This is a genomic window from Rhizobium cauense (assembly GCF_019511525.1).
Classification (GTDB): Bacteria; Pseudomonadota; Alphaproteobacteria; order Rhizobiales; family Rhizobiaceae; genus Rhizobium; species Rhizobium cauense.
Window position 1 is genome coordinate 1 of the sequence record NZ_JAEUAT010000029.1, and the last position, 55,223, is coordinate 55,223.

54 protein-coding genes and 6 pseudogenes (1 of these 60 running past the window's edge) are annotated in these 55,223 nt (G+C 56.0%); 25 read left to right on the forward strand and 35 right to left on the reverse strand.

Features of this window, described 5'->3' with window-relative positions:
• Window positions 1-199 precede the first annotated feature (199 nt).
• Window positions 200-403: pseudogene (locus JNB88_RS33980) on the forward strand (aldehyde dehydrogenase (NADP(+))); the annotation flags it as partial.
• 415 nt (window positions 404-818) lie between these two features.
• On the opposite strand, the pseudogene JNB88_RS31165 reads toward JNB88_RS33980, so the two are convergent.
• The 3 genes and pseudogenes from JNB88_RS31165 to JNB88_RS31175 form a co-directional block, all read right to left on the reverse strand.
• Window positions 819-1,871 (reverse strand): annotated as a pseudogene (locus JNB88_RS31165) (trypsin-like peptidase domain-containing protein); the annotation flags it as partial.
• A 66-nt stretch (window positions 1,872-1,937) separates the two neighbouring features.
• The gene (locus JNB88_RS31170) at window positions 1,938-2,447 is read right to left on the reverse strand and encodes an Hsp20/alpha crystallin family protein (RefSeq protein ID WP_220358839.1); all 510 of its coding nucleotides are present in this window, start codon (window positions 2,445-2,447) and stop codon (window positions 1,938-1,940) included.
• A gap of 95 nt (window positions 2,448-2,542) precedes the next feature.
• The gene (locus tag JNB88_RS31175) at window positions 2,543-3,019 is read right to left on the reverse strand and encodes an Hsp20 family protein (RefSeq protein ID WP_220358840.1); all 477 of its coding nucleotides are present in this window, start codon (window positions 3,017-3,019) and stop codon (window positions 2,543-2,545) included.
• A gap of 212 nt (window positions 3,020-3,231) precedes the next feature.
• Here JNB88_RS31175 and JNB88_RS31180 point away from each other — a divergent pair, with 212 nt between their 5' ends.
• Window positions 3,232-3,453: a hypothetical protein gene (locus JNB88_RS31180; RefSeq protein WP_220358841.1), complete on the forward strand. Its 222-nt coding sequence runs from the start codon at window positions 3,232-3,234 to the stop codon at window positions 3,451-3,453.
• A 27-nt stretch (window positions 3,454-3,480) separates the two neighbouring features.
• Here JNB88_RS31180 and JNB88_RS31185 read toward each other — a convergent pair whose 3' ends face one another.
• The 3 genes and pseudogenes from JNB88_RS31185 to JNB88_RS31195 all read right to left on the reverse strand — a co-directional run bounded on the left by JNB88_RS31185 (window position 3,481) and on the right by JNB88_RS31195 (window position 7,300).
• The gene (locus JNB88_RS31185; RefSeq protein ID WP_220358842.1) at window positions 3,481-5,685 is read right to left on the reverse strand and encodes an amylo-alpha-1,6-glucosidase; all 2,205 of its coding nucleotides are present in this window, start codon (window positions 5,683-5,685) and stop codon (window positions 3,481-3,483) included.
• Between the two features lie 16 nt (window positions 5,686-5,701).
• Window positions 5,702-6,796, reverse strand: coding sequence for a glycosyltransferase family 4 protein (locus tag JNB88_RS31190; protein WP_220358843.1), 1,095 nt, complete (start codon window positions 6,794-6,796; stop codon window positions 5,702-5,704).
• Window positions 6,797-6,881: 85 nt separating this feature from the next.
• Window positions 6,882-7,300: pseudogene (locus JNB88_RS31195) on the reverse strand (hypothetical protein).
• A 30-nt stretch (window positions 7,301-7,330) separates the two neighbouring features.
• Between JNB88_RS31195 and JNB88_RS34730 the strand changes: the two are divergent.
• Window positions 7,331-7,552: a hypothetical protein gene (locus JNB88_RS34730; RefSeq protein WP_220358844.1), complete on the forward strand. Its 222-nt coding sequence runs from the start codon at window positions 7,331-7,333 to the stop codon at window positions 7,550-7,552.
• A 102-nt stretch (window positions 7,553-7,654) separates the two neighbouring features.
• On the opposite strand, the pseudogene groL reads toward JNB88_RS34730, so the two are convergent.
• Window positions 7,655-9,284, reverse strand: a pseudogene (groL, locus tag JNB88_RS31205) (chaperonin GroEL).
• Between the two features lie 50 nt (window positions 9,285-9,334).
• Window positions 9,335-9,649 carry a co-chaperone GroES gene (locus JNB88_RS31210; protein WP_220358845.1) on the reverse strand — a complete coding sequence of 105 codons (315 nt, stop codon included), beginning with the start codon at window positions 9,647-9,649 and terminating at the stop codon, window positions 9,335-9,337.
• A 274-nt stretch (window positions 9,650-9,923) separates the two neighbouring features.
• Here JNB88_RS31210 and JNB88_RS31215 point away from each other — a divergent pair, with 274 nt between their 5' ends.
• The 3 genes and pseudogenes from JNB88_RS31215 (at window position 9,924) to JNB88_RS31225 (ending at window position 11,699) form a co-directional block, all read left to right on the forward strand.
• A complete protein-coding gene (locus JNB88_RS31215; protein ID WP_220358846.1) occupies window positions 9,924-10,196 on the forward strand; it encodes an usg protein in 273 nt (90 codons plus the stop codon).
• A 94-nt stretch (window positions 10,197-10,290) separates the two neighbouring features.
• A complete protein-coding gene (locus JNB88_RS31220; RefSeq protein WP_220358847.1) occupies window positions 10,291-10,581 on the forward strand; it encodes a hypothetical protein in 291 nt (96 codons plus the stop codon).
• Between the two features lie 603 nt (window positions 10,582-11,184).
• A pseudogene (locus JNB88_RS31225) lies at window positions 11,185-11,699 on the forward strand (NUDIX hydrolase).
• Window positions 11,700-11,810: 111 nt separating this feature from the next.
• Here JNB88_RS31225 and JNB88_RS34735 read toward each other — a convergent pair.
• Window positions 11,811-12,149, reverse strand: coding sequence for a hypothetical protein (locus JNB88_RS34735; RefSeq protein WP_220358848.1), 339 nt, complete (start codon window positions 12,147-12,149; stop codon window positions 11,811-11,813).
• 2,772 nt (window positions 12,150-14,921) lie between these two features.
• Here JNB88_RS34735 and JNB88_RS34740 point away from each other — a divergent pair.
• A complete protein-coding gene (locus tag JNB88_RS34740) occupies window positions 14,922-15,197 on the forward strand; it encodes a PAS domain-containing protein (protein WP_220358889.1) in 276 nt (91 codons plus the stop codon).
• 583 nt (window positions 15,198-15,780) lie between these two features.
• Here the strand turns inward: JNB88_RS34740 and JNB88_RS31240 are convergent.
• From JNB88_RS31240 to JNB88_RS31265, 6 genes are all read right to left on the reverse strand, one after another.
• Window positions 15,781-16,071 (reverse strand): hypothetical protein, encoded by a 291-nt coding sequence (locus JNB88_RS31240; RefSeq protein WP_220358849.1) that lies wholly within the window; start codon window positions 16,069-16,071, stop codon window positions 15,781-15,783.
• A gap of 284 nt (window positions 16,072-16,355) precedes the next feature.
• Complete coding sequence (locus JNB88_RS31245; RefSeq protein WP_220358850.1) at window positions 16,356-17,228, reverse strand: alpha/beta fold hydrolase; 873 nt, start codon at window positions 17,226-17,228, stop codon at window positions 16,356-16,358.
• On the reverse strand, window positions 17,228-17,509 hold the full coding sequence (locus tag JNB88_RS31250) for a hypothetical protein (RefSeq protein WP_220358851.1): 282 nt from the start codon (window positions 17,507-17,509) through the stop codon (window positions 17,228-17,230). The genes JNB88_RS31245 and JNB88_RS31250 overlap by 1 nt, the downstream gene beginning before the upstream one ends.
• Window positions 17,510-17,705: 196 nt before the next feature.
• Entirely contained in the window at window positions 17,706-18,299 is a 594-nt protein-coding gene (locus JNB88_RS31255) for a cysteine hydrolase family protein (protein WP_220358852.1), read from the reverse strand.
• Between the two features lie 362 nt (window positions 18,300-18,661).
• Window positions 18,662-19,456: an SDR family NAD(P)-dependent oxidoreductase gene (locus tag JNB88_RS31260; RefSeq protein WP_220358853.1), complete on the reverse strand. Its 795-nt coding sequence runs from the start codon at window positions 19,454-19,456 to the stop codon at window positions 18,662-18,664.
• An 11-nt stretch (window positions 19,457-19,467) separates the two neighbouring features.
• Window positions 19,468-20,637, reverse strand: coding sequence for a zinc-dependent alcohol dehydrogenase (locus tag JNB88_RS31265; protein WP_220358854.1), 1,170 nt, complete (start codon window positions 20,635-20,637; stop codon window positions 19,468-19,470).
• 292 nt (window positions 20,638-20,929) lie between these two features.
• On the opposite strand from JNB88_RS31265, the gene JNB88_RS31270 reads away from it, so the two are divergent.
• Window positions 20,930-21,529, forward strand: coding sequence for an ATP-dependent Clp protease proteolytic subunit (locus tag JNB88_RS31270; protein ID WP_220358855.1), 600 nt, complete (start codon window positions 20,930-20,932; stop codon window positions 21,527-21,529).
• On the opposite strand, the gene JNB88_RS31275 is transcribed toward JNB88_RS31270, so the two are convergent.
• Window positions 21,526-21,876, reverse strand: coding sequence for a hypothetical protein (locus tag JNB88_RS31275; protein WP_220358856.1), 351 nt, complete (start codon window positions 21,874-21,876; stop codon window positions 21,526-21,528). The two genes, JNB88_RS31270 and JNB88_RS31275, sit on opposite strands and share 4 nt — an antisense overlap.
• Before the next feature lie 82 nt (window positions 21,877-21,958).
• On the opposite strand from JNB88_RS31275, the gene JNB88_RS31280 reads away from it, so the two are divergent.
• On the forward strand, window positions 21,959-22,279 hold the full coding sequence (locus JNB88_RS31280) for an ArsR/SmtB family transcription factor (protein ID WP_220358857.1): 321 nt from the start codon (window positions 21,959-21,961) through the stop codon (window positions 22,277-22,279).
• A 155-nt stretch (window positions 22,280-22,434) separates the two neighbouring features.
• Here JNB88_RS31280 and JNB88_RS31285 read toward each other — a convergent pair whose 3' ends face one another.
• Both JNB88_RS31285 and JNB88_RS31290 read right to left on the reverse strand, forming a co-directional pair.
• On the reverse strand, window positions 22,435-22,734 hold the full coding sequence (locus tag JNB88_RS31285; RefSeq protein WP_220358858.1) for a PRC-barrel domain-containing protein: 300 nt from the start codon (window positions 22,732-22,734) through the stop codon (window positions 22,435-22,437).
• A gap of 341 nt (window positions 22,735-23,075) precedes the next feature.
• Window positions 23,076-23,315, reverse strand: coding sequence for a DUF6894 family protein (locus tag JNB88_RS31290; protein WP_220358859.1), 240 nt, complete (start codon window positions 23,313-23,315; stop codon window positions 23,076-23,078).
• Between the two features lie 316 nt (window positions 23,316-23,631).
• On the opposite strand from JNB88_RS31290, the gene JNB88_RS34260 reads away from it, so the two are divergent.
• Complete coding sequence (locus JNB88_RS34260) at window positions 23,632-23,763, forward strand: hypothetical protein (RefSeq protein WP_262928104.1); 132 nt, start codon at window positions 23,632-23,634, stop codon at window positions 23,761-23,763.
• A 156-nt stretch (window positions 23,764-23,919) separates the two neighbouring features.
• Window positions 23,920-24,102, forward strand: a complete 183-nt coding sequence (locus JNB88_RS31295; RefSeq protein ID WP_220358860.1) for a hypothetical protein — start codon at window positions 23,920-23,922, stop codon at window positions 24,100-24,102.
• Between the two features lie 287 nt (window positions 24,103-24,389).
• Here the strand turns inward: JNB88_RS31295 and JNB88_RS31300 are convergent, their stop codons facing one another.
• Entirely contained in the window at window positions 24,390-24,587 is a 198-nt protein-coding gene (locus JNB88_RS31300; RefSeq protein ID WP_220358861.1) for a hypothetical protein, read from the reverse strand.
• Window positions 24,588-24,759: 172 nt separating this feature from the next.
• On the opposite strand from JNB88_RS31300, the gene JNB88_RS31305 reads away from it, so the two are divergent.
• Together JNB88_RS31305 and katE are read left to right on the forward strand one after the other, a co-directional pair.
• Entirely contained in the window at window positions 24,760-25,167 is a 408-nt protein-coding gene (locus JNB88_RS31305; RefSeq protein ID WP_262928103.1) for a GFA family protein, read from the forward strand.
• Window positions 25,168-25,334: 167 nt separating this feature from the next.
• The gene (gene katE, locus JNB88_RS31310; protein ID WP_220358862.1) at window positions 25,335-27,470 is read left to right on the forward strand and encodes a catalase; all 2,136 of its coding nucleotides are present in this window, start codon (window positions 25,335-25,337) and stop codon (window positions 27,468-27,470) included.
• A 37-nt stretch (window positions 27,471-27,507) separates the two neighbouring features.
• Here the strand turns inward: katE and JNB88_RS31315 are convergent, their stop codons facing one another.
• On the reverse strand, window positions 27,508-27,771 hold the full coding sequence (locus JNB88_RS31315; protein ID WP_220358863.1) for a DUF6894 family protein: 264 nt from the start codon (window positions 27,769-27,771) through the stop codon (window positions 27,508-27,510).
• 963 nt (window positions 27,772-28,734) lie between these two features.
• Here JNB88_RS31315 and JNB88_RS31320 point away from each other — a divergent pair.
• On the forward strand, window positions 28,735-29,097 hold the full coding sequence (locus JNB88_RS31320) for a YbaN family protein (protein WP_220358864.1): 363 nt from the start codon (window positions 28,735-28,737) through the stop codon (window positions 29,095-29,097).
• Window positions 29,098-30,179: 1,082 nt separating this feature from the next.
• On the opposite strand, the gene JNB88_RS31325 is transcribed toward JNB88_RS31320, so the two are convergent.
• Genes JNB88_RS31325 through JNB88_RS31335 form a run of 3 tightly spaced genes read right to left on the reverse strand, consistent with a single transcriptional unit; the run spans window position 30,180 to window position 32,120 of the window.
• Window positions 30,180-31,181 carry a DUF3618 domain-containing protein gene (locus JNB88_RS31325; protein WP_220358865.1) on the reverse strand — a complete coding sequence of 334 codons (1,002 nt, stop codon included), beginning with the start codon at window positions 31,179-31,181 and terminating at the stop codon, window positions 30,180-30,182.
• Window positions 31,181-31,597 carry a phage holin family protein gene (locus JNB88_RS31330; protein ID WP_220358866.1) on the reverse strand — a complete coding sequence of 139 codons (417 nt, stop codon included), beginning with the start codon at window positions 31,595-31,597 and terminating at the stop codon, window positions 31,181-31,183. Before JNB88_RS31330 ends, JNB88_RS31325 begins: the two co-directional genes overlap by 1 nt.
• Window positions 31,590-32,120 (reverse strand): nutrient deprivation-induced protein, encoded by a 531-nt coding sequence (locus JNB88_RS31335; RefSeq protein WP_220358891.1) that lies wholly within the window; start codon window positions 32,118-32,120, stop codon window positions 31,590-31,592. Before JNB88_RS31335 ends, JNB88_RS31330 begins: the two co-directional genes overlap by 8 nt.
• Before the next feature lie 228 nt (window positions 32,121-32,348).
• On the opposite strand from JNB88_RS31335, the gene JNB88_RS31340 reads away from it, so the two are divergent.
• Both JNB88_RS31340 and JNB88_RS31345 read left to right on the forward strand, forming a co-directional pair.
• Window positions 32,349-33,320 carry a DUF808 domain-containing protein gene (locus JNB88_RS31340; protein WP_220358892.1) on the forward strand — a complete coding sequence of 324 codons (972 nt, stop codon included), beginning with the start codon at window positions 32,349-32,351 and terminating at the stop codon, window positions 33,318-33,320.
• 283 nt (window positions 33,321-33,603) lie between these two features.
• A complete protein-coding gene (locus JNB88_RS31345) occupies window positions 33,604-34,944 on the forward strand; it encodes a hemolysin family protein (RefSeq protein ID WP_220358867.1) in 1,341 nt (446 codons plus the stop codon).
• 284 nt (window positions 34,945-35,228) lie between these two features.
• Here JNB88_RS31345 and JNB88_RS31350 read toward each other — a convergent pair whose 3' ends face one another.
• Window positions 35,229-35,510: a hypothetical protein gene (locus JNB88_RS31350; protein WP_220358868.1), complete on the reverse strand. Its 282-nt coding sequence runs from the start codon at window positions 35,508-35,510 to the stop codon at window positions 35,229-35,231.
• A 471-nt stretch (window positions 35,511-35,981) separates the two neighbouring features.
• Between JNB88_RS31350 and JNB88_RS31355 the strand changes: the two genes are divergently transcribed.
• Window positions 35,982-36,299, forward strand: a complete 318-nt coding sequence (locus tag JNB88_RS31355) for a hypothetical protein (RefSeq protein WP_220358869.1) — start codon at window positions 35,982-35,984, stop codon at window positions 36,297-36,299.
• 213 nt (window positions 36,300-36,512) lie between these two features.
• On the opposite strand, the gene JNB88_RS31360 is transcribed toward JNB88_RS31355, so the two are convergent.
• From JNB88_RS31360 to JNB88_RS31375, 4 genes are all read right to left on the reverse strand, one after another.
• Window positions 36,513-36,911 (reverse strand): response regulator, encoded by a 399-nt coding sequence (locus tag JNB88_RS31360; protein ID WP_220358870.1) that lies wholly within the window; start codon window positions 36,909-36,911, stop codon window positions 36,513-36,515.
• A 481-nt stretch (window positions 36,912-37,392) separates the two neighbouring features.
• Window positions 37,393-39,252, reverse strand: a complete 1,860-nt coding sequence (locus JNB88_RS31365) for a PAS domain-containing protein (protein ID WP_220358871.1) — start codon at window positions 39,250-39,252, stop codon at window positions 37,393-37,395.
• Between the two features lie 180 nt (window positions 39,253-39,432).
• Entirely contained in the window at window positions 39,433-40,704 is a 1,272-nt protein-coding gene (locus JNB88_RS31370; protein ID WP_220358872.1) for a DUF763 domain-containing protein, read from the reverse strand.
• A 101-nt stretch (window positions 40,705-40,805) separates the two neighbouring features.
• A complete protein-coding gene (locus JNB88_RS31375) occupies window positions 40,806-41,336 on the reverse strand; it encodes a DUF4142 domain-containing protein (RefSeq protein ID WP_220358873.1) in 531 nt (176 codons plus the stop codon).
• A 317-nt stretch (window positions 41,337-41,653) separates the two neighbouring features.
• Between JNB88_RS31375 and JNB88_RS34745 the strand changes: the two genes are divergently transcribed.
• A complete protein-coding gene (locus JNB88_RS34745; RefSeq protein ID WP_220358874.1) occupies window positions 41,654-41,896 on the forward strand; it encodes a DUF982 domain-containing protein in 243 nt (80 codons plus the stop codon).
• A 190-nt stretch (window positions 41,897-42,086) separates the two neighbouring features.
• Here JNB88_RS34745 and JNB88_RS31385 read toward each other — a convergent pair whose 3' ends face one another.
• From JNB88_RS31385 to JNB88_RS31405, 5 genes are all read right to left on the reverse strand, one after another.
• Entirely contained in the window at window positions 42,087-42,863 is a 777-nt protein-coding gene (locus JNB88_RS31385) for an SDR family oxidoreductase (protein WP_220358875.1), read from the reverse strand.
• Between the two features lie 1,075 nt (window positions 42,864-43,938).
• Window positions 43,939-44,340, reverse strand: coding sequence for a TIGR02588 family protein (locus JNB88_RS31390; RefSeq protein ID WP_220358876.1), 402 nt, complete (start codon window positions 44,338-44,340; stop codon window positions 43,939-43,941).
• A 7-nt stretch (window positions 44,341-44,347) separates the two neighbouring features.
• Complete coding sequence (locus JNB88_RS31395) at window positions 44,348-45,211, reverse strand: TIGR02587 family membrane protein (protein WP_220358893.1); 864 nt, start codon at window positions 45,209-45,211, stop codon at window positions 44,348-44,350.
• A 333-nt stretch (window positions 45,212-45,544) separates the two neighbouring features.
• Window positions 45,545-46,003: an MgtC/SapB family protein gene (locus JNB88_RS31400; protein WP_220358894.1), complete on the reverse strand. Its 459-nt coding sequence runs from the start codon at window positions 46,001-46,003 to the stop codon at window positions 45,545-45,547.
• 354 nt (window positions 46,004-46,357) lie between these two features.
• Entirely contained in the window at window positions 46,358-47,428 is a 1,071-nt protein-coding gene (locus JNB88_RS31405; protein ID WP_220358877.1) for a DNA topoisomerase IB, read from the reverse strand.
• Window positions 47,429-47,765: 337 nt separating this feature from the next.
• On the opposite strand from JNB88_RS31405, the pseudogene JNB88_RS34805 reads away from it, so the two are divergent.
• The 3 genes and pseudogenes from JNB88_RS34805 to JNB88_RS31415 form a co-directional block, all read left to right on the forward strand.
• Window positions 47,766-47,894: pseudogene (locus JNB88_RS34805) on the forward strand (DUF2934 domain-containing protein); the annotation flags it as partial.
• An 86-nt stretch (window positions 47,895-47,980) separates the two neighbouring features.
• Window positions 47,981-48,439 carry a hypothetical protein gene (locus JNB88_RS31410; RefSeq protein ID WP_220358878.1) on the forward strand — a complete coding sequence of 153 codons (459 nt, stop codon included), beginning with the start codon at window positions 47,981-47,983 and terminating at the stop codon, window positions 48,437-48,439.
• Between the two features lie 458 nt (window positions 48,440-48,897).
• Entirely contained in the window at window positions 48,898-49,812 is a 915-nt protein-coding gene (locus tag JNB88_RS31415) for a hypothetical protein (RefSeq protein ID WP_220358879.1), read from the forward strand.
• An 82-nt stretch (window positions 49,813-49,894) separates the two neighbouring features.
• On the opposite strand, the gene JNB88_RS34005 is transcribed toward JNB88_RS31415, so the two are convergent.
• On the reverse strand, window positions 49,895-50,077 hold the full coding sequence (locus JNB88_RS34005) for a hypothetical protein (RefSeq protein WP_223217411.1): 183 nt from the start codon (window positions 50,075-50,077) through the stop codon (window positions 49,895-49,897).
• Between the two features lie 451 nt (window positions 50,078-50,528).
• On the opposite strand from JNB88_RS34005, the gene JNB88_RS31420 reads away from it, so the two are divergent.
• On the forward strand, window positions 50,529-50,819 hold the full coding sequence (locus JNB88_RS31420; RefSeq protein ID WP_220358880.1) for a SemiSWEET family sugar transporter: 291 nt from the start codon (window positions 50,529-50,531) through the stop codon (window positions 50,817-50,819).
• Window positions 50,816-51,946: a sialidase family protein gene (locus JNB88_RS31425; RefSeq protein WP_220358881.1), complete on the forward strand. Its 1,131-nt coding sequence runs from the start codon at window positions 50,816-50,818 to the stop codon at window positions 51,944-51,946. The genes JNB88_RS31420 and JNB88_RS31425 overlap by 4 nt, the downstream gene beginning before the upstream one ends.
• Before the next feature lie 1,352 nt (window positions 51,947-53,298).
• Here JNB88_RS31425 and JNB88_RS31430 read toward each other — a convergent pair.
• Window positions 53,299-54,210, reverse strand: coding sequence for a DUF72 domain-containing protein (locus JNB88_RS31430; RefSeq protein WP_220358882.1), 912 nt, complete (start codon window positions 54,208-54,210; stop codon window positions 53,299-53,301).
• A 218-nt stretch (window positions 54,211-54,428) separates the two neighbouring features.
• Here JNB88_RS31430 and JNB88_RS31435 point away from each other — a divergent pair, with 218 nt between their 5' ends.
• The gene (locus tag JNB88_RS31435) at window positions 54,429-54,638 is read left to right on the forward strand and encodes a hypothetical protein (protein ID WP_220358883.1); all 210 of its coding nucleotides are present in this window, start codon (window positions 54,429-54,431) and stop codon (window positions 54,636-54,638) included.
• A 211-nt stretch (window positions 54,639-54,849) separates the two neighbouring features.
• On the forward strand, window positions 54,850-55,223 hold the 5' portion of the coding sequence (locus JNB88_RS31440; RefSeq protein ID WP_220358884.1) for a YciE/YciF ferroxidase family protein. Its footprint extends 118 nt past the window's final position; only the first 374 of its 492 coding nucleotides appear in the window; it begins with the start codon at window positions 54,850-54,852; its stop codon lies off the right edge, out of view.

Below are 55,223 nucleotides of genomic sequence, written 5' to 3' on the forward strand. Positions count from 1 at the left end.
AAAGTGGTGCGATGATCGCCCACTCTTCATCGCTAAGTTCATGACGGCGCATATCAATCTCCTTCCAAGGACATTGAATCATCATCGTGACTAAAGCGAAACCCTTTTATGGGGACGCGACCTAGCTTTGCGCCCGCGGGATTCTTGTCGCTAGCGGTCAGAGGGAGACCCGGTACGAGCTAAGCGCCAGCGAGGAGGCCCAAAACTGGAGATGCTCGCTGGCCGCCTCCTTGTAAACGGCTTCGGAACCGTGGTCGAACTTTCTCCCGCAATGGGCCCCGGCGGCCCCTACCCGGCCACCGCAGATGGCAAATCCACTTCGGTTGGCACGCTCGCCATCTACCGCTTCCTGCGACCTGTCTGCTACCAGGATTTTCCAGCCGGAATTCTGCCGCCTGCGCTCGGGATCAGAATCTCTAAGGCGTCCGAACCTTCGACGCTCCTGCACGTTGAGGCTCAGGAGGAGATCCCAATGGATTCTGAGAAGGGAAATTCGAAGTCCAAAGATCGTGAAATAGCCCCCCTAGGAGCAGCGCTGACGCCCGGCTTGATCCCGTTTTGGTCGCCGAAGTGGAAGGGGTTAGCGGCGAGTCGCCACTCCGCCTGGGGCCATCCCGCCCCGTCGCCGACTTCAAAATCTTGAAGCGTTTAACCGGATCACGGTTACGCGGCCCCCTCGCGCTATCGCCGGGCGCTGTACGGAGCTCAGTCTAACATGTTCCGAATGGCCATGATCCCCTTCGCGGTGTCCTGCACAGAAAGATAAGCGAGCGTTAGCGGATCCTACGATCCGCTAACGCGTGCCTTAACCGTGCGCTCTCAGAGCCACTGCTCCTGACCGTCAGCTCGATCTGCGAACCGACAGGCGTCAAACCTATGCGATTGCGCAGATCAGCAGCGCCATGAACCGGCCGACCATCGACCGCTGCCACCACGTCGCCCGGTTTCAAACCCGCTCCAGCGGCCGAAGATCCCTGTTCTACCGCCGCGATTAGCGCTCCGCCCGGTTCGTCCAGCCCAAGCGAAGCTGCCATATCGGCATCAATATCTTGGATCGCAACGCCCAGCTTGCCGCGAACGACCTCGCCATGTTGGATCAGCTGGGTCATCACCAGTCTTGCGACCTTGCTCGGTACGGCGAAGCCGATACCAATGTTGCCGCCAGCGGGGCTGAGGATCGCAGAGTTGATCCCTGCAAGTTTCCCGTCAAAAGTTACCAACGCGCCGCCCGAGTTACCTGGATTAATCGAAGCGTCCGTCTGGATAAAATCTTCATAACCTTCGCGGCTAAGACCGCTTCGGCCAAGTGCGCTGACGATGCCCGATGTAACAGTCTGCCCAAGTCCAAACGGATTGCCGATTGCCACAACATAATCGCCAACGCGCAATGCGTCCGAGTCTCCAAAAGGCAACGCGGTCAGATTGCGGGCCGGTATCTGGAGCACTGCGATGTCGGTACCCTTGTCGGAGCCAACAAGCTTCGCGTCCAGCCGCCTTCCATCCTTGAGCGTCACGAGGATCTTACGAGCATTGGCGACGACATGATGGTTCGTCAACACGTAGCCTCGTGTCGCATCGACAATGACTCCCGATCCGGCGCTCAGACGAGGTTCCACCTGAGGCTTATCCGGGAGGTTGAAGTAGCGGCGGAAATAGGGGTCACTGTAGAGCGGGTTATCCTCTTCGGGCGCCTGTGAGACAACCGAGATGTTGATGACTGCCGGCGTGACCTTTTCCAGAATCGGCGCAAGCGTCGGTACGCTGCCGCCGACCCCGGACACGAACTGCGCTTGGGCTGGAACGCCGCCAATGAGCAGGGAGACGGTGAAGACAATGATCAATGGCCTGATGAGCCTTATGAAAGCGGACATAGTCCCTCCTTCTTTCGAACATACAGACGCAGAAAAAAGCCGGAGGACGTCCTCCGGCTTCTTTCCCTAATGTTTGATGGCGATGCGTTTGACCTGTGATTGCGCCTTCTCGTCCTTGGGCAAGGTTACGGTCAGTACGCCGTTTCGGAAGCGCGCATCGACCTCATCTTCCCTGATTTCGACGCCGAGAGGAATACGGCGTTCAAAGCGGCCATAGGAGCGCTCAGTAAACTGGCGATCCTTGTCTTCGGTCTCCGAGCGCTTCTCGCCCTTCAGCGTTAGCACGCCGTCATTCAGCAGGATCTCTATGTCCTTCTCTTCCAGGCCGGGGACTTCCGCCGTGATCCTGATCTCCTTGTCGGTGTCGGACATCTCGACGCTCGGCCAGCTGGAACCGAGGACCGAAGTGCTAGTGAACGACGGCAGACCGGAGCCGAAGCCGCGGAAGACGTCGTCGAACAGGCGGTTTACCTCGCGATGCAGCGACAGGAAGGGATCACGGTCATCATCGCGCGGAAGACCTGGAAACTGATTGCCATTGCTTCGGCCCCAGGGAATCAAATCACGAACACTCATGTTCCTTCTCCTTATCTTGTGAATTCGGCAAAGCTTCCCATTTGGCACCGGGCGTCGCCCGGGGCCTTGTGGCGTATTGGCGCGCCGTGGAAGGCTTAAGCCGCTTGCTTGTTTGCTTCGATCTGCTTGGTCTCTGTCATGGGCAGCGCCTCGCCGGCGCTGATCGCGATCTGGCGCGGTTTCATCTCTTCGGGGATTTCCCGCTTCAGATCGATGGTCAGCAGACCGTTGACGAGGCCAGCACCGACGACCTTGACGTGGTCGGCAAGTTCGAACCGGCGTTGGAACGAGCGCCCCGCGATTCCGCGATGAAGATACTGAACATCGTCCGCACTTGCCTTCTGGCCGGATACGAAAAGCATGTTCTGCTCCTGCGTGATCGTTAATCCGTCCTGCGCGAAGCCCGCCACTGCCATGGCAATGCGATACGCGTCCTCACCGGACTTGACGATGTCGTATGGGGGCCAGTTGTCGATCGTTTCGACGCGGCTTGCAGCCTCGAGCACATTCAGCATTCTGTCGAAGCCGATACTCGACCGGAAAAGGGGGGAGAAATCGAGGTTTGTCCTCATAGCCATATCCTCCTTGTAAGCAACATGGATTCAAGGAGACGCCAAGAGCACATGGCGCCTCCTGGACTTGTCGATCCCCATTGGGCGATCGACAATAGTGATATAATTCAGTGGCTTGTCGATTCAAGAGCTTTAAATTTGCCCTGTGAAAAAATTGATTTTTCTATTTGGGCCACCAGATTCCGGTCAGGCAAACAAAAGGAGCAATGGGTATGACAATGACCTCCGAAGACGTCATCGCCATCCTCGGACCTGTCGACGAAACTTTGATAGCAGATGTCGTGGCGACTGGCGCCAGCCACATTGAACTGGCGGAAGCCTTCGCATGGGTCAACAGCGACGAAGCCTTGATGAGTGAACGGCGGCCTCTGCCGACTGGCAGAACCGCCTTGTTGATCGACCTACTGGTTTCAGACGAGGAGGAGTCGGACTAGGCAAGGCGTCGCCTGACGGCGTCTCGCTTATGCGCTGGTCAACACGCGAGCCTCGCCCCGGCGATTGAAGACGTCGACCACGACACTACGTCCTGAGCGGCGAATTGCGACGTCCGCCGAGCCGTTTCCGACCTGCAGGTGTCGTAGGATCACCTCATCCACAAAAGAGGGGAGTTGCGGCTCGTTGAAGCTGATGATCTGAGCATTCGGCTCGAAGTCAAGGCCGAGACAGGATTGCAGCAGAAGGAGGGGGGCTGCAGCCGCCCACGCCTGTGGAGAGCAGGCGACGGGGTAGAAGGTTGGCCCCTGAGCCCGCTGGCGTGGCAAGCCACAGAAGAGTTCGGGAAGACGGCGCAGGTCAATATATGTCGAAGACGCAAAGAGCCCTTCAAAAATTCTCGCCGTTTCAGCTCGGTAGCCATAGCGGGCGAGGCCGCTAGCGATCATTGCATTGTCATGCGGCCAGACAGAGCCATTGTGATAGCTCATCGGGTTGTAGCGTGCCTCGGTAGACGCGATGGTGCGTATGCCCCAGCCGCAAAAGGACGAGGCACTCATCAAAGTCTTGGCAACCTGGGTGGCCCGCTCCGGATAGGCTATACCCGCGAACAGAGCGTGGCCGGCATTTGAAGAGCGGACCCTGCAAGGCCGCTTGTTCCCGTCGAGCGCCAGCACGAAAGTGCCGAGTTCCTCGTCGAAGAAACTCGTATCGAAGGCACGCCGCAGGCCTTCCGCCCGTGCCAGGAACTTTGCCGCGCGTTCAGGTCTGCCGAGCCGGCGGAAGATCTCGGCAGCTGCGTGCCAGGCGCCATAAACATAGGCCTGAACCTCAGCAATGGCGATCGGGCCTTTGGCGAGTGTACCATCGGCGTGAAAGACGGAGTCGTGGCTGTCTTTCCAGGCCTGATTGATCAGCCCTTCTTCCGTCAACCGCCCGTATTCGACGAAACCATCACCGTCGCGATCGCCGTGCTCGTCGATCCAGGTGAGCGCTGCCTCGATATTCGGCAGAAGATGGTTGATCGTAGCAAGGTCGCCTGTTCGCTTCAGGTACTCGCCTGCCAGCAGTACGAACAACGGCGTGGAATCGATGCTGCCGTAATAGCGGCGGAAAGGCACTTCGCCCAGTTCAGCCATTTCGCCACAGCGCACTTCGTGAAGGATCTTTCCAGGTTCGGCATCTGCAGCCGGATCGACTTCCGTCGCCTGGTTTGTCGCCAGATGGCAAACGACACCGCGTGCGATCTGTGGATCGAGCCACAGCGTTTCGAGTGCGGTGATCAGCGCATCACGTCCGAAAACGGTGCTAAACCAGGGAATGCCAGCGTACGGGTACGGGCCTTCGGGCTTGTCGGTCATCAGCATATAAAGGTCAGAGAGGCTGCGCCATGCCGCTTCGTTGAAGATCTCGTTGGACGTGACGATCGATGTTGCGCGCGAGGAAGAGGAGCGCAATGCACGGCGCGCATCCCGCAGGCCCAGGAAAAAAGACTGGTAGCCGAGAGGCCGGTCTTTGGCCTGGTCGCAGCAGATCTGGATGAACAGCGACCGCGTTTCATGTGGCGCCAGATCAAGATCATAAATGACATGGCCGCTCCCAAGTTCATCTGGGCGCGGATCGAAGGACAACTGTGTGACGCGCTTCTGATCGTCGAGGCCGATATAGGAGAGGAAAACGCGGTTTTGTTCCATCACGGACGGAAGAAGGCGGCCCTTCCTCGCCCTGACGGTTCCGCGAACCTCGAACAGATCGGCGAAGTCCGCCCCGAACGAAATTTCGATGCGCACTCGTTGTCGTCGCTCGTCGTAGTTTCTAACGGCCAGGCGCTCGTAACAACCGGCATTCCACAGAAAGCGTGTCCTGCGCATATGAATGAGATCATGCTCAAGGGTGAGCTTCCCCTTTTCATCGAAGAGGTCAGGATTCGTGAGATCGCAGGTCAGCGTCGCGTTGTCGTCGCGCAGCGTCGACGACAGAAGCATCGGGCGCTTGCCATTGATCGTCAGATGCAGATGCGAGAGGTACCGCGTGTCCCGATGGAAAATGCCTTCCGGGCTGCCAGGCCCGGAAAGTGCGTCACCATTATGATCGAAGACGGCGAACGTGTCGCCGTGCTTCAGGGTGCGTGGCCGCCGCTCCTGCAGCGACGCGGTCGCGGGGATGAAAAATTGCGCCATCGGTGCGTGGCCGCCTGCAGGCGCGGAACCGTCGTGTACAGAATCGATCGACATCCTCATGGCCTCCGGATTATGCCACGATCTGAAGATCGAAGTCCTGACCGTTGGCACGGCGCAGCGGGGCGGCCTTGGTGCGCACGCCGGGAAGATTGCGGTAGATGTCTAGATAGTCCCGTGCCATCCGCTCGGCGCTGAAACGTGCCTCGAATGTGGCGCGAACTTTCTTTCGATCCATCTTGAGCGCCCATTCGACGTTCTCGGCCGCGTCGACCACGCTGTCGACGAGGATTCCAGAGATACCGTTGTCGATGACCTCCGGCACGGAGCCGCATCCGAACGCGATTACCGGCGTGCCACAGGCCATTGCTTCGATCATGACAAGTCCGAAGGGCTCCGGCCAGTCGATCGGAAAGAGCAGGGCGCCGGCATTGCCGAGGAAGTCGGCTTTCTGGGGCTCGCTGATCTCGCCGATGAATTCGACGTTCGGATGGTTCCTGACCATCGGCTCGATCACCGTATCCCAATAGGCCTTGTCCGCATCGTCGATTTTTGCGGCCATCTTTAGGGGCATGCCAACTTTCGCAGCGATTTCGATCGCCCGGTCGGGCCGTTTCTCCGGCGATATTCGCCCGAGGAACGCGAGGTAGTTGGCCTTGGGCTTTTCCGTGAACGGCAGCAGGTCGAGAGGGAGGCCATGATATACCGTCCCCGACCAGTTGGCCGGCGGCATTGGGCGGCGCTGATCATTGGAGATCGACACCAGCGGGATATCGGGAAAGGCCGAGTAAAAGGGCTTGAGGTCCGGCAGGTCCAGGCGGCCGTGCAGCGTCGTGACCGTCCGGTCGGAAAACTCCCGGATCAACGGGAAATGCAGGAGATCGATGTGGAAGTGTAGGACATCGAATTCGTGCGCCCGCCGGCGAATTTCCTCCAGCATCACAACCTGATGCGGCAGGTGATCTTTGACGGCAGGATTAAGACGGAGCGCCACATCTGAGCACGGCACGAGCTTCGCCGCAGTGATGGAATCTCCGCTGGCAAAAAGCGTGACGTCGTGGCCTTGGGCGACGAGTGCGTCGGTGAGATAGGAAACAATGCGCTCGGTTCCACCATAAAGCTTGGGCGGAACGCTTTCGGCGAGCGGTGCGATCTGAGCGATCTTCATCGGCAAAACCTCCTCAATTCAGCAAAGAGTCGACGGCAAAAATCAGGTTCGCGTCCTCCAGAGGCACGCGACAGGTGCAAAGTGGTTATATCTCCAATGGTCGTCGGCGACTTTCTCCTTTCGAATAACTGCACAGGCCGACCCCGCCAAATCGGCGCGTTCGGGGATTGCGGCGGTGCCGTCTGGGGACCGCGGAGCAAGCTGACATGCTTCGCCGCTTGCTTCACCGTCCTCATCCAGGATCTTCAAAACGTCGATGATGTCGTCATAGGACACGGCTTTATCCGTGCCGGGATGAAGTCGAAGGGCTGGAATGGACTCGACAGCAAAGACGTCGGAGGCCCATGAAGCGAGAATGGCTCGCTTCTCGTCTTTGCTGATATGTTCGGCGTGAAGCACATCGCGGGGATGACTGAACTGCGTCGCCGGATGAAGCAGATGCGCAGCGCTGATCGCCACTGCGGCTTCCTTTGGGACAGAGGAGTTTATGTTTTCCTTTCTCATCGTCTGGCTCCACTGATATCGAATCTATGGATGTCGTTGCACTATATGTTCAAGCCGCTTGGAGCGGGCCGTTTTCGAAGAGCCCTCGCGCCGCCGAACCATCGTTTTGAGGTGATCGGGGTCGTGGACGCCTTGCCGGTACAGTTCCATGAGGATGGTAGCTATGCGATCAGCTTCTTCCGACTTCTTGACGAACCCGGCGCTCGATTGAATTTCGTCGAAGACTTTCTGGCAGACCGCAAGGTCGTGTGAGTAGAGTGGCTCGGGTGAGTGCTTAATCCTTGCTTGAATCATGTGTTTCACCTTTCTCGGTAAAGGCTCGTCCCATGCGGCGGGACGAGCCACGGTGACCGCTTAGTACTCCATGCCGGCGCCTGCGGGCATTGCCGGAGCTATTTCCTTCTTGGACTTCTCAGCGATCATGGCTTCGGTCGTCACCAGCAGGCCGGCAACGGAGGCGGCGTCCTGCAGCGCGGTGCGCACGACCTTTGCCGGGTCGATGACCCCCTGAGCATAGAGATCGCCATACTCGCCGGTCTGCGCATTCCACCCGAAGGAGAAGTCAACCTTTTCGCGAAGCTTGCCGACGACGACAGAGCCCTCGGCTCCAGCGTTTTCGGCAATCTGGCGAGCAGGCGCTTCAATCGCGCGCCGGACGATCTCGATGCCGACCTTCTGGTCTTGATTGCCCGTCTGGAGATTGTCGAGTGCCTTCACGGCACGAAGCAGCGCAACGCCACCGCCCGGCAGAATGCCTTCCTCGACGGCAGCGCGGGTCGCATGCAGCGCATCGTCGACGCGGTCCTTCTTCTCTTTGACCTCGACTTCCGTCGAACCGCCGACTCGAATAACAGCAACACCGCCGGCAAGCTTGGCGAGCCGTTCCTGCAGTTTTTCGCGATCATAGTTGGAGTTGGTCTCCTCGATCTGGGCGCGGATCTGGGCGACACGACCGTCAATCTCTGCCTTGGAACCCACCCCGTCGATGATCGTGGTGTTTTCCTTCTCGATCGCCACCTTCTTGGCTCGACCGAGCATGTTGAGCGTTACATTCTCAAGCTTGATGCCGAGGTCTTCGGAGATGACGGTACCGCCCGTCAGGATGGCGATATCTTCCAGCATCGCCTTGCGGCGGTCGCCGAAGCCCGGAGCCTTGACGGCGGCGATCTTCAGGCCGCCACGCAGCTTGTTGACGACGAGCGTTGCAAGAGCCTCACCTTCGACGTCTTCGGCGATGATCAGCAGCGGCTTGCCGGACTGAACGACGGCTTCCAGAACCGGCAGCATCGCCTGAAGATTCGAGAGCTTCTTTTCGTGGATCAGGATGTAGGGATCGTCGAGTTCAACCCCGCATCTTGTCCTGATTGGTGACGAAGTAGGGCGAAAGGTAGCCACGGTCGAACTGCATGCCTTCAACGACTTCGAGTTCGGTATCGGCGGTCTTGGCTTCTTCGACAGTGATAACACCTTCGTTGCCGACCTTTTCCATCGCCTCGGCAAGATAACGGCCGATCTCGGAATCGCCGTTCGCCGAGATCGTACCGACTTGAGCGATTTCGGCATTGCTGGTGATTTTGCGGGCGTTGGTCTTCAGCTCCTTGACGACAGCGTCGACGGCAAGATCGATGCCGCGCTTCAGGTCCATCGGGTTCATTCCGGAAGCTACCGCCTTGGCACCTTCCTTGACGATCGACTGGGCGAGTACGGTCGCGGTGGTGGTACCGTCGCCGGCCAGATCGTTGGTCTTCGACGCGACTTCGCGCAGCATCTGGGCGCCCATGTTCTCAAACTTGTCTTCGAGCTCGATTTCCTTCGCAACGGAGACGCCATCCTTGGTAATGCGCGGCGCGCCGAAGGACTTATCGATCACGACGTTGCGGCCCTTCGGACCGAGCGTGACCTTTACCGCATTGGCAAGCACGTCGACCCCACGCAGCATGCGTTCACGGGCGTCGCTGTTAAATTTGACTTCTTTGGCAGCCATTTTTCTAACTCCTCAATAGGCAGCTATTTGACTGATGGGTTGATTTGTATTCAGGCGGCTTGTCTCTGCTCGGCCTCAGCCTCGATGATGCCCAGAACGTCGGTTTCCTTCATGATCAGCAGAACTTCACCGTTGATCTTGATCTCCGTGCCGGACCATTTGCCGAACAGGATGCGATCGCCAGCCTTGATGTCGAGTGCCTGCACCTGGCCGGCCTCGTTACGCGCGCCAGTACCGACAGCGACGACCTCACCCTCGGAAGGCTTTTCTTTCGCGGTATCGGGAATGATGATGCCGCCTTTGGTCTTTTCCTGGGATTCGACCCGGCGAACGAGAATGCGATCATGAAGCGGTCGGAACGACATGTTTTCCTCCGTTGAGCAAAAATGATGACGTTGAAGACCCAAGCCGGGCCGGATGGCCAGTCCGGGCGGGTGCGAACCTCATCGAGCGTTCGCGGGCAAAATTTATTTTCGAGGTTTTTCGATTTCAAGAGGGTGCAGAGGAAAAATAGCACTCAACGCTAACGGCTGCTAACATGCTGGAAAGGAACAATAAACGGCACGGCGAGTTCAGAAAACCATTGAGGGCCGCAAGATTTTACGTCACCTTCGCAGTGTCATGAAACGGAGATGAAGCATGCAATTCTCGTCGGATCTCGAGCGTCAGCTCAACGGCTACGGACTGACCACCGCACATATCCTCTACCGGATACCGGATTTCGAATCCGTCCTGCAAACCTACATTTGGCAGGACTACGATCTCGCACCTGATTTTCCGGAGATGCACAAGTTCCTGACCTTCTGGCGAGACAGCCTCGACGGGCCTCTCCACTCCGTCCGCTACTCCCACCAGCGGCTGATAGGTCCGAACGAATGGCGCCGTGTCGAGGGCGAGTTCAAGCTTCAATAAACTCTTGAATTTGATTTTTGAGCTTCCTAGCTCATCGACCGCCGAGGCGTTGAACTCGGGTGTGGGCGCCGATTGTGTATGGAGTGACTCCTGGATGGAAGAGAATATTGAAATCATCAAGAGTGTTGGCATCGATGAACGCGAAGAGATCATCGTCGACTTTGCCCGGTGGCTTGAGACCGCCTCAAAAGAAGCGCTGGTCTACGGAGAAGGGAAGTTCGCAATGATGTCCGCCAGCATGGCGGAAGCAATGCGTGTCAATGCCGACGAACTTGCTCGTGATAATCCTGAAAAAACCGAACGTGTGCTGCAGCAGGCCAGCGCGATGATGGCGCAGTTCAAGGCCGCCTATCCTTATCGCGTTATCAGTCGGTCGGTCCATTGAGGTCCTGAGCGCGGCCTTAGTGGCGGTGTAGGCGGTAGTCGCCTCGGGAAGTGGCAGGACTGAGGGATGAAAGTGCACCACCGCGCCGGTGCCCGCTCGATATCTGGGAGAAGGCGATCGAGGCGGATAGTCGCTATAAGGTTGAGGTTCAGGTCGAAGAGCCAGTGCTCGTCCGTCAGAGGCGACGAAGTCGCCGCAGCACGGCGGGTTCGCGAGGTGGAGCTGAAGTGGAAGTTAGTCAGTTGCAAACCCACCGACGATTGCGTCAAACGATTGCGTCAGATGAGATCGGGAGCTGAAGCCGTCGATTCGGTGGCCAGCCCGTCGACAACAACCTCCGCACGATCGAGGCAGACGAGCGGACCTTCGACCACGGTTGCGCGCTGCTGGTTCGGCGACCTTGTCTGAGAATATGGTTGCTGGCCCGGAATAAACACCCTCCTTGGCCTTTGCCTTCTGCTTTGCCTGTGGTTGGCGCCGAAAGCCAGCAGGTGCGTTCAACTGGACTTCAACACCAGGCTTCATCGTGGGTTAACATAATCTCTCTTGAGACGAACGATGCGCGTTGATTTGGTCGAGAAATTTCGCCAAGCTTTGATCGTCATGAAGTCGAAGAAAACGGCGCGTAGGTGTAGTCCGAGCCGATCCCAAGACCTGCTGAAACAGCTTGCGCGAAAGCCGGATAAACTGTTCACCGGAGCTTTCCGGGTGCAGTACGGCGCGTTATGTTTCCGGCTGAAGGGGAAAGGCACGGAGATCGAGATCCTCGTGATCACCTCGCGTGAGACGAGCCGTTGGATGCTTCCCAAGGGCTGGCCGATGAAGGGGAAGAAGCCGCACCAGGCCGCGGCAACCGAGGCCTGGGAGGAAGCCGGCGTCAGCGGCAGACCCAACAAGACACCTGTCGGCCGCTACGTCTACCTCAAGGAGCTCGATGGCGGCGATGTCGCGCCAGTTATGGTCGAGATATACCAGGTCAAGGTGACGAAGGTTCAGACGGATTTCAAAGAGAAGGGGCAACGCATCCTGGCATGGGTCAGCCCCGATGAGGCGCACGGCGAGTGCGCGAGGTCGAACTGAAGTCGATGTTGGTCAATTTCAAGCCCATCGACGATTAGCGTCAGATAAGATCGGAAGCTGAGGCCGTCGACTTGGTGACCAGCCTGTCGATAACGATCTTCGCACGATCGAGGCAGACGAAAGGGCCTTAACTTGCGCGCGGCTGCTGTTCACCGAGGTTCATGACCCGATTGCTGCCGGGCGGTCTGATGACGGCGAAGTGGCTTAGCGGACTGTAGATCGCGATGCGGTACCCTTGATACTCCCGAACCAAGCAAGGCGCGCCGTTCTTCCTGGGCAATCTGGTCGTCGAGCCGCTCACCGATCCTGATGGTCCGCTTACGCACAGTGGCGTGCGTTTCTGTCGGCTCAACGGGCAGGAATTCGGCCAGCACCGCCGCTGCCTGCTGGTACGGCATCATGCTTCCCAGCCGTGCCGTCAGTTCCATCAACTCGGGCGTCGCCCGATCGGGGAAGTTTTCTTTCAGCGGTGCGAAGGCTCCGGCCATGCCCGAAAGACAAGCCCGGCACAACTCTCAGCGGGGATTGCGGGAAGCATGCGCCTCAATGTCTCGCCAGAGGACGCGGAACTGTGACTCTTGCAGGTAGCCCGACTAACGGAGAAGCAGCGAGAGGCTAACCGCCTCCCAGAAACGTCATGCTTCAGGGCGGATCTCGTTCGCGAGACTTTCCTTCTTATTCGAGCGCTCATCCAGCGAGCGATCATCGCAGCTGGTTCCCGGCACGCCATATTCCGCTTTCGCTTCAGCCACGCGAAGACCTCGGTATGTCTTTTTCATTCTGAATAAGCGTTCTTCCACAGTGTTGGCGCCTACTCGCTCTGACCTCATCTCATGCGGCACGACCCGACACTCCGAACTCGTCAAGCCATCCTCGACTCCGCCAAGAGCATCGCAGCCCCAGGCGAGCCAGTGAGCCTTCTGGATGTCGGCCCTATCCTCGTGACGGAAAAGACTACACGGAACTAGAGGTGGACGATGCTCTTTACGATATGCAGGAGCAGAAAGTGATTGAACTTCTCAGCGGGAATAGGATGAGGGTTTTGTGATCGAACAACAGCTTCAGGGCGAAGCCGGCCGACGCACTGCAGCACTGCCCTTTGCAAGCCGGCCTAACGCCAGTGTTGAGGGGTCGAACGAGTGGCGCTACGAAAGGTGTGGTAACCGAAATTGCCCGCTTCTATGTTTGAGAACGAACAAACGAGCCGGGAGCGCCCCACCCGCTCCCGGCGTCGAAGCTTCACCACAGGAGTGGAAAGAGGGTGAAGTCCGACGCGCCCTAACATTGAACTGCAGCAAAGGTTTCCAAATACGAACGGCGCCCGTCGACAACGGCGTTTCAATCAACTACCGCATCAAGTGCCGTGAAGCCGAAGGCAGGGAAGCCATGCGGATGGTCGACTGAGTATTATGATAGAGTGCTCGGCTACAACGGCCTGAGGGGCAGAGAGTGAACACGCTAGAAAAACACAGCGTCAAGGCGATCCTTGCAGTCGCGGGCCTAGCTGCTCTCACATCATGCACGGGCACAAACGCGGCTGTCCAAGATGCACTCGCTTACCGCATGGCGCATCCTCGCAGCATGCAGATGACCGGCGCTGGCGGGAGTTACCAACCGAATGCCTATGGGCCTGGCGTCGGGAGGATCAGTATGGCCGACCTCTTCGCCAGCCGTTGCCGACGAGAATTGTTTCTCGCGTGAAACCCGGGTGCACCCCCCCGGTGTTTCCCTTTCAATGGTCCCAAAATTGACCCGCTCTCTCTTGTGCGGGGTTTCTCTTTTGGGGTCGGATCTTTCAAGCGCAGCTTGCTATTCTCCGTGCTTACGGGCACAGCCTGATCGCTTTGGTTACGGTGGTTCTCGTCGATCTCTCAGCGCGTGCTTTGACAGTGAGTTCCCGTCAGAAGTCTGGCTTCTCTGCGAAGTCGGCGCGGGCCGCTTCATGATCGGGTCGGATGGATAGGCATCTCAATTTTTTTCGAACTGTCAGTCTGAGCTGACGTTCAGCCCCGCCTCGAGGTTGCCTGCCCACTCGTCCCTGAACGGGACCTCTATCCGCAACGACGTAGGACTGTTGTCGACCCACATCCGATGCAGGATAATCGCCGTCCGCAGCGTATCCTGAAAATCGTATGGAACCTTATGCCGGTTTAGATGTTGGAGCCCGGTCGCATTCAACTTCCCCGATGCGATCGCTAACTCGATAGTTGCCCCGTGGCTCCCCGCTGCGGGGTTTTTTCATAGTCGATCACGGAACGAAATCCAGTGATTGAAGTTTGAAGGCCGCGAGACGGCGAGGTCTCTCCTACACTCCTCTCACGGCTCGCAGACAAGAGCCCCGCTCGCCCCCCGGGCGGGGTTTCTTTACTACGCCGGGAACTCTCGCCGCCATCGATAGTTTAGCAGACGCTTCGAGACTCGAAACCCCTTGAAGCATCCGTTGTCTCCAACCCCGCAGCCAGCAGATGCGGGGTTTTTTCATGCTGGAACTGCGGTACAAGCATCGGCGGCTGTTAGTTGAAGCATGCAGTTTTGTGAAGATCCGGTGGCAAGTCTTAATTTTGCTCGTCAGACGAAAGCAGGTCGTCTACACTATCGCTTCGGCTCGGAACGCTATAAACTTGCTGTCCGCTAATTGGCCAGTCCACAGCGGCAAACGCTTGTCGACGCTATGGAAGCTTGCGCGGAGGGTTGGTCGCAGGGACTGCGACTGAGGCGCAAGCTCCCTTCTTGGCTGCCGAATTAGTCGCGGGCGTATAGTCGCTCTGAAGCTATCAAGAGAGACCTGCGAGCTCAGGATTGATACGGGCCAGTCGATCCGGATAGAAAGATCTCCAGCTCGTCCTCGAGCTCGTCGCAGGTCACCTCGTAATATTGCAGGAGGTTTTTGTTGTTGCCTCGGGCCCGCAGCCGGTCTCGGCACCTGACAGCCTCACCATATTCCTGGACGACGTTGGGCCACCACCGCGCCTTGCTCGCGTAAATGCGCAGATTTGGTCGTCGCACCAAAAGCGATGCCAGACCGTATCGAAAGCTGTCAAACTTGCTCTGCTGCATCTCTCGGCACTTTCACATGCAGAGTTTAGCGCAACTGCTTGCGTTTGAAACGATGATTCCTTCGAAGAAGCCCGCACTCGTAAAGTCTGCCCTCCTAGCGGATGATGGGGTGTTGAGTGCGCACCCCCATGCAAAGAGCCTCCCTCCTCCGGTAGTATTGATCTTTCCGACCACTAACAAGAACAGCGTGCGGTGGATGCCGTATCGTCCGCGAGGCCGGTGAACGCACGTGGGCCGCGGCAGAGCGCGCTGGCGCCGAGGCGGCCTCGCGCGCAAGCGAGGAGCGTTTCCAGCAATTCGCGAAAGCGTCAGCGGCGGGTTTGTGGGTGAGAGAGGCCGAAACCTTTACGATTGAGTACGTCAATCCCGCCATTTGCACCATCTATGGCACGGAACCTGACGCGCTCCTAGGCGAGATCAGACAGTGGGCTTCCCTTATCGTGCCGGAGGACCGGCAAGGCGCTTTGAGCCACCTATAGGCCGCACGTGAGGTCGGCATCGACCTATCCTTGAGGATCGCGAGAAGAGCAAAGCTAGCAATTCGAACAGTGTATGCATCTTGTGGCACAGAGCATTCAAGTGCGAATGGTAACACTGCGTCAAACATTGTGGGTCCGGGTTAGTTGCGGCGTGGCACGGTCCCTTTTCAATTCCGTATCTGAACAGCCAAATGTTTAAACCCCTTCCCATCACGCCGAGAATCCGGACCTCCGACCGCTCCCACGGCGGAAAGAAGCGTCGGCGTTTGGTGCGATCGAAATTGGAGGGGATCTAGCCACTGCTCTGACTTCATGATGCCGAGCGAAGTCGTAGGATCACCCCCACCGGCGCCACCTCAATCGTCTACCGAAAGCACCCCTCTTCTCCGACGTCCTCGAGATCATCGAGAACAGAAGGCGCTGTTCCTTGACTCCCTCGCCGGCTCGATCAAGCATCACGGGTCTAGAACCAGCCCGCAATGTAGAGGAGATACGGTCGACGGTCTCGACATCGACCAAAACAAAAAGCCCTTCTCCGAATAGGGGGAACCGCCCTTCAATTTCCCGTAGATGAAGACTTTTATCAATGGAGTGCCGATCCGAAAGGGTATTGCGGATGTCGGCAGTGGAAGGTGGTTATAAGACTGATAGCCCGGACTGCAACGTCCTCCGCCAGTTGGATATCGTTTTCGGCGAGATCTTCCGCCACCGAGGTGAGCGCATGCCCGACGGAGTGCATCACCATCTCGAGTGCAGTCTCGCCCTCGTCCGCCGCCCATCGGGCTGTTTGCTCGAGCGTGACGGCAATCCTCTCGGGGATTGCCTGACGCTCCTGCGGCTGAAGTTGATTAAAGTTTTGACCTGTCGTGTGCAACGTTATCTCCTAATGTTTCTTCGGAAACCGGGGCGGGCTTAAGGGGCCAGACTTGGTCAGCATCGATTTCCGGATGGGTCGCTTCAAACGCGCCTGTCGCCCTGCCGCGGAAGCCCGGTGCGTCATCTTGTGTTGCTTTGGCGTAACTTGCATTAGTTTTAATCTAGAACTGGTCCCTCCGTCGTTACACTAACGGACGTGACCTGAAACAGAGCTTGGTGCATGCGCGTTCATTCTAACGCTGGTCGTCTTCTCGAGCGGTTCTTGGCTCGCCACATGTCCACCTAGAAACCCGTGCCCTTGGACAAAAACTCCCGAATAGCGACAGCGAGGGCGCTAGGATTTTCTTCCGCTACATGATGGCCGCTGTCGATACCGAACCCTGTCACATTGACTGCCCAGTGTTCCCAGATCGCGATGGGATCACCATAGATCTTTTCAAGATCATCCCGTTTGGACCAGAGGCACAGCATAGGGCAACAAATCTTTCGGCCGGCGGCGCGGTCCTCACCGTCGTGTATGTAGTCGATTCGAATACCTGCCCGGTAGTCCTCGACCATTCCGTGTACGACATGTGGATCATGAATTACGTCCAACAAGTCGTCGTATGCTTCTGGCCCCATGAGTTCGGGAGAAAGCTTGTCATACCACGCCGTCGGGTCGGCAATAATTGCCCGTTCCGGCTTCTCCGGCTGAGCGAAAAAGAACCAATGGAACCAGGCATTGGCAAACTTCCAGTCTGCTCGCTCGAGATGTTCGAGGACGGGAAGTCCATCTATTGTGATGAGCTTCGTAACCGCTAACGGGTGATCCATTGCCATTCGAAACGCCGTCAGGCTACCACGATCATGTCCAACGACGTAGAACCGGTCATACCCGAGCAGCGCCATGAGCTCCAAAAGTGAAGCTGCCTTGTTCCTTTTGGAAGAGCCACTGCTGTCGGTGGTATCTGGGGGCACGTACGACCTGCCGAAGCCCGGCACGTCTGGACACACGACTGTGAACGCCGACGCAAGAAGATCGGCAACCTTACCCCAGGTCATGTGCGTGCGTGGATGTCCGTGTAGAAGGAGGACAGGCGGTCCGCTTCCTCCAGAGCGGAGTCTGATGGGCCCGGCGGCTGTGTCGATCTTATGCAGTTTGAGTTTGTCGAACATCAGGTTAGCTTGCCGACCAGTTCGGCATACTCCGCGAACGTGAACGTTCTGCCGCGCTGCGACGCCTCGTTTGCCAATGTGAGAACGCGTATCGGAAAAAGCACAGCGGCTTGATTTGCTTCCGACAGTCCCTGCAGACGGTCCTCCGACGCCGCTTTCTCAGCCCGTCCAAGTGCCGCCGCAACGTCACGATGATTGAGAAGACCTTTTTCGGTCAAAGCGTCGGAGATTGCCGCGACCGCCATGATGAGACCCTCCAGCTGGAGATTTGCAGTATTCAAGACAATCCTCCTAGTTGCTTAGCTCTTTGACCATAAGCGCTTGGGAGACCTAAGGTTCCGCCGGCTCTACACAACCACGCCGATCGCTTTTCGTATTCCGCCGGCATGTGGACAGCTGGAATGGCTTATCGAGCGCGAACCGATTTCCCGGGGTATCGAGTCCAAGCGGCCCTAGGGTCAGCTCCTCACTGACTTCTCAGCGAAAGTACTCGGCCACCATGTCTCGCAGGACCGTCTCAGTGTCGACGATCTCAACCTGCATCGAAAACCGCCCTCCAAGAAGTTCGAGGGAGGCATCTCGGGTGTCATCATCACCACTGCACAGCGCGTCCTTGACAACTTTTACCCGGTAACCCAGGTCCACGGCACCGAGAACAGCCGCAAGCACACAGACGTCGGTTTCGCCCCCCGTGATGACCAGCGTCTCAACATGCTCGTTCCTTAGTGTCGAATTCAGGTTGCCTCCCACCCACGGTGAATAGGTCATCTTGTCGAAAACCCGTGCTGGGGGAGAAAAGCGGCGTAGGTCCGGGATGAGCTCGATAAGTTCACGATCGAGGCGATCGAGCGTCATTGCTTCCCATTTCCGATAGTAGTCACGCCAAGTACCGGTCATCTCGCCAGCATTCGTGGGAGGAATGAAGCGGGTGAAGACGGTCCTTTCCGGGAATCGATCGGCGATTTCGACAATGGTCGGAGAAACTCTCGACATCCATGGCACGTGCCAGGGTGTGTCCTCGGAAAACATTCGCTGCATGTCTATACAAAGGTGAATCCAGTTTTCGCTCATGCCAACCCCCTTATTTAAGCTGCACTTGGGCCGAACGCTGGTCAGCGATGGTGGTTCCTGGAACAAACCGGTAGTGATGCTGAGGTCCAGTTTCTTCCGGTTTGAGAGGCAAAGGCGCGTCCAATCGGGGCGTCGAGGCGGTTCGTTTAGTATGCTGACCCTCGACGGGGACTCGCGGCATCGCCCCTGATGGCTTCCCGAGCTTCTGCGTTTGGATGCGCGGGCCCACCACGCCCAGCGGAGTGGCCGTTTCGTTCGGTTCCTTGCATGACGTATCCTGGTCGCCACCCTGTCTCGATCGCGCTCATCGTGAATTATCGCCTTCGCAGGAAAATCGCAAAGGCCGATCGGCCCGGCGGGTGCTACTGATCATCAGATCCCGGCTCTGCCATCTTTCGATGTTGCTTCGCGAGCATCTCGGCCGGCGTCAGGTTGGCAGCCGCAGACATTAACTTGTTCTTCCATCCACTGACCACATCACCCTCCCCCTTTAACATGGCGTCATAACCGACTTTCGCGACGAAACCTGGATCGTCTTTTTTCCCTCTACCGACTGGCGTATCGAGCATATCCGCCCGTTCAAAGAATTCCGTGTCCGTCGCTCCGGGCATCAGGCAGGTCACGGTCACGCCGCTGTCGCTAAGCTCCTCCCGAAGTGCGAAGGAGAAGGAATTGATGAAGGCTTTCGTTCCATTGTATACGGCTTGAAAGGTTCCGGGCATAAACCCTGCGATCGATCCCGTAAACAGGATACGCCCCTCACCGCGCGAACGCATCAGGTTGCCGACCTGATGGGCGAGGTAGATCGTCCCGGTAATGTTGGTGTCGACCACTTTCCGCACTTTGGAGAAATCCTGTTTAAGGAATTCGTCGCCAAGTCCCTGGCCGGCATTCGCCATCAACAGGTCCACGGGTCGGCCACCCGCTTCAATATGCTCAAGAAGTTTATCGACTCCCTCGGTTGTAGAAAGATCTGCCAGCAAGGGTTCTACCTTTGTCCCAAGCTCAGCTAGATCGGCTGATGCGCTTTGGATGTCAGCTTCATCAGCAACCACAATGAGATCGTATCCGTCTTGCGCTGCGCACCTTGCGAGTTCGAGACCGATGCCAGAGGAGGCTCCTGTCACCACGGCGAGGCCTTTGGATGTCGTTTCCATTTCATTCCTCCTTAAGGCTTGAGAACGACCTTGATGCATCCGTCTTGTTTGTCCCGGAATGTCTTATACAGGTCCGGCCCGTCATCGAGGGTAGCTCGATGAGTGATGACAAATGACGGATCGATTTCGCCCTTTTGAATTCGCTCCATCAGAAGTGGCAAATAATGTTGGACCGGTGTCTGGGCCATCTTGAATGTCAGGCCCCGATTGATCGCCGAGCCCATCGGTATTTTGTCGAGATAGCCTCCATAGACGCCCACGATCGACACAGTTCCGAAGTTGCGACAGCAGTGAATGGCCTGCCTTAACACGTGGGGCCGGTCCGTCCCCATGAAGGTCGCGACCTTTATCCTGTCGATGCGCGAATCCCAGCTCGCGGAAGCATCCGCCTCCGTCCCAACCGCGTCGATACAAGCGTCAGCACCGCGACCCCTGGTGAGGTCCATGATCTTGTCGTAGATGTCTTCATCCATGAAATTCAGCGTCAAAGCACCTGACTTTTCGGCAAGTGCCAACCGCTCTGGCACAGTGTCGATCGCAATGACGCGCTCCGCGCCGAGAATAAAGGCGGACTTTATTGCCATTTGCCCAACGGGCCCACAGCCCCAAACGGCTACGGTGTCGCCTGGCTGAATGTTGCAGAACTCAGCTGCCATATACCCGGTTGGAAATATGTCCGATAGGAAGAGGACTTGCTCGTCCGTCAGTTCCTCCGGCACCTTGATTGGCCCTATGTCAGCATAGGGAATGCGAAGATATTCTGCCTGCCCTCCGCTGTAGCCGCCAAGCAAGTGGGTATAGCCGAAGAGGCCGGCAGGAGAATTCCCCCACAACTTCTTGACTTTTTCCGGCGAAGGATTGCTGCGTTCGCACCCCGAATAGAACCCTCGCTTGCAAAAGAAGCACTCTCCGCACGAGATCGTGAAAGGTACAACAACTCGGTCGCCGACCTTAAGCCTATTGTTGTCCTTCCCGACTTCGACAACCTCACCCATCGTCTCGTGACCCATGACATCGCCGCTATGCATGTCGGGCATCACGCCATTGTAGAGGTGAAGGTCAGAGCCGCATATTGCACAGGCCGTGACCTTTATTATCGCATCGCGGCCTTCCTCGATTGTTGGGTCCGGAACACTTTCGCACCGGATGTCATGCTTTCCATGCCATGTGAGAGCCTTCACGATATGCCTCCTCGTTAGCGGGTTGGCGCGCACTTGTCTGCAGACTTTGGGACTGCAAGTTGCACTCTATCGTCAACAAAGTCGGCAACCATCGTTTCCCGGAAGCCGATGCTTCGAATTCTAAGACAGGCAGTGACGGAAACTATGAGCTCATGGCGCCAAAGCGATTTTTGTAAGACTGGCAAACTTTCGGGCGATTGGTTTGTTCCAGGGTTCGCCTACGGGAACCTGCGGAACTTTCCCAACATGGTGCAGTTGGGAAGTAAGCTCAGATGGCGATGGAGGAATGGACGTGGGCGAAGCAGATCTCATCCCAGTGCAGGAAAGCCCGGTTGACACAGAGCGCCTCCTGTTCGAGCCGAACATATCGATTAACGGCCCGATCGACGAAAAAATGCTCGCCAGCTTCCTTGAGCAAATCGTAAAGGTGCGATGCGGCAATCAGGATCTCGTCCTGGAAATAAACACGATCGGAGGCGACGCCGATGTAGCGCGCAGGATTGCCTTAGAAGTGAGGCTTTTCAGAACGCATTCCGGGCGCCGCGCCTTTTGCATTGGAAAGACCTTTGTCTACTCCGCTGGTCTCACGATTTTAGCATCCTTCAAAACTGCCAACCGATATCTAACTTCAGACACTGTTCTGCTGATTCACGAGCGAAGGATCAGCGAAAGTCTGGAATTATCGGGTCCGATGGCTGCTTGCATCCAGATTGTCCGGGAAAAACTGTCTATGCTGGAGACGGGCCAGCGACTGGAAAGACAAGGGTTCGAAGAACTCTTGGAGGAAAGCAGGTTGTCGATGACTGAGCTCTTTGAATGTGCGCAAGCGAACTGCTATTTGAATGCTCAGGACGCACTCGCGTATGGAATAATCGGCAACATCCTCGCCTAAAGGTCGAGGGAGGCGGGCGGTCCCGCCTCCTCCGACAGCTTATCGACGTTGATCGCGTTGGCCCTGACCACCGCCCTGTTGACCGCCCTGGCCGCCACCGCCCTGCTGACCGCCTTGGCCGCCACCACCCTGCTGACCGCCTTGGCCGCCGCCACCCTGCTGGCCACCTTGACCACCGCCTTGTTGGCCGCCTTGGCCTCCCTGTTGGCCTTTTTGTCCGCCCTGCTGGGCTTGGTTGCGCTTTTCCTGATCTTGCATCGGAAGCTCCTTTCATACGAGTTCAGGACCTCTCCAACTTTAAACACTAGCCAGAGTTCCAGGCGCGCGCTCACCTCAATCGAGAGCACGGGCAGAATGGTTTTCGCAGGCGAGACCGTTTGAGACCGTACGAACCCTGTTAGACTGCTGTTCCAATGCTAAGAGAGTTCCATGATTGAACCCATGCCTGAACTAGCTGATGTGTCGAAGCTCGCCACTGATGTGAGCGCCCTCTTGAAAGTGATGGCGCATCCCTTAAGATTAAAGATCCTCTTCGTTCTCCTTGACGGAGAAAAAACCGTGGGATGGCTTGAGCAAAACCTCGACAAGCCCCAGGCGCAGATATCTCATCATCTGGCCAAACTTCGATTCGACGACTTGGTGTGTTGTCGCCGGAGCGGACGCCTCGCCTACTATCGGATTGGCCACCCCCACGCGCTATTGCTGGTCACTCAGTTGCTGAGAATGTTTCCAGAACAGGAAGGTGAATAGCGTATCAAGCTTGAAAAAGGGATCGGGATCAATTAGCGCTCGCTTCTGGGCTAATTTTAATTGTGAACGCTGTCAGCGTAGTGCCAATAGCAACGCTCCCTAAACACCGAGTTCTGGAAGGCCGTGGAAGTAGCCCCGGCCTTACAACACAGCGGTCAGGGATCCTTATGTTCCGGCATTTGCTTCAGCTGATCCTCGGTCCAGCCCGTAACAGCATGAACTTCACCTGCTTCGTCTCTCATGAAATCCAGATCGCTGACCGGCACCGACACTGGTTTTGCACCAATCCCCAGAAAGCCGCCAACATCAATAACGATAGTCGCGTTCGAGCCCTGTCCATGTACATGGTCCACGTTACCAACCTTGGCGTCGTCGGACCCATAAACCGTCGCGCCTTCGAGCACAGCAGGCGTCAGTTCATCGGATGTCAATCGGGTGTGATGTGTGTGATCCATTTGACAACTCCCTTACAGATCAAGAAGCAACCCGCCTGAACAGCGTTTGTTCCGATCTTTGAGGGATAACTTCCGGCCCGAGCGAACGGGCGCCGTCAACTCGCTCATAAGTTCGCGATTGCCTGTCCCGTGGCTGCGAACCGTCGCAGGCGTCTTCGCGAATGATCGCTCCCTAGCTTTACCTGGGTCCAGTTCAGGTGCCTAGGTATCGGGAAACCGGCCCTCCGCGAGACCGCTACGAAGAAGTTAAAACAGGCCGATTTCAAACAAGCGACGCTACAGGAGAGCGACCGAGCCCCACAACGCCAGCGGTGGTTTGCTTGTCGCAGCGTATTATGCCGTCAGGATTTAGCTTTGTCGATTTCCTCGAGAATGAGCCGGATTTCCCGCAAGGGCCGCTTGTGCTCATCGAAGACTTCGACCGAAAGCATGTTGAGCGGTCCTTTCGGAAGCCCATCTGCTGCTATTTCCGTTAGGGCTCTTCTTGCCTCTTCGATAGCGGCTTCTTCGCTGTCAAACTCAAATGAGCTTTCTGTCGGACCACCCGCCCGGTCAATGATCTGGAAGAAATACGCCGGCATCGTCTGCTCCTTTCACGAGAACGTTGAACCTGTAGTTCACAGGAAAGTTCCGTTTGTGCGGGTGGGCCCAGACAGTTCAGTACCCGCAGGCGATTGACCACCTTGTGTCGGACGACGGGCCCGGTGAGAATGAACGCGATCCAGAGGGCGTAGCGCGAAGGTTTGGCTCCTCTGGAGCACCGCTTGTTCTCACGATCCGCCGCCGGCGTTCCAACGCGTCCTTCGGTGTTGAATAGACGTAAACCCTGAAATGATGCGGTCGCCATGCGGATTTTCGAGTGTCGAGATGACGTTGCTAGCTTTGACGGGAGCACTGATGAAAGCTCATCATCGAATATTCTACATCCAGTTCTGGGTGGCTGTCATGCTGGGCGCGCCGGTCTGTCGCATTCCAGAACTGCAGCGAAATTCGACCTCGCTGAAGGGACGGGTGCATCATCACACATGATCAAGTTTCCAAAACGGTGAGAGACGGGAGCTAAGCGGCCCTGTGATCCCACCGAACCTCTTCCTCGGCTCTCAGCTCACCCAGACTAAAGTCCCGGGACTGGAACGGTCTGGTCAACCGAGCATTGGAAGTTAAGATCAAACATGGAGTTTCATAATGAGCGACAGACACGAACGCCCACACTTTCCTGTTGCCATGGATTTATCAGTTGTCGCGCTCGTGGTGGTTCTGGCCGCCCTGCTCTATATATTTGGAGCGACATTGTCCGGCGATACTCAGCATCTGACCGACAGTGTCCGCGGTGCCAGTATCTTTGACACCAGGACCACTCCGAACTAAGCCAAGAGACCCGTCACTCCCGAAGGAACCAGTTCACAAGCTCACCGGAAGTGGGCGGTCCGTGCTGGACAGCAAGGATAGATCGGCCGCTGAACGGATCATCCAAAGGCGAAGTTCGCGCTCGGAGTCGGCATTTTATCTTTCACCGTATGACCCATCGTCACGCTGCTGCGATTATCATTGCGCTCGCCATTGCTTTGTTCTGATCCATGCCATCTGGCGGTGGATGACTGACGGTGTGGAGACGGCGACGCAAGTTCGACCGTTAGACACCTCTTGGTTGTTTTTTAAAGCGATTGCCTCTTCAGTTCGTCTTTGTCGATGAAGACATCGGTTGTCCCAGGCTCGTGGTCCGGATGCGAGACTTCAACCGGAAGTCCGTCGGGCAACGAAATAGCCTGCTGTGTGTTCATAATACCAAGTGGGATGCGCGCGCCACCGTCAGCCTTGACCGTAACTTCGACGAGTTTCTTTTCTATTGCCATTGTTCTCTCCTTACATGTGAGGAGGAACTCGCCCAGGTGTGGGTGGTTCCCAACTTTCGCTTTAATCATCCTTAGGTCCGACCTCAGGATCCGACCGGTACGTCCAGCTTCTGCAAGTCGTAGGGCGATTTTCGCCGCGGGAACCATTTTGCGAGGGCAATGTTTAGGAGACATGGTCTCGCTCCAAACATGGACTGGCGGCTGTCTCTGTGGGTCGTGCCGTTTCGAGTTTTCCAGCGATAATCCGAGCGCTGGTTACTGCCATTGCGATATGTGCAAGCGGGCAACGGGCGGGCCGTTTGCTGTGCTGGTGCAAGCCAGTTCCAAGTCTTTGCGATGGACAAGTAAGCAACCGCGGGCTTACCGATCGTCGCCTATTGCTACCCGCGGCTTCTGCAAAGACTGCGGAACGCCGCTTTTTCTCAAATATGACGCGGACGAGCTTATCAGGCTGACCATTGGCTCGCTTGACAGACCTCAAGATGTCTTGCCGCAGGGACATTACGGCGTTGAAAGTCGCCTCAAGTGGATAGACTGCGGCCGGGGGCTTCCCGAAGAAGAGACACACGAAAAATTCTGATCGCCTCGTCTCACACTTTTCGTCGCAGGTTCACGGACGTGATCAAAGCCTCAATGTTCGGGAACAATCAGCGCCGGGTCGCATTAGGTGGCATCTTCGAAGATTCATCTCCGATCGCCGCAATCGGGCTGCCTCCGTTTTATCCGACCAACCTACAGGGGACGACAATGGCCAAGAGACCTGCAAAAGCACAGTCAAAATCCGTTACTATTCACGATCAGAAGCTTCAACGCGGTGAGGGAGGCGAACTTCATCAGCTCGCGCAAGACGGAGCTAAGGTACTGACCACCTCACAGGGTGCGCCTGTAGCGGACGACCAAAACACGCTCCGCGTGGGCGCCCGCGGTCCAGCGCTCATCGACGACTTCCATTTCCGTGAAAAGATCTTTCATTTCGACCATGAGCGCATCCCGGAACGGGTCGTGCATGCCCGCGGATATGGCGCGCACGGTTTCTTTGAGACCTACGAGTCGTTAAGCGCCTATACGCGCGCAGACGTGTTCCAGCGCGCCGGGGAGAAAACGCCGGTATTCGTGCGCTTCTCCACAGTCGCCGGAAGCAAGGGCTCGTTCGACCTAGCTCGCGACGTCCGTGGGTTTGCTGTAAAGATCTACACAAAAGAGGGCAACTGGGATCTTGTCGGCAACAACATTCCCGTCTTTTTCATCCAGGATGCAATCAAGTTTCCCGATGTTGTACATTCGGTGAAACCTGAGCCAGATCGAGCGTTTCCACAGGCGCAGTCTGCTCATGATACCTTTTGGGATTTCATCAGCCTTACCCCAGAAAGCATGCACATGATCATGTGGATCATGTCCGATCGAGCAATCCCGCGCTCCTTCCGGTTTATGGAGGGCTTTGGCGTTCACACTTTCCGTTTCGTCAACGCCAAGGATGAGTCCACTTTCGTAAAATTCCACTGGAAGCCGAAACTCGGATTGCAGTCGGTCGCCTGGAACGAAGCCGTGAAGATCAACGGCGCTGATCCGGATTATCACCGCCGAGACCTGTGGCAATCCATCCAGACCGGCAATTTTCCGGAGTGGGAGCTCTGTGTCCAGCTTTTCGATCAGGATTTTGCCGACAATTACGACTTCGATGTCCTTGATGCAACGAAGATTATTCCGGAGGAAATCCTGCCCGTTAAACCGGTGGGTCGTCTGGTTCTCGATCGGATGCCCGACAACTTCTTCGCTGAAACCGAGCAGGTGGCGTTCATGACCCAAAATGTCCCACCCGGCATTGATTTCAGCAACGACCCCCTCCTCCAGGGTCGCAACTTTTCGTACCTCGACACCCAACTCAAGCGTCTCGGAAGCCCGAACTTCACGCATCTGCCAATTAACGCCCCCAAATGTCCTTTCCACCACTTCCAGCAGGACGGACATATGGCCATGCGCAACCCTGTAGGTCGAGTAAACTATCAGCCAAACTCATTCGACCCCGCGCCTCGTGAGTCGCCCGTCGCAGGATATCGGCACTTTCCATCCGAGGAACAGGGCGCGAAGGTGCGACTACGCTCCGAAAGTTTTGCCGATCATTACAGCCAGGCCCGGCAATTTTTTATCAGCCAAACGCCACCTGAACAGCGCCATATCGCAGCCGCATTGACGTTCGAGCTCAGTAAGGTTGAAACGCGCGTGATACGGGAGCGCATGGTTTCGCATCTCATGAACATCGATGAGACCCTGGCGACCACCGTTGCCGAAAAGCTCGGTTTTCAGTCCATGCCAACGCCCGCTGACGCTGCTGTGCCTCCTCGGCAGGACTTGGAGCCTTCGCCAGCGCTGAGCATCATCAAGCGTGGACCAAACCGGTTTGAAGGTCGAAAGCTCGGCATCCTGGTTACAGACGGCGTCAACGCAGCCCTTTTAAAGAGCCTTGGATCTGCAATTGCAAAGGAGAAGGCCGTATTCGAGGTGATCGCGCCTAAGGTGGGCGGAGTGACCGCTTCAGACGGGAGCTGGGTAGAGGCCGACCACATGATAGACGGAGGACCCTCGGTTCTTTTCGACGCTGTCGCTCTCCTAACCTCTGAAGAGGCGATGGACGACCTTGTCAGAGAAGCTACGGCCCGCGACTTCGTCGCCGACGCATTCCAGCATTGCAAGTTCATAGGTTACGACAAGTCAGCTCTGCCCCTCCTCGAGAAAGCTGGTATTGCCGACTCTTTCGATGAAGGCATCGTGGCATTGCCTGGCGAGAAAGACGTGGCATTGTTCGTCAAAGAGCTTGGAAAGCTTAGAATCTGGGGACGGGAACCTTCGGTTAAATCTGGAAAGGCTTCGCCACCAGCAAAATGACAAAGGCGTACGGCGCGGCGAAGGCCGCGCCCCCAACTCACGTTGGACAGCGCCAACTCCCACCTTGCCCTATGAACGAAATGTGAAATTCAAGTGACAACTGTGCAATCGGCACCCGCTCCGCATTGCAAACCTCAACGACCAGCCTTTTTCCTTCGTCATGAGGAATACCGTCGACGGCCATTTCCGCCAATACCCGCTTGCCTTCAGAAATCGCAGCCATGAGATCGGGAAATTCGTACCCCTCGTCGATACCAAGAACCGTCTCTAAATCATCGACCTTGAAATAAAAGATGCTCATTTCTTGCCTCCGCGTCAGCTCAACACCTGGCTGAAGCTAGAGTTCCGAACACCACCTATTTTCCGGTTGTAATTGAAGCGTCTCTTTGGTCCCGTCAGCTGCCTACTGGGAGAACAAAAGACGCAGGGATCTAGAATACGATCTCAGATCCATCGACCTGTCACAGGTTGCTTCTCTCTTCTACTGCCTTGAAGCTCCTTAATCCCAAGGTCTCTTGTACCGTTCCACGCTCATGATGGAGCGAATCTGTTCCCCAAGTGCGATCGGTGACCTTTCGCCTGCCCGAACACGTTTGATAGCTTGTGCCATAGCCGTCCGGCCCAGTTCACTTTCAAGGGGAACGTTGTGACGACGGCACCACGAGTCAGCCATCTTAACGGCCAACTTGAGTTCCGGGGGCACAGATGCACGAGGATCATTCATCAGGAAGTCCCAAACGTGTAGCTACTCAATGAATAGAATTGGTGGTCGCCCGAATTCAGTCTCTCCAGCGCGGAGACCTGGAGGCATTGTAGAGGAGTTCGCTCGCAGATGCGAATTGACCGAAAAGTTGACCGAGCCGATGCTCTTCGTCCTCATCCACACGATGACGTCTGCAAAACTCGCGCACGGCCCACATCCTGACGCGAGGTTGTTCCACCACGTGCGATTCAACGGCTCGGATCATACTTGTTCTCCTCCATTTTCAGAATATCGTTATATAATCTTCGGTATGTTAGGCAATCCTTATGTAACGAAGGTGAAGATCAGTACGATACCGTACATCCTCCATCGAGACGTGTGACCGCAGAATACGAGCGCTTGGGAATCCTCGGCGACTTTCCTCGATTTAGACACCAGAGCCAATGAAGAAGCCCAGGTGGTCTTGCGGGCGGCGCATTGCCATGAGATGGAGGTTACGCCTTGCAATAGGATCTCATACCTACAGGTCCGAGCCTACAAAGACGCCAGAGAGACTGCCAAATGCGTGCAATCTGTTTCGCCATTGGGATACTGCTGACGGCTATCGGGATCGTTGGTGTGTTCGTCCCCCTGTTGCCCACGACCGTCTTTCTGATTTCGGCGGCTTGGCTCTTCAAAAAGTCATCGCCTCGCTTCGAACGCTACCTTCTGCAGCATCGTGTGTTTGGTCCAGCAATTCATAACTGGCGCAAGAACGGCGCCATCGCACGTGGAGCAAAACTCACTGCAGTGTGTGGTATGACGGCAGGGTATCTGATCTTCTTCTTCGCGAGCGACCCAAACACTCTGGTTGCCGTGCTAGTCGCCATAGCCTTGGGATGCAGCGCGCTATATGTGATCAGCCGGCCGTCCTATGACAACTAGGGGATCTAGGTCGAAAGGTTTTTGAAGAGGGCTCCCGCTTAAGCGAGAGCCCATGCTTTCCCGAAGTCATTTGATTCAGGTCCGCCGCCTCCTCAAATACGACCAGCATCCGCTCTTTTGCAACCCCGAAAAGGAGGTCGTCTGAAGCGTTCGCTAGCGAACAAGGCCAGGTGCCCGTTGAGCTCGCCACCAGTATAGAAAAATCTATTCAGCCGCAGGATCGATCGGATAACCTTTTCTCTCTTGCTTCCGTCTGGATCTTGTCTTCGCTCAAGTAGCTAGGACAAATCTCCCAATCGGCGCTCACCAAAGCCGACTAGAATTCGTCGTGATGTGTAATCTCATCGGCTTTGTGAAACCCGCGGGCTCCGGTCGTGATTGCATCTTAGCTCGACCTAGAGCGAGTTACGTTCATCCCATCGGTGCCAAGCGAAATGAAGATTTCACACTGCCACTTGCTACCTCAACGTCACCCGCGGCCAGGATTGCGCGACCAGCGTTCCCGAAGTCATGTCCACCAGCGATTTCGACTATCGATGTCGCCTATCCTTGTCACGTTGCGTAGCGGCTCCCTTTTTTTGAAGAGCAGCAATAATCAAGGGAGCAGCAGCTCCAACGAGCCGGCCAAACGGCAACTTCCGAAGAGCGCCGGAGGCCAAGATACTGGCCGCAAGGGACCCGGCGATTTGGGTCCAAGAAAATGCACCTCCATTCGCACCGGTAGTACTGTTGGCTTTGCGCGGCCGTCTGGGCATGATTTCTCCTCCTGTCTCCTTCAGGTAACGAATCCAACGCAGCAGAGTTTCATCAAAAACGTCCATCTGTTAAGTAGCCGACCGATCAAGCGTGAAGTGGGGACCCGCCGACGGCTACGCCCGCCCTGACAGCGCGAGGTGGGTATCTCATCCAAAGGGACGAAGGTTACCACTATCGACGGAAGTGCCATGTATGGGAGGGTGTGCTTTCATGGCTTTCAACAGATGCGGCACAAAGTATTGCGTTGTGAGCCCGCCGGCATCTGGGCGGGCTCGCTTCCTCGACAATATTCACCCGCATCCACCAAGGGCGCGGCCGATAACCCGTCAGGTGGCTCGCGGACTTTCACCACGCGGCTTCAACGCATCAGCTTCTTCGATCACGCGCTCTTTGATGTCGTCATGAGCGTCTGAAGCAATCTCAATTGCACTTTCATAAACGTCGGAAGCAATTTGCTTTCCTCTTTCAACAACTTCGGATGTTTGAGCAGAAAGCGCGTCCTTGGTCGCATCTGCCGTCTCACCAAGCAAATCGTCCTCCACTTCGGTACGTGGAAGCGCAGCTCCGATTGCGGCACCGACTGCAAAGGCTAGTGCACCTCCGACTAGCGGTTGATCCCGAAAGTGCGTGAGGATCGCCTCGTTCATTCTCCTCGTCTGATCTTGGATGCCCGTTGCAGCCGAAGATGTTCGATGCGAGATTGCGCTTGCTGCACTCGAAGCTTTAGACCCCAGTTCAGTCGCGGTGTTTTTCGCCTGGCCCCATTTTTCAGACGCCCATCCAGATGCAGCATCAAGCATGGCACCAGTTTCGTCTAGGATGTGATCAACCTGCCGCCCACTGGTGTCGGAAAAGCCGCGATACATCTTGCCGGCTTCGTCCATGAAATGCCCCGCTCTGCGTCCGGCATCATCCGTCAGAGCTTTGAGTGACTTTCCTGTGCTGTCGGAAAAATGGCTGTAACGTGCGTCGCCTTCTAGCCTCGGCGGCCCAATGCGACGCACCGGCCCATTTACGGGATAAAGCGGGTGCTCGACTTCATCACCAAGTGTCTCAACTGCAGCATTGGGCGCTGCCTGTTTGGCTACGAGCCAGGCGAGGCTAATGCCCATCAGTGCTACAGGTATTGGGTTTGCCTTGAGGGCGTGGCCAAGGTTACTCACATATTCGGCTCCGCCACTTCCCTTAGCATAGGCTAGAACCTCATCGACAAGCTGGCCCGGCGACATGCGCTCTTGTATAGCATCGATGCGATCTCCAATTCGCTGCCGGTCAAGATCAATTTCACGTTGCAGCTCGTCGGATGTTTTCTGTGTCGAGTTTTCCATCACATTTTTCCCTTAACTGCATCAACATCGCGGCGAAGCGACGTTGCGGTCCGGTCGAGAGCCATGCTGCTGCCGCGCAGGGCGCCGATGCCCCGCGACATCATTATCCAAGCTATCGCGCCGACCAGCACGCCGACAATCAAAGCGGCAAGAGCGTGCGCGCTGGATTCGGTCATGCCTTGGCCTACAAGGAGAGTTGCGACCCCTCCTACGACGGCGCTCAACAACACGCCCACAGCACCGATTGCAAGAACCAACCCGATGATCAGGACTTCGATTCCACTTAAAGCCTTCGACACCTTCTCCGACGCCTCGGTCTTAGCGAGGTCGATTTCCTTCCTGATCAAACCGGTCACGTCGGCGATTAGTCCGCTTACCAGTTCCGAGAGAGGCGCGCTTTCCGTAGGTTTAGACATCGTTACCTCCGCTCGAGAAAGAATTTGAAGTCCTGGGATCTGACGTTTTGGAACGTTCGGCTGAAGCCATCAGGAAGCGGCTCGCGGCCAATCCAGCAATTGCAGCAACGCCGAGAAACGCCAATGGCTGCTTGCGGCCAAACTCCTCCGCCATAGCCGCGACCGCCCCGATGTCCTTGCCTTCGATTTTCGTCGCGAAACGTTGGGCGCTTTTACCAATCTGTCGGGCGTACTTCCCCACTTCTCTTTGGTCGCTCTGCTCGAGTTCTGTTCCAACCTTCTCAAGCGCAGAAGCGATGCCCGTCATCTTTTGAGCCGCGTAATTGGTTTGATCAGCAACCGCACCCTTGATCTTTTCAAGCCCCGCCTCTGCACCTCTTTCGATGGTACTCCGCGCAGCGCTGAAATCCTCGGAAACCTTGTCGACCAAGTCGCCCAACGGAGCTTGGCCTGCTGTGGGTGAAGAAGAGGGTCTTGTGGCTGGACCACGCCCCTCATCCCGCTCCGTGAAGTTGTTTGACATAAAAGCCTCCCTCGGCTGAACCATTATTTTCAAGACGATCCCCAACTTCCATTTGACTTGTTTGTTCCGTCTGAGGAGAAGGAGCGACACGGGAGCAGCACAAGCCGATGGACAGCCGGAGGTTTTCCTCATCTCTTTAGTTAAGTCGACCAACGCTTGGCTTATTTGACAGAGCCACCCGCCGCTTTACATATGTCGAGCCTCGGCAAAGAAGATGGGAGACGACGAATGGCGACAGGCTTGCTTGCGCTTCTTGATGACATTGCTGCCATTGCCAAGCTGGCTGCTGCTTCTCTCGATGACGTGGCGGCTCAAGCAAGCCGTGCAGGAATGAAAGCGGCTGGCGTCGTTATCGATGACGCGGCGGTGACGCCTCGCTACGTCGTTGGTCTTAGGCCCGAAAGGGAGCTGCCGATTATTGGCAAAATCGCATTGGGATCTCTAAAGAACAAGTTGCTTTATCTTCTGCCACTGTGTCTCGTTCTAGGGTACTTCGCTCCTGGCTGGATTACTCCACTCCTGATGATTGGCGGAGTTTATCTTGCTTACGAAGGCACCGAAAAACTTTATAATATCTTTTTGCCCCATGCGGCGCCTGACCATGGAAATGCAGTCCAAGGCGCAAAGTCTGATCCTATCGCGATCGAGAATGAGAAAGTAGCAGGTGCGATCCGCACTGACTTCATCCTGAGTGCGGAAATAATGGCCCTAACCCTTTCTCAGGTTGCCACTTCAAGTCCTTGGACGCAAGCGGCCGTGCTTGCCGCCGTCGGCGTCTTGATCACTCTTGCGGTCTATGGGGTGGTGGGCCTAATCGTCAAGGCGGACGATGCGGGTCTGGTCCTGGCACGGAGGTCCCAGCCATCGTTGTTGCGCCTCTTCGGGCGAGCTCTCGTAAAGGGGATGCCATATTGTTTGAAGGTCTTGGGAGCAATCGGGACTGCTGCCATGCTGTGGGTTGGCGGAAGCATAGTGCTGCATGGCTTGGCCGAGTTCGGCTTAGACTACCCTGAGCAGGTTATTCATGAGATTTCGGACAGGATTGCCCACCTTGCAGGACATTTGTCCCCTTTGATCTTTTGGCTGGTGACCGCGAGCATGCAGGCTATTCTAGCTATCCTGCTTGGCCTTTTTGCTATTGTCGGCGCCAATTTGCTCAGCCCTCTCGTGCGTGCGCTCGCTCGAGGTAAGGATGCATAGGTGGCCGAGGCAGAATTTGGGATACCGGTAGATTGCGGACACAACAAAATCCGTGGAATTGGCTCTTTCTTCAGCGGATTTCGGCGGGGTCGTCGAGCTATATTGCTGAGGCCAAGCCGCGTCTCAGTGGCCCGACGTCTTCAATGGACGGGGCGATGCCCTTGAACGAGCCGGTGTCCGTTATCAGGAGCCAGTGATCGGACTAAGAGGGTGCGAACAAGGCTTGAACTGCGGCTCCGGTTGGACTGCGGATAAGCTACTCGGTCAGGAGGAGGAAAAAGCAATGCCTGAGACTACCGGCTCTGCCCTCGATTACATCGGCATCATCGCGGTCTTGATCTTGGTGGCCGCGAACGGCTTCTTTGTCGCTGCAGAATTTGCCCTCGTCTCAGTCCGGCGCAGCAGGGTTGCAGAATTGGTCGCCACACGCCGCCCGAATGCAGCTCCGCTGCAGGTTGCGGTTGATAACCTCGATGCCAACCTCGCTGCCACTCAGCTTGGAATAACCATTTCATCGTTGGCATTGGGATGGGTGGGAGAACCCGCTCTGGCCCACCTGATCGAGCCCTTTCTCCTATGGTTTCCCCACACCTGGGTAACAGTCGGTTCGCATACCATAGCGGTCGCTATCGCATTCGTCATCATCACCTCCTTGCACATCGTGTTGGGGGAGCTTGCGCCCAAATCACTGGCCCTACAGCGAAGCGAAGCCACTTCACTCGCGGTCGTTCGACCGCTTGGCGCCTTCCTGTTTATCTTTCGCCCGGCGATCTATGTACTGAACGGCCTTGGCAATCTGGTTCTGCGCTCGGTTGGCCTCCAACCAGGAACCGGTGAAGGCTCCTTCCACTCCCCTCAAGAGCTGAAATTGCTTGTTGCAGAGAGTCAGGAGGCCGGATTGTTGAACGAGTCACAACAACAGCTGGTGGAGCGCGTCTTCAACATCGGGGATCGGCATGTCGCCGACATAATGACACCCCGGCTGGAGGTCCATTGGATCGACACGAACGATTCGTCAGATGAAATTTTGACCTCAATCCGCGACTGCCCACACGAACAGCTTCTTGTCGGCAGGGGAACCATCGAAGAACCGATCGGGATGGTCCTAAAGCGCGATCTGCTGGATCAGGTGCTCAATGGAGCTAATCTGGATCCGATGGCCGTCATCAAAAATCCGCTCGTGGTTCACGAACGAACATCAGTGTTTCGCGTACTTGACAGCTTCAAGCAGGCGCCCGTTCGTTTGGCAATCGTCATCGACGAGTATGGTTCACTGGAAGGGATTGTCACCCAAACAGACCTGTTGGAAGCGATCGCCGGAGATTTAGCTGGAACGAATATCGAAGACCCCGATGTGGTTCTGCGGCCGGATGGTACACTTCTAATCAACGGTACGATGGCAGCCTTCGACGCGTTTCAACAGCTCGGTCTTGCCGAAAGTCTATCTCCTGATGGCTATCACACGGTCGCGGGCTTTGCGCTCCACATTCTCAAGCACATACCGCAGACGGGGGAGGTATTCGAATTCGGGAGATGGCGGTTCGAAATCGTCGATATGGACGGGATGCGGATTGATAAGATCCTGGCGACCCCTGTTCGCAACGACCCGCGGTCGGGCCAGTGATCGCTAATGATGCCGTAGTTGCAGGTCGAACGACAAGAACAACGTCGTGATCTAACGACAGCAACCCGTGAATGCATTCGTCAACACTTCGCGGATACGCGGGCTTCCTGCATCGTTTCCGTGCACAATTTCTCTTCGCACCAGCCTAGAGCTTGGCTACCTCACGTGCGGTGAGGTCGCGAAATTAAACAATGCAGTCAAATCGACCTTAGCGCGAGATGTTGGAAGGGAGAACCCACAGTGCGATCCATTAGTAAAGTCGCCGCCTTCAGATGTTGCGGCTCCTACATTCCCAGATCTAATTTCGGCCAATATCCGTCGAGCATATAGTCCACGGGGATTGGACTTAATTGCGTCAAGGCTACTACGGCAAAGTCGACCTGTAGCTTGAAATATTTTAGGGATTTAGGCATGGCAATTCCCGCGACACGCTCCCTGGTCTCATAACGCTCGACGCCCGCGGCCTGCAGTCTCCTTCGGCCTTCTGCGACCACCATAGATTGTCTGTCCCAAACCTCTTCTACAGCAAACGGAACTGCTTTTCCGCCTTCGATTAATCTGAACATTTATTCTACCCTTAGTCGCCGCCCCTTAAAGATCTGGAGCAAAACGGAGTTGCGTGCAAATTCCTTTCGGACTTCAGCCTAATCAATGTCCCTCTGTGGCGAATTGGTCACCCGGCTGTGGAAAACTTAATATCTTGAAAACAATAGGGATGCCAAAGAGACATGACGTGCGGGGCACACCATCGGGGCCGTCAATAAGATTAGTGACGGAGGCATGGAGCGGAGCGGTCTAGCTGTTCTCGTTCCCCATTGCGCGGGTGCGCGACCGTTCACAGCAACCATGATCACCTTCGGGAGTTGGAAGATCTTGAACAAAATGGCGCGCTCAAGCTTCACTACATTCTACACCGCGCCGACCCCGCTCAACGAGGCTGTGTCAGATCTGGGTTAAGACTTTCTCCTCCGAATGGCTGGAACAAGTTGATTGCTGATCTGTTGCTCAGGACCAAGTCTCAATCGGAGTATCTGACAATGAGCATTGCAAGATCATTTATCGCAGGTGCAGTTGCGACCACACTTGCCGTAGCAGTTCCCTCGGTTACTTTCGCGCAGGATCTTGAACTGCGCGTCGGTCCGGGCGGGGTTGGAGTTTACGACCGCAATCAGGAAAGGCGCACACGCAACCGCTGCAATCCTGACGACGCGCTCGATCTGGCGCGGGACGCCGGCTTCCGGAGGGCCGAAATAGCTCGAATTACCTCGCGCAGTGTTGTTGTAGAGGGGTTCACACGAGGCAGGCCGGACCGGATTGTTTTCGGAAATGTTCGAGGCTGTCCGGAAATCGGCTAGCATCTTTTTACCATTACGACTAGCCTGACGGACAAACCCGCCAGGCTAATTGGTCACCCGCTTGGTGCTCAACTGCTGTAATAGTCTCATCTGCTTTGCGCCGTCACAATGCGATTGCCGCTCTGATTGAATGTCGGCCTAAAAATGGTCGTCAGCGGGGCTAGAATGAAAGCAAGTATGGACTGGCGGTAGCGAGCGCTACAGCCTGACCGGCTAGTGATTCATTCGACGGCTCGAAAATCTCTTAGCGCTCTCGATAGCCAAAGCTACTGGTACAGTTGCGGGGTCACCGGTCTCAAGAAAGCAACGGACACCATGAAAACGATCGGGAAGTTCAGGCAGGTCTGAGCTCGTGACGAACAGGAATGGGATGCCACCCTCCGCAAGCCGGTCGGCCACATCGTAAGCCAATGTGCGCTCATCCGAGCCAAGCTCGATAAGCGCCAAATCGACGGCACCATCCCCCAACAATCTGAGAATGCTTTCATAGTCGGTGAACGGGCCAATGACTTTACTTTCATGCGTTCGCATCACGTCGGCAATATCACTGGTGTGCAGACAGTCATCTCCAACTAAGAGGACGCAGCTGCCTCGAAGATTTTCAAATATCATTCGCGAGTCTCCGTTAAGAGATCATAGCGCAGAACCTTTCCGCATCGGTCACGAATTTATGTACGCTAACGTACGAACACTACCACATCTTGATTCTGAGCTGTGTTCTTCAAGGTTCACAAGGAGCTATTGTAGGGCCAGCACCAGTGCTCCGGCGGACTTTCCATGACGACGCCGACAACCGACAAGACAGCGTCGACTACCCTCTCGCCTCCCGCGCCTTCCTGCGGCTCTGTCACAGGCCTTCAAGACATGGCTACACTCTGCACAGAGTGTGTGGACCCTCGAATTATCGTCTTGCTTGCCTGCCATCGTGGATTGCGGTTTTACCAGTCGGTTGTAACCGAGTGACGCCACCACGGTTGACAGGTGTACCTGAGCCAAGGCAATCGCGCGAACCAATATTGCTTGTCGGGCGCCGGGTCTTCTTCGTCATTGCAGAGCACAGTTATACCACTAAAGCGTTCTGCGATCGAGGCTATCATGCATTCTCGGCCACAAGGTAATCAAGCCGCGCAACAATATGACAGCGCAGCCCACTGCTGTCATAGTTAAGGTCGACCTTTCCATACTGGCCGCCACCAAGCCCAAGAGCAATCAGGCGTGTTCCAAAGCTGCTCTTGTGGGGTTGGCGTACCTGCGGCCCATCTTGCTCGACCCAATCGAACCTGAACAGAGGTGGTTGGTTCGACTGGGCGTCCTCCACGCTCCAGCTCACATGGACATGTCCGATGCGCTCGGACAGCGAGCCATATTTGATCGCATTCGTACACAGTTCATGGATGATGAGTGAGAGCGCCAGTGATGCCTTTGGCCCCAACCTAACCACGGGACCAGACGTGTTGATGCGCTCGCGCTCGGCGTGGATCGACGTTGCCACCTCCACAAGATCAGATACAGTGCCTGCTTCTTTATGCCCCGTCACAAGAATGTCTTGTGCTCGCGCGAGTGCGGCTAAGCGTTCTGCCAAGGCCTTCTGTGCCGTTGGCATGTCGGGCGCTGACCGTAATGTTTGCGAGGCCACGGAATTTGCGACAGCCAAAATGTTTTTCAAGCGATGTGACATCTCGCTGTTGAGCAGCACGCGCTGTTCCTCAGCCTGGCGACGCACAGTAACGTCCGAAGCCATCCCGAACCATTCAGAAATGGCCCCGTGCTCATCAAAGACTGGGATCGCTCGAGAGAAGGCCCAGCCAACAGAGCCATCAGATTTGCGAACGCGGTGCTCCAGCTCAAAAACGTCCCGTGCTTCAATCGCCCGGTCAATCGCCGCCAAAATCGTGACTTGGTCTTCGGGAAGAATATACTCCTCGATCCATCGGACGGTCGGTCCCTCCGTTGTTGTCAGTATGCCGCGCCCGTCAAGCTGACGCATCTCCCGCCAGTCAGGGCTCATGCGATAAACGATGTCGGAGCTGGCATTGACGAGTGCTCGGGTCCGCTCCTCGCTCTGCTTCAGTTCCCGCTCAGCTCGCTTACGCGGCAGGATATCGCGAAAGAGAACGGCCACGTGTCGATCTTTAGCATCGCCAATCCGGAACGCGTAGACATCAAACCACCTGCCGAGTGCGGCGGCGCCATCCTCGAACCGAGACGGCTGGCCTGTCTTGGCGATTTCCCCGTAAGTCTCAAACCAATGTTGTTCATGATCGGGGGCTAGTTCGCGCATCCGTCTTCCGACGGCATTCAGAAGGCCCGACTGGCGCTCGAATGCGGGGTTTGTCTGTAGGAACCGATAGTCGCAAGCCTTGTCATTTTCATCAAAGAGGACTTCCACGATGCAAAAGCCCTCATCCATCGATTCATAAAGCTGGCGATACTGCTCTTCGCTCCGTCTCAGTGCTTCTTGATCTCGCCTCCTGCCTGTTACATCACGGATGATCGCAAGTAAGCAACCTGGGGAGTCAACGAGACGGGAGACGGCGATGTCAAAAACCAGCCCCTGCGGTGTGCACTCACGCTCAACCCTTGCAGCTTCTCCCGTCGCCAGGACACGATCAAAGTCATCGTATAATTCCTCGATCTTGTCGGGGAAGCTGTCACGCACAGACCGCCCTGTGAGGTCGCGAACGCCGACCATCCTTCGCATCGCCGGGTTCACCGCTAAATAACGGTAGTCCCTTGGGCCATTCGATCCAGAAGGCATCTGCTCGATAATGCAAGCCCCATCGTCGATCGCGTCAAAGACAGCCTTGTATTGGTCGGTTGGTTCCGAACAATCTGGATTACTATGCACGCATGCACTCCCATTCTGGATGATGCTTATCGAAGACGCGGTTGTTCCTCTCGCGGATCTAGTGCGGCGCTGTCCACCCGCAAGCCCGGCAAGCACTAGTTCCATCTGCGTAGCAAACCCCGCGAAAATATGGCGGCAAGCGGCGCGGGGCGAAGTATGGGATTTGGGAGGGACTTCAAGCTCGCGAAAGAAGAGGGGCCGTCTTCTGGCGCAGACAAGTTGAGCCTTGGGCTCTTCGGCCTCGAACTTACTCAGATGCAGAGGATCTCGTTAACCACTCAGGGATCAATCCCTCTTGCTCTTTGTAATTTCCTGAGCTTGCTGCAGGGGAGGCGGCTCACAACCAAAGATCGAGCGCCCGCCCCATTCATGCGACTGATGAAATTCTCCCGCAACAATTTCTTTCAAGTCCGGTCCAGTGACGTAGTGTTCCAACCGGCGCGCTTGGTCGTCAAGCCGCTTCAGCGCTTGCAATTCTTCCTCTCTTCCAAATCTCGCCCGGCAGACCGCAGATTTCATTACTCTGATAGTCTCATCATAGACCTTGATCGGGACCGGAAATGGATGCCGGTCCTTTCCACCATGAGCAAGGGAGAAGCGGGCAGGATCGGAAAAGCGGCATGGCGCGCCATGGACGACTTCGGCAACCATTGCAAGAGCATTTACTGTCCGAGCACCAACACCTGGGGTCAGGAGGAGGCCCTCGAAATCCTTGGGCCCGCGATCGGCCGCGGCCGACAGGGTGCCATGCAAACGCTTCATGTTGATGTCCTCTAAGCGGACATCGTGATGCGTCGGCATAATCAGATGAGGCAGGAGGGGCTGCACTGTCTTTGTTTTCGCGCGGGCGGGCTCCAACGCAACTATCTCACGCAGTATTCGATCCGGTCCCAGTGTGGCAAGAAGATCAAGCTGCCCCTTGCGCGATGCGTCAGCCCTGTGGTCTGCAAGATTGACGATTTCGCCTTGTTGCCTGCCTTCAACGGCGGCATGTGGTGAGTCAACGAAGCTTTGTAGTCCCTGCGAGCGCCAGTGGTATCGGCGTGCCTGTCTCTTGTCCCCGTTCATGCCTTGTTGAACGACCACCCAATTGCCGTCATCGGTCACGATGAAGCCATGGAGATAGAGATCAAAACCGTCCTGGACAGCAGCACTGTCGACTTTCGCAACAAGTCTGCTCGTTTGCGCCAAACCCTCGCCATCTATCCCGACCCGATTCCCAACACGAAGAAGCTCGTCCGGCGTCTGTCGAGAGCTTTTACCACGCCCACCGCAGACGTGAATTCCAAGTTCACCGGCCATAGGGGTCAACCCGCGCTTCAGCGCGCCGATGACACTTGTTGTTATCCCGGATGAGTGCCAGTCCATACCCATGACGGCCCCAAAAGATTGGAACCAGAACGGATGCGCCAAGCGGCTCAACAGCTCGTCTCGACCGTAGTGGATAACAATCGCTTCGCTGATGACTGCGCCCAGACGCGCCATTCGCTCACCAAGCCATCTGGGAATTCGGCCTCCGTGAAGGGGAAGATCAGCGCTGCCTGCTCGTTGTACCATGCAGCTCTTATAGGACGAGCGGAATACTGGCGACAGTGGAAAGTGCGCACGGGGCGCACTTTAAAGTCTTTTCTACACCCGGCAGGGACGCGGCCGCCCTCTCAGTCCTTGTCAAGATCCTTTGCCATCTTATAGTGATGTTCCAGTGCCGGGAGTGTCTTTGCGGCCCACGCCTTTAGGTCAGCGTTGTCCCCCTCCTCGGCGTAGCGTTTGAATAGATCGACGGCGTCCTCATGGGCGTCGACCTGTTCATCGAAGTATTCCTTTACGAAGTTGGCGCCCTCCAGCTTCGCAAGATCATCGACCTCCTCCTTGTGATCTTTGGTCAGTGCTGTCGCCGGACTTCCTTTGACCTTTCCACTCTCGACCATGGATTTGAGCTCGGCGCTTGTCTTTTCGTGGTCCGTGATCATTTGCTGGGCGAATTTTTTCGTTGCTTCATCGCCACGCTGCAACGCCAGCTTGCTGGCTTCAATCTCATACAAGTCGCTTGCGGAGGCTTCAGTAATAAAGTCCTCCGTTTTGGGTGGAATTCCCATGGCGGAGTTAACACCGCTCGACTCAGCAGGAGACTGCGCAAAAACTGGTGAAGCAGCAACCAGAAAGGATGCGGTGAGAATGAGTTTTTTCATTTGGTAACCTCCAATTGTGCGCTCCAAAACATCGCAGCCTCGGAAATGTTCCTCTTTTGTGAAAACTCGCTACCTGGCCGCAAGGTCAAATTCCCCGAGCATCATCGGCATGCGGTGCTTACCGCGGTCAAAAGGCCTGCATGCTCCGCAAGACAGCAAGTCATTGATCACTGTTGGAACAAAGGCCCTAGCACGGCGTTTGGGCGGCTCAGGAAAACTGAGGGAAGGATAAGGCAACCGAACGACGCCAGATTTGATGATGCGTGGACGGCGTCCGTTAATACGGCTGCAGTAAGCAGCTCGACGAGGGAAGTTTAATGTTCCAACAGGTCTGGAGTAGGCCAGTTTCGATACGGCTGCCAATGGGCGTTCAGATAGTCCATACTCCCCGCGAGGCGACCGACTTTCTTGTGGATGTATGGCCGTTCGGAGCAGGTGATGACTACGAGAAAGCGCTTGATGCGTGTCAAGATTGCTATGATGGCCGAACCGATGCGGAAGAGGTTCGCGCGGCGCTCATTAGCGCTTGTCGGGGTGCGAACGCCTTGGTGGCACTATGAGACCTGCCGTGCCGGGCTCCCGACTTGCTCCTTCAAACTCGGCAGCTCGCCGGGATGAGTAAATTGTGCTTTTGACGGATTGCTCACCCCCGGTGTCAGCTCTATCGATCTCCCAGGTGCCCCTTGCACATTGGCCGGATGCTTTCCGGGCATCGTGTCAGAGTTTGCCAATTGGGAACCATCCGGTCCTTCATCGCAGCAATCCTTGCCCTCCATCAATAAAGATGGGCGAGCCTGTGATGTGCTTGGCATCTGAGCCAAGCAGGAAGAGGATAGCATCAGCCACATCGCTTGCCCGTCCAGGCTCACCTCCTGTAATCGGTACCGAACCCTGCGGCCAAATAACCGGCACTTCCGCTTCCGCCCTGTGGCGGACCTCCGTCGATGTTTCAATGTTCGTTTCGATCGCGCCCGGACATACCACGTTGATGCGAATGCCATGCTTTCCCAGCTCCAGTGCAAGTTGCTGAGCAATAGCGACCTGTGCAGCCTTCGTGGCACTATAGGCGGTCGCGCCTGGATTGGAGAAGGTCCGCACGCCATTGATCGACGACACGATGACAATCGCGCCGCCGCTCGACTCCTTAAGAAGCGGGATCATGTTGTGAAGCGTAAGGTAGGTTCCCCGCAGATTGACATTTATGGTCCGATCCCATTCCGCTGGCGTAAGGTCATCGATGGGCGCCCACACTCCATTGATGCCAGCATTTGCGACAACGGCGTCGACCCGCCCGAAGTGCTCCCTCATCCTTTGGGCTGCAGCGAGAACATCGTCGTCGATAGAAACATCGCCGGGAATAGCGATTGATGTTGCACCTGTGCTGTAGATAAGGTCCCTCACCTCGAACAGACTATCGGACTCGAGATCAAAAAGGCCCAGATCGTAGCCGGCCCGGGCCAGCCCCTCGGCCGTCGCACGGCCGATCCCAGATCCAGCTCCGGTTACGAACGCGACTGGACGCGGCATGTAAGTACCTCACTTTTCAGTTGTAGCAATGACTTATGCAATTGGCGCATGCCCCGGGTGTGCGGAGCCCTACGCATCATGACATCTGGATTTTCATTGTCGGCTCGGCGACCGGTGTTGTCTCCATCCAGTCTTCAGTCAACGGTTCCCATTCTCACGGTTACAGGTTTCCCGCCCTTTTGAATTCCAGTGCCAGCTTTCCGTGAGTGACGACGCCAAGATACGTGTCGAAGATTTGCACCGATTCCTCCGGCGTTAGCAGTTTTGGAAAGGAATGCTCGGGCACTCCCGTTGTTCCGGAAAGTGTGCAAATGCGCTTGGATCATCGGCAGACGATTATCCTGAAACCTTTTCTCGTCAGGGCCGTTGTCGGTGTATGAAAAGCACTGATAGAAAAGCCCGCAGCGGCATGTACAAATTCGTTCTCACTATATTTGCCATCGCAATCGCGATCGCCGCAGCCTACTTCTTCCTCCTCACACCCGGAACGCCGTAGGCATGAGCGGAGCAAGCTCGTAATGGTGCTTGCGGTGACTTACCCGGCAATCAATCGGAAGACTGCCTAGTTCGGCAAGGAGCGCCTGTTTGGTGCGACATTGACCTCGCCAAGCCCTCTGACTGGGCTAGTAAGTGAGGCACACGCAATGCCGTCGCGGTTCCAGCACGGACGAAGTCCTCGCGCATTTTATAGTTCCGCGATGAAAACGTTTCCAAGTGCGCCGAATCTCCACCGTTTCCGGTCAAGCATCAACAAAAATGCCTCTCGAGTTTCGAGGGGACGTGCGCGGGGAAATGAGCGCGTTGCGGAGACGCGTCGGAAGCCTCCTCCCTTGGCTCCCCACTGAGCTACATATGCGCCGGCGGCCGCTAACCACTCTGACTGAGCAAGGGCTCCCTCTCGCTTTCATACGCTCGTCGGGAGTTCGCACCATAACTCCAATGTGGCATTCTCATTGACATGTTTGATGGCCCCTTACCCCGCCTTCACCGGACGCGCGAGGAGCGACCTTGGGAGGCCTCGCGGCCGAAACATCTGAGGCCCTAACGCGGTCATGACAAGGGTCGGACGAATTCATCATGGATCAACATACCCGACAGCATAAATTTTCAACTCTTTTCCCTCGGTTGTTGAATTGAAAATCAAAGAGCCCTTCGCCGAGGATCGCGCGGGAACGTAATCGAAGGTTACTTCGGCAGTCTCTTCAGAGTTTCCATCGCCCGTCAACGCGCCTCGTACCACAACTGCGGCCGCCGTGGTATCGGCAGTGTTAAACACCTCAAATCTCACCTCGTTCTTCGCCATTCCTGGCAAACCGGCCAGCGTCGAAACGGTTAATCGAGGCGGGGCGTTGCGGTTGGTCAGCGCTTCGAAAGCGACAAAGGCTACGAGCAAAAGAACGAGGCAAGCACATATTGTGCCGACGACCCATTCAACGATATGTGGGTCATTGCTGCCGCTGTATTTTTTTCGTGCCATGTCTTGCTCACAGGATCAGACGTGCCGCCGCCGCCCCAATCGACGATGGTAGCGCGAGGACAATAGTCGTTGACAACATCTGCCCGACGGACATGTCGTCGAACCGTTGGAAAGTCCACAAAGTATAGGCGCTAACGAGCAACGCAATGACGTATCCAGGCAAAGTAAATCGGACGATGATATGCCAGGCAGGAACGTCATCGCCAATCTCATGTCCACCCTTGAATGAGACGGCGTATACGAAAGCGTGCATGACAACCAGCGAGAGGACTATCGCGGCCAAGACGTGTAATGGCGTCATCTTGTAAGAGAGCAGGATCACTTCTTCGGTCGGCGCGACGTTCAGGCCGAGGAACAATGCTCCAACGGACATGAGAAACAATTCGCCGGCATAATCCGTGGGACCGTTTTGGATCGGATCATCGTCGTTCTCATCGTGATTGTCATCGTCACCATTCAACTGACTACGACCGAGCAAGGCTCCAATACTAGCTGGAACTGCTTGAACCGCAATCTTGCCAATGACCTCGAAGGCGGACTGTTCGAAATCTAAAACGCCAGTAACTGTGAGGATCAGAAAACTCGTCACTATTCCTACCGCATACGCGACCGCTGCATCACGCCCCGCATCGCGCCAAGTCATGGTCTCTTCGAAACCCACTCTGTCTGACAGGATGAGAAGAAGAGGGATGTTCACAAGTAGTAGAAGGAGCAGCCTGGTCCGGTCCATGTAGAACCCTAGCTCCCACATTTCCATTGTCATAAACATCGGTAACGCAAACAGTAACGCTCCCGCGCATGCTCGCCCGAGGCCTGCAGCGAAACGCCGTCCATTCCATCGTCGATGTGGACTGCCTTGTTCCAATCCCATGAAGTTGAGATAGTTCACGAGCTTGAAAAGACTAGACATTCTTCAAAGGAGCTCCGACCTTTTGGCTGGTTCCACTCACGTTCTGCAACTCCAGGCTTCGTTAATGATGCACTAGCGGATCGACGTTGCCTTCGGTGGCAAATCGGCGTTCGTTCGAAGCAAGGATGGTCTGCGCCAACTACATGATATGGAACGGGTTTTACCCTCAATGCGTTATCTGCTCATGCTGGAAGGAATTGGACCATGACCAACCGCACATGGGGCAAGTTGATCGCGATCGAGATCTGTCTGCTTTTTTGGCTTGCAGCTCTACTGTGGGTTCTGACGTAGCCTTCACGACTGATCGTCCTCGGAGAGTGCCGAGGCTCTGCCTTTTTGCGCGATCTTGTCGTTGCCCTCGGATTTGAAGCTCGTCATAACCCGGAGTGTGGCAAACGTCATGATCGACAAGACGATTGCAGTGTCATAAGCACCCAGACCGACAGCCGCGCCAATTGCGCCCGTGGCCCAAAGGCTGGCAGCCGTCGCGGTTCCACGAATGCTTGCCTTGCCAACCAAAATTGCGCCCCCGCCAATGAACCCAACCCCGTTGATCAAGCCCTCGACGATTCTTGCCGTAGCTTCTGGGTTGTCTCTGGTCACTGTCTCCGCCGCTTGGATAAAGCCACATGCTGCGATGGCTACCAAAGGAAAGGTCCTGAGACCTGCACTGCGCTCATTGCGCTCACGATCCCACGCGATCGGAAGCGCTAACACATAGGCAGCCAGCAAGGCCGCCAGGTGTGGCAGCATGTCCAACTCTGCGCTGATCAGACTCACCCAATCGACCAAGTCATTACCTCCCTTTCGTCCTGAATTGCAAAGAAGATGGATACGCGTTCCTACGTGGCAAGAGCGTTGCCACCTGACGAACGGTTCAATCGATTTAGATAAAAGATTACGCCCAATCCTGGTAAGCGTCTGTCAACGCGCGGCTTATTGTTCTTCGCTGTGTGATGCCACCCCACTGTGCACGTGGCAAATGTCTTGTGGTTGCCATTAGGCAGGGGAATCAATTCTTTCGGCATAGGTATGAGAAGCGAGAGAAATGCCCCCCCCCCGAACTCTCTTGTCTAGACTGCGATGCGATCCTTACGGCCTCCAGACTCACTGCCCCATGCGCAATTTCAGCCACCGCAGGACACGGATTTCGTCTTCGTCCATCCATTCCAGAAGCCGTCGGCTTCTCGTGCGCAAACGCAACACGGAGCCCAAGGAGCCGGACCTGAAGTCATCAAACACCGCAGGATGGATATATGAGGATCTGCAGACAGCGCGAGTATTTACAAGCTTGCTAGCAACAAGATCAATTGCCTCGTTGAGTTGCCGAGCAATCGCTCTTTCGGATACAGCCATTTCCAACGGCGCGAGCGCACCTACTGCCATACATGTCGCGCCCCATGTTCGAAACTGGCGAGAACTGAAGTCCTGCCCCGCCGTCTCTCTAATATAGCTGTTCACGTCCTGGGAAGAGATTTGACGGCATCCACCCTCATCGCAAACATACTGAAAAAGATGTTGCCCAGGCAACTCCTGAAGCTTGCGGACGACATTTGCAATACGTCGATCGCTATGGATGAGGTTCCACTCCTTGCCGGACTTTCCCTTGAAGCGAAACTTGACGCTACCTCCCTCTACCTTCACGTGTCTGCGTCTCAGCGTCGTCACGCCATAGCTCTTGTTCGCTTCGGCATACAAAGAGTTTCCAATTCGAATGTAAAGGTTATCGAGTATCCAGACTACCGTGGCGAGCGCCTTGTCAAAATTCAGGCCTCGAGAATTGAGGTCTTTGTCTACCCGTTCTCGTATATCTGGAAGACGCGCGGCAAAGTCGGCGAGACGATCAAACTTCGCCCGCCCCCTCTCTTCATGCCAAGCTGAATGATAACGATATTGCTTCCTCCCACGGGCGTCGACACCGACTGCCTGAAGGTGACTGTATGGGTTGGTGGAAATAACGACATCTGTATAGGCTGGCGGAATGGCGAGCGCGTTAAGGCGATCAATCTCGGCCGTATCGGTGATACGATCGCCCTCCGGCTTATAATAAAGAAACCCGTTTTTTCCTTGCTTACGGGTTATCCCTCGATCCAAGCTGGAGATATAGACAAGGCCCGACGCAAGTTGCGCGTCTACAGCTATCGTCTTTATGTCGTTGTTTGAAATAGTCTGGTTCATTCGGCGATAACTCTGACGGCGATTGTCGGTTCCCATTCCCGTTTCAATCCAAATGGGGCGTGATAGTCGCGACCGCCGCCCATCTCTCAGTGGCAAGTACGGAACAAACATCGTTGCTGATCATTCCGAAAGCTGAGCCGGAAGGCCGAGTGGTGCCGGAGCAGACAGGCCGACAGGAAACGGATCCCGCTCCCTCGTTCAGCCAAAGCGCCTCGATTGGAGAAATGAAATGCAGGAACAAAAGAAGAAACGCGTTCTCGGGGCCGATGCAAGGCCACGCGACCCCGCGGACCATGAAGTAGAACGTCAGCCCCTCCGTGCCAGTGAAAGTCAAGGCGACAATCGCTCGAACATTGAGGCACTCCGAGAAGCAAGACGACAGGGGCGTGATGCGTTCTTGGTCAAGTCAGACCTGGAAGACCAGGATGTGCGTGAAAGCAGTCCGGGAACACGAGAGCAGGATTGAAGCCACACGCCCAAAAATACTCATCAGCAGCGCCGTTTCGCGCTCTGACCTTTGAGGCGGTTCCTAGTCAACAGGAGGAAGATAACATGCCGGATCCCAATCAATCACCCGCGGTTCAATCATTGAAGAAGGAGGAAGCTGACCAGCGGCGCCGCGCAAAGAGCGAACTCGACAAGGGCCTCCAAGATACGTTTCCCGCCTCCGATCCAATCTCAATAACGAGCACTGCTGTCTCCGCCGGCAGGGCCGATGCATCCGAAGCAGAACGCGTTCAAGATGGTGAAGACCAGTACCCGCTGGTCAACGAGGCTCTGCGAAGCGTGGAAAATAGTCGTGGCGCACCTTCCAGCGATCGCGTTGCTCTCGCGCGCGAAGCTGCTCGCTTATCAGAGCGAGCATCTGAGGTCGCCAGCGGCGCCGTTCACCTGGCAAAAGGGGAGGCTCGCTCGGTTTGGAAGGACGTCGAAGATAAGATTCGCGAGAGACCTCTTACTGCTGTGGGCGTGGTCGCGACGATCGCGTTCTTTTGGGGCGCCACGCGATAGCTCTATCGCGCGGCAATGCCCCCGCGCATGATAATGTGGTCGGATTCGGCGCTTCGCCATCGGCAAAGGATCGCCGGCAGCCGGACTCTTTAAGCTGCCCCTATCTAGCCATGGAGCTACGACAATCGCCTTGGATCACTGACCTCCTTGTCTTTTTCAGGAGGTGTGGTCTGCTCTATTCATAAATATGGCATTGACCACAGTCCGACAGCGCAACCAAGGCCTAATTCGATGCAGTCCTTTTCACGACACCATGGCCAGTTAGCAACCGGCTCTTCTGCCGAAGAGAAGCGTTCGAAACGGTAGAACGGGAACATTGTTGAAGCCATCGCGTTGGGAAGGCGCAAATTAAATTTCTTGGAGGTTTTCAAATGGGTAGAGGTATACTTCTGTGGCTCCTCGGCATTCCGCTGCCGATCGTGATCCTACTTGTTCTCTTCATGCGCTAGGGGGCCGACATGTTTCCAAGCGAAGGTACGGCCGCCGGCATTCTGCCGGTTGAATCCTCCAAATCCGCGATGGCGTGGGGCCCGATCATTGGAGGCGCTGTAGCTGCCACCGGCATCACGCTCATCCTCATCCTACTCGGCTCGGGCCTAGGGCTGACAATGGTCTCCCCATGGTCGGGCGAAAGCAGTTCGGCGGCCACCGTCGGCATCTCGGCCGCGATCTGGCTTGTCGTGGTGCAGTGGCTGTCTTCGGCGCTGGGAGGGTACCTTACCGGCAGACTACGCACTAAATGGGCAGCGGTTCATACCGACGAAGTTTTCTTCAGGGATACGGCGCACGGCTTCCTCAGTTGGGCCCTGGCGACGCTATTCGTCGCGGGTTTTCTCGCTTCTTCCCTGACTTCGCTTGCAGGCGCTGGAGCGAGTGCGGCGGGAAGTGTGATAAATACTGCGGGAATGGCCGGCGCTGCGAGCGCAGCCACGACCAACGGTCCTGACCTTTCCACGTCATACTTCACAGACGCTTTGCTGCGGCCCCAGCAAGCCGGCGACCGGGCACGTGAGGATGACGGTGCCGCAGCGACGGAAATCTCCCGTATACTTCTGCAGGGCGCTGCAAGCGGGCAGGTTCCGGACGCTGACAAGGCATACATCGCAGGGATCGTGGCAGCTCGAACAGGATTATCTGAGGCCGATGCTCGCGCCCGCCTCGATGCAGTGCTCAAGCAGATCGACGACGCCAAGGTCGCAGCGCAGAACGCTGTGGACGAAGCAAGAAAGGGTGCAGCGACGACAGCTTTAGTTGGTGCACTTTCACTGCTAATTGGAGCTTTCATCGCCTCTGCTGCGGCAGCTCTTGGCGGAAAACAGCGCGACGATGAGGAGGACCTCCTTGTGACATCGTCCCCCCGGTCTCAGGTCTAAGAGGAGATTGAGGCGTGCAAGCACGCCTCAATTTCACCCTCAAGTTGCTCCCGCGAAACTGTATTGGGGTGTCAAACCTCAGCTAATGTTGCTTTTCCCCAGCACTCTTTCCGTCACTGGATTTGGCGCGTTCCTCTACTCGCTTGGCGCCCTTCGCCAATGGCGAGCCCTTCGCGGTCTCTACCTTCCGCTCCTCCATTTTCGTTTCGCGATGAAGGGCTTGTGCCGACTTCTTTCCCGGTTGATGTGATTGGTCTTGGTTCAAGGGTCAATCTCCTCTTGCGTCGATCAAATAAAAACGTGTCCCTGCTGCTGAGGTTCCCGCAGGGCCGGTTTCCAGATGTCAGAACCGCACCAGCTCTTCATGGCTCGGCCCCTGCAAGATGTGGCCGGGCTCGGGGTCAACGTTAGAGCGTGGTATGGGTATCAAGCTTCAGGAGTCGCGGTTTCGCGGCGACTTTCATGAGCGTGGGCGGAACACCGTCGAGCGATCAAAGTTTGGAGGCATCAGAGGAGCTTTAAAATGCCTTTGCCTTTCGACCCCGTTGCTCCACTTTCAATCCCGGTACCCCTGATCAACCACCTCCCGGTGTTGATCCCGTACCCGATCCTGATCCCAGGTCGGGATCCACCCAATCCGATGCCTATAGAACGCTTGCCAAATGACAGAGCGCACTTGCAAGGCGAGCTGCGACCTAAGAAGCAACGAGGGTAGCATGGACCTTGGACTAGTCGTCGGATACGCAGCATCTATTTGTTCGGTCTCCAGTTTCATACCTCAAACAGTCAAAGTCTTTCGAAGCAAAGATACGGCCGCCATTTCGGCATGGATGTACATACTCACTGTCACAGGATTTGCTTTGTGGACCTGGTTTGGCGTAGTGCGAAGTGAAATTCCGATCATCTTGACGAACGCAACATGTTTCTTGCTGTCAGCCTCAATACTGTTGATGAAGCTTAAGGCAATCAAGACAGCGAGATCAGACGCTCAACAGGGCCGACAATGACCGTCACCCCAGCTGCAGTGCAACACTGCGACATATTTCGTCGGGAAGGTCAGTTTGCAGGGTGGCCTGCGAACTATGGAATGTGGATCTGGGGCGACGAGATTCTTGTTGTGTTTGCCGTTGGAGAGCTTGGCAATCAGGGTCCGCTTCATGCACGCAATGTGCACCGGCCTTTCCGACCGCGACAAGCTCGTAGTCTGGACGGTGGTTCGACCTGGGCAGTGGAGGATTTTCCTGGACTCGTGCCTGGTGGCGACAATCTGTCGGCCGACGAGCACGTTGATCGTGACTTGCGTTCAGGCCCGGATCTCAAGGGGACTTTATTCCTGGACACACTTTCCGTCGCGATCGATTTCATGGACCCAGAAACCAACATTATGGCGGCCCGCACGGGCATTCACGCAGACGCGAGAAGTTGGTTTTACGTCACTCACGATCGTGGCCGCACGTGGAAGGGGCCTTTCCCTTTCAACGGGCTTGCTGTCAGCGGGGTAGCCGCGCGAACTGATGTGGTTCCTTTAGGAAAAAGTCATGCGCTGTTCATGCTCAGCTGCGCGAAGCCAAACGGGCTAGAAGGGCGCGCGTTTTGTGCCGAAACGACGGACGGCGGACGCACATTCAGAGTGAAAAGCTTCGTAGATGATGACGGGACCGGGTATTCTATCATGCCAACAAGTGTGTCCATGCCCGATGGAACGATCATCACTGTCTTGCGACGAGGGCTGGGCGTCGGACGCGTGGGGTGGTTGGAGGGCTACCGATCGACAGACTGCGGTCTTTCCTGGCATCCCCTCGGCAAGATAGTCGCAAACACAGGACCCGGGGGAAACCCCGCCAGCATGTGCCGCTCGCTGAGCGGCAGGATCTATCTTTTCTATGGCGTGCGGAGTAACCCGTTCGGAATCAGATGTAAAACGAGTGACAATCAAGGGCAAACCTGGTCGGAAGAGACAATCATTCGCGCAGACGGCGTGTTGCCCGACCTCGGGTACCCGCGATCGGTACTACGGCGAGATGGTCGAATTGTCTGCGCGTACTACTTCAATCAAGGAAGCGAGCGGTTCATCGCGGCGTCTGTCATAGCCATGGCTGCGAAAGAGTGGTCGCGGGGTCAGGGCACACGATAAGTTGCTTCATCCGCGAGTTTAGGAAACCTCGGGCCTGTTCAGGCCTCGTGCGGTATCATTTTATCCAGCAACAGGCCCGCAAGATATTTGCCTCGAGGAGTGGAACCATTTCCCCCTCAGAAAGTTATGCGTTCGCTTTGAGAAAGGAACGTTCTCTTAGCTCCAGTCAGTTCCCCTTCAGCCCCGCCCGCGCGGGGCTATTTTTTTCGACCATCTGCTTCAACTGATGAGACAAAGAGCTCCTTCCCTTCTTGTCGCATCGATGACACATGTTAGCGCGCGATTCCCCTACAAGGGTCGGAACACAGGTTAAAGGAAATCCGCTCGATGTAAGTCGAACCGAAAATGTCTTAGAGCAGAGCCCATCACGATGACGCCTAGTAGGCTGGCTTAGGCAACGAGGATCACGTCCTTTACGGCGATATCTTTTATGAGATTTTGTGTCCTTCCCGACCGGAAAAATCTCCGGTGCCATAGCAGGCAGTGCGTTAAGAATGGCAATAAATGAGCGCCAGGTCATACCCCTAGCGTGGTCGGACCTTAGTCCAGGTTTTCAAGTATTCTTTCTCCTTCTAACCTGCTGAAGTCCTTCTGCCAGAAGGACTGGTAGGGGACTTCTGCCCCGCCAATGGCTCGAGAGGTCACCAACGGGTAGGCTGACCTCTCGACGCTCCCCAGCTATACGAATGATCCGCAGATCTCCAAGCGAAGTCGGAGACGCACGTGTGTTTCGTTACAGTCTCAATGAAGCGTGGCAGGCGGCGTGAAAAAGTGGCACATACCGCCCGAGAACAACAGATCCGCTCGACATCATTATCAATACTAGAGCCGGGTCGCACCAGCTTTCAGCGTAAGCCGAAGATACTCTTAACCGCGACAACGATGACAAGAGCCCAACTGAGCGGTGATGTTGTACTTACCGACACCTGTAGAGGAACAGATGCCCGGAGATCAAATCCAACGCGGTTAATTCCTCGTTGCATGGTCGATCGCACGGGGACGTATGTTTAGCGCGGTTCCGCAGCAGGCGGGCCCTTGGGTGGCGCGTCTTTGGCGATACTCCTACTGTCTTTTTCCGGCTTGACAGGCCGGGCTCCCTCCCTGGCATCAACAGGCTTCTGTTCCTCTGCAGGAACCTTATCCGAATATTCTCCCCCTCTATTCATGTTGCTCTCCGTGGGTGGACAAACTAAAACCGCGGATCCAACTCTTGAAGTTGCTAGCGGTTCCCGCTCTTCTTACGGTTCCTTTTTGTGAAAGCCATTTGAACACTCGCTGCTGTTCTCTGAGGCCGCGGCACGGGTGCCTCGAGAGGCAATCCATGATGCGTGCGTCACGCGATCGGCCCGTAGCTATCTAGGCAAGAAAAGGCTATCAGGTTGCGCTGCGGAGAAGCCGAGAAGTTCAGACAGCTTGCTCGCGTTTTTGATTGAATTACAGTCGCGGTCGTTGTTGAAATAAACCCATACCGTCTTAGCGCCACTGCATTCAATTCGCTGCGCCCATATTGCTAACTCTTCATCGGTGTAATCGTGGCGATACCACTGTTTGGTTCCGTGGAACCGGACGTAGATGTCGTCAGCAGTTCGTACAAGTTCGTCAGGCAACGCAGGTCCGCTGCATGAACAAAATATCGCGCCGGCATCCGCAAAAGCGTTGTACACGTCCTGGTTCCACCAACTCTTGTGACGAAATTCGACGACATTGCGCCGCCGCCGATCAAGCTGCGATAGGATCAATCGCAACATTTCAGACGAGTACCGCACACTCGGCGGGAGTTGGAACAGGAAGCATCCCATCCGGGGACCCAACAGGTCGGCAATGTATCCGAAGTCTTCGACAAGAACCTCAGTCTTTTCAAAACGGTTAATGTGCGTGATGAGCTCGCAGACCTTGATGGTGTAGACGAATTCAGGAGCCGCCTGCCGTGTCCATGCCTTGACAGCGGCGATTGTTGGCCAAGCGTAGAAAGGCGCATTTAGTTCTACCGTGCTGAAGTGGCTTTGATAGATAGAGAAAAGCTCGCTTGAGGGAGCGTCCGCAGGATAAAACTTTCCTTTCCAGTGCCAATAGTACCATCCTGAGCAACCAATATGAAAACGTCTCGAGACCTGATCCGTTTTCACCACTTCCCGAGCACCATCTTTCACTCGCAGCTCGTGCATCCTTGCAGCTCGAACAAGATTAGCCCTTCGCTGTATTTCGCGTCTTTCAGCACGTCGAGCCTTCCGTAAAGCAATCTCTTCTGCCGCACGTTCCATCATGTTAAAAGGCCCTCAAAGTGGAGAGGCAAGAGATCCAGTCGGCCGTCCGGCCGCGGCGGCTAGTTGATGACGGCTTTCCCGTCGCCTATGTGACTAACCGGCGTACCCCCGTGGGGTTCCCGCTCCTTGGAACAATCTGTGAAGGCGCAAGGTTCGGATTGAAGCACTCTTGGTGCCCGTTGGAGATTGTTGGAACACCACACGGATGGAGAACGACAATGAAGGAAACACGTATCGACGAAGAGCTCTGGGAAGTCCGGGACCTTCTGCACCGCGCTGTCCAAATGCATATCGCAGGCCAAGAGGAGGAGGCACAAACTGCGACCAAGGATGCCTACCGGCGACTGGCGACGGTCCTTGATCGAATGCAGAGCAATCTCAAACGCCCGGTAGCTGCGAACAATGCGCAGCCCGCTGTCGACTCGTGATCCCTCGGTCGAAGCCAAGGTTTCGACGCAATTTTAGTTCCAACGGCGGTTACCCTGCGATTGGCAGATGCGGCTCATCAGCAGAAAACCCGCCCGCCGCTTTGTAAAATTCAAAAGCATATTTTGCCGTCGGCCCTTTGCCGTCGCAGGGAACATTAAGGACCAACACGAGTTTTGGCAACGCATTCAATCGCCATCATGGAGGACTACCATGGCAACTCAAAAGACGCTTGACGACCTCTTCCTCGACACGCTCAAGGACATATACTACGCCGAGAAGCAGATCCTTAAAGCGCTGCCAAAGATGGCTCGCGCGGCTCAGTCAGAGGAAGGAAAAGCAGGTTTTCTGCAGCATCGAGATGAAACCCAGGGGCAGATTGAGCGCCTGGAACAAGTCTTCGAGATCTTCGGTAAGCCCGCTCGTGGCAAGACCTGCGAGGCGATCCAAGGGATCATCTCGGAAGGCGAAGAGATCATGGAAGAGTTCAAGGGATCTCCGGCTCTCGACGCAGGCCTCATTTCCGCGGCGCAGGCGGTGGAGCACTACGAAATTGCCCGTTATGGCACCCTTATTGCCTGGGCGGG

Bases quoted from the DNA above. Each gene is read 5' to 3' on its own strand.
- JNB88_RS31325 (WP_220358865.1), bottom strand. From the start codon at position 31,181: ATGGAAAACTCGACACAGAAAACATCCGACGAGCTGCAACGTGAAATT.
- JNB88_RS31190 (WP_220358843.1), bottom strand. From the start codon at position 6,796: ATGAAGATCGCTCAGATCGCACCGCTCGCCGAAAGCGTTCCGCCCAAG.
- JNB88_RS34260 (WP_262928104.1), top strand. From the start codon at position 23,632: ATGAAAGCTCATCATCGAATATTCTACATCCAGTTCTGGGTGGCTGTC.
- JNB88_RS31350 (WP_220358868.1), bottom strand. From the start codon at position 35,510: ATGTTCAGATTAATCGAAGGCGGAAAAGCAGTTCCGTTTGCTGTAGAA.
- JNB88_RS31375 (WP_220358873.1), bottom strand. From the start codon at position 41,336: ATGAAAAAACTCATTCTCACCGCATCCTTTCTGGTTGCTGCTTCACCA.
- JNB88_RS31405 (WP_220358877.1), bottom strand. From the start codon at position 47,428: ATGAACCAGACTATTTCAAACAACGACATAAAGACGATAGCTGTAGAC.
- JNB88_RS31370 (WP_220358872.1), bottom strand. From the start codon at position 40,704: ATGGTACAACGAGCAGGCAGCGCTGATCTTCCCCTTCACGGAGGCCGA.
- JNB88_RS31320 (WP_220358864.1), top strand. From the start codon at position 28,735: ATGCGTGCAATCTGTTTCGCCATTGGGATACTGCTGACGGCTATCGGG.
- JNB88_RS31305 (WP_262928103.1), top strand. From the start codon at position 24,760: ATGGTCTCGCTCCAAACATGGACTGGCGGCTGTCTCTGTGGGTCGTGC.
- JNB88_RS31215 (WP_220358846.1), top strand. From the start codon at position 9,924: ATGCAATTCTCGTCGGATCTCGAGCGTCAGCTCAACGGCTACGGACTG.
- JNB88_RS31220 (WP_220358847.1), top strand. From the start codon at position 10,291: ATGGAAGAGAATATTGAAATCATCAAGAGTGTTGGCATCGATGAACGC.
- JNB88_RS34730 (WP_220358844.1), top strand. From the start codon at position 7,331: ATGTCGTTGCACTATATGTTCAAGCCGCTTGGAGCGGGCCGTTTTCGA.
- JNB88_RS31295 (WP_220358860.1), top strand. From the start codon at position 23,920: ATGAGCGACAGACACGAACGCCCACACTTTCCTGTTGCCATGGATTTA.
- JNB88_RS31365 (WP_220358871.1), bottom strand. From the start codon at position 39,252: ATGGAACTAGTGCTTGCCGGGCTTGCGGGTGGACAGCGCCGCACTAGA.
- JNB88_RS31360 (WP_220358870.1), bottom strand. From the start codon at position 36,911: ATGATATTTGAAAATCTTCGAGGCAGCTGCGTCCTCTTAGTTGGAGAT.
- JNB88_RS31340 (WP_220358892.1), top strand. From the start codon at position 32,349: ATGGCGACAGGCTTGCTTGCGCTTCTTGATGACATTGCTGCCATTGCC.
- JNB88_RS31255 (WP_220358852.1), bottom strand. From the start codon at position 18,299: ATGAGCGAAAACTGGATTCACCTTTGTATAGACATGCAGCGAATGTTT.
- JNB88_RS31245 (WP_220358850.1), bottom strand. From the start codon at position 17,228: ATGTTCGACAAACTCAAACTGCATAAGATCGACACAGCCGCCGGGCCC.
- JNB88_RS31355 (WP_220358869.1), top strand. From the start codon at position 35,982: ATGAGCATTGCAAGATCATTTATCGCAGGTGCAGTTGCGACCACACTT.
- JNB88_RS31315 (WP_220358863.1), bottom strand. From the start codon at position 27,771: ATGAGCATCTTTTATTTCAAGGTCGATGATTTAGAGACGGTTCTTGGT.
- JNB88_RS31435 (WP_220358883.1), top strand. From the start codon at position 54,429: ATGAAGGAAACACGTATCGACGAAGAGCTCTGGGAAGTCCGGGACCTT.
- JNB88_RS31385 (WP_220358875.1), bottom strand. From the start codon at position 42,863: ATGCCGCGTCCAGTCGCGTTCGTAACCGGAGCTGGATCTGGGATCGGC.
- JNB88_RS31430 (WP_220358882.1), bottom strand. From the start codon at position 54,210: ATGATGGAACGTGCGGCAGAAGAGATTGCTTTACGGAAGGCTCGACGT.
- JNB88_RS31170 (WP_220358839.1), bottom strand. From the start codon at position 2,447: ATGAGTGTTCGTGATTTGATTCCCTGGGGCCGAAGCAATGGCAATCAG.
- JNB88_RS31175 (WP_220358840.1), bottom strand. From the start codon at position 3,019: ATGAGGACAAACCTCGATTTCTCCCCCCTTTTCCGGTCGAGTATCGGC.
- JNB88_RS31410 (WP_220358878.1), top strand. From the start codon at position 47,981: ATGCCGGATCCCAATCAATCACCCGCGGTTCAATCATTGAAGAAGGAG.
- JNB88_RS31390 (WP_220358876.1), bottom strand. From the start codon at position 44,340: ATGGCACGAAAAAAATACAGCGGCAGCAATGACCCACATATCGTTGAA.
- JNB88_RS31210 (WP_220358845.1), bottom strand. From the start codon at position 9,649: ATGTCGTTCCGACCGCTTCATGATCGCATTCTCGTTCGCCGGGTCGAA.
- JNB88_RS31290 (WP_220358859.1), bottom strand. From the start codon at position 23,315: ATGCCGGCGTATTTCTTCCAGATCATTGACCGGGCGGGTGGTCCGACA.
- katE (WP_220358862.1), top strand. From the start codon at position 25,335: ATGGCCAAGAGACCTGCAAAAGCACAGTCAAAATCCGTTACTATTCAC.
- JNB88_RS31300 (WP_220358861.1), bottom strand. From the start codon at position 24,587: ATGGCAATAGAAAAGAAACTCGTCGAAGTTACGGTCAAGGCTGACGGT.
- JNB88_RS31395 (WP_220358893.1), bottom strand. From the start codon at position 45,211: ATGGGATTGGAACAAGGCAGTCCACATCGACGATGGAATGGACGGCGT.
- JNB88_RS31180 (WP_220358841.1), top strand. From the start codon at position 3,232: ATGACAATGACCTCCGAAGACGTCATCGCCATCCTCGGACCTGTCGAC.
- JNB88_RS34735 (WP_220358848.1), bottom strand. From the start codon at position 12,149: ATGGCCGGAGCCTTCGCACCGCTGAAAGAAAACTTCCCCGATCGGGCG.
- JNB88_RS31420 (WP_220358880.1), top strand. From the start codon at position 50,529: ATGGACCTTGGACTAGTCGTCGGATACGCAGCATCTATTTGTTCGGTC.
- JNB88_RS31425 (WP_220358881.1), top strand. From the start codon at position 50,816: ATGACCGTCACCCCAGCTGCAGTGCAACACTGCGACATATTTCGTCGG.
- JNB88_RS31260 (WP_220358853.1), bottom strand. From the start codon at position 19,456: ATGGAAACGACATCCAAAGGCCTCGCCGTGGTGACAGGAGCCTCCTCT.
- JNB88_RS31285 (WP_220358858.1), bottom strand. From the start codon at position 22,734: ATGGATCACACACATCACACCCGATTGACATCCGATGAACTGACGCCT.
- JNB88_RS31400 (WP_220358894.1), bottom strand. From the start codon at position 46,003: ATGCTGCCACACCTGGCGGCCTTGCTGGCTGCCTATGTGTTAGCGCTT.
- JNB88_RS31335 (WP_220358891.1), bottom strand. From the start codon at position 32,120: ATGTCAAACAACTTCACGGAGCGGGATGAGGGGCGTGGTCCAGCCACA.
- JNB88_RS31185 (WP_220358842.1), bottom strand. From the start codon at position 5,685: ATGTCGATCGATTCTGTACACGACGGTTCCGCGCCTGCAGGCGGCCAC.
- JNB88_RS31330 (WP_220358866.1), bottom strand. From the start codon at position 31,597: ATGTCTAAACCTACGGAAAGCGCGCCTCTCTCGGAACTGGTAAGCGGA.
- JNB88_RS34745 (WP_220358874.1), top strand. From the start codon at position 41,654: ATGTTCCAACAGGTCTGGAGTAGGCCAGTTTCGATACGGCTGCCAATG.
- JNB88_RS31415 (WP_220358879.1), top strand. From the start codon at position 48,898: ATGTTTCCAAGCGAAGGTACGGCCGCCGGCATTCTGCCGGTTGAATCC.
- JNB88_RS31345 (WP_220358867.1), top strand. From the start codon at position 33,604: ATGCCTGAGACTACCGGCTCTGCCCTCGATTACATCGGCATCATCGCG.
- JNB88_RS31280 (WP_220358857.1), top strand. From the start codon at position 21,959: ATGATTGAACCCATGCCTGAACTAGCTGATGTGTCGAAGCTCGCCACT.